At 29.7% G+C, this 57,134-nt stretch carries 61 protein-coding genes and 2 pseudogenes (1 of these 63 running past the window's edge); 29 read left to right on the top strand and 34 right to left on the bottom strand.

Annotated elements, in window-relative coordinates; translation table 11 throughout:
- Positions 1–130 carry the end of a hemolysin family protein gene (locus AJ881_RS05475; protein WP_002860995.1) on the top strand. 1,229 nt of this gene lie to the left of the window's left edge, so the window shows 130 of its 1,359 coding nt (coding positions 1,230–1,359); its start codon lies beyond the left edge, outside the window; the stop codon is at positions 128–130.
- Positions 131–142: 12 nt separating this feature from the next.
- On the opposite strand, the gene AJ881_RS05470 is transcribed toward AJ881_RS05475, so the two are convergent.
- The 10 genes from AJ881_RS05470 to tig form a co-directional block, all read right to left on the bottom strand.
- A complete protein-coding gene (locus AJ881_RS05470) occupies positions 143–1,327 on the bottom strand; it encodes a metallophosphoesterase (protein WP_070282903.1) in 1,185 nt (394 codons plus the stop codon).
- 9 nt (positions 1,328–1,336) lie between these two features.
- Positions 1,337–1,546, bottom strand: coding sequence for an alkylphosphonate utilization protein (locus AJ881_RS05465; protein WP_002857271.1), 210 nt, complete (start codon positions 1,544–1,546; stop codon positions 1,337–1,339).
- Positions 1,539–2,258: a TerC family protein gene (locus AJ881_RS05460; protein WP_070282901.1), complete on the bottom strand. Its 720-nt coding sequence runs from the start codon at positions 2,256–2,258 to the stop codon at positions 1,539–1,541. Before AJ881_RS05460 ends, AJ881_RS05465 begins: the two co-directional genes overlap by 8 nt.
- Before the next feature lie 72 nt (positions 2,259–2,330).
- Positions 2,331–2,897: a phosphoribosylglycinamide formyltransferase gene (gene purN, locus AJ881_RS05455; protein ID WP_002860998.1), complete on the bottom strand. Its 567-nt coding sequence runs from the start codon at positions 2,895–2,897 to the stop codon at positions 2,331–2,333.
- Positions 2,888–4,258 carry a bifunctional ADP-dependent NAD(P)H-hydrate dehydratase/NAD(P)H-hydrate epimerase gene (locus AJ881_RS05450; protein WP_002860999.1) on the bottom strand — a complete coding sequence of 457 codons (1,371 nt, stop codon included), beginning with the start codon at positions 4,256–4,258 and terminating at the stop codon, positions 2,888–2,890. Before AJ881_RS05450 ends, purN begins: the two co-directional genes overlap by 10 nt.
- Positions 4,242–4,940: an NYN domain-containing protein gene (locus tag AJ881_RS05445; RefSeq protein WP_002826913.1), complete on the bottom strand. Its 699-nt coding sequence runs from the start codon at positions 4,938–4,940 to the stop codon at positions 4,242–4,244. Before AJ881_RS05445 ends, AJ881_RS05450 begins: the two co-directional genes overlap by 17 nt.
- 1 nt (position 4,941) lies before the next feature.
- Positions 4,942–6,447 carry a YifB family Mg chelatase-like AAA ATPase gene (locus AJ881_RS05440; RefSeq protein WP_052859062.1) on the bottom strand — a complete coding sequence of 502 codons (1,506 nt, stop codon included), beginning with the start codon at positions 6,445–6,447 and terminating at the stop codon, positions 4,942–4,944.
- Positions 6,444–6,971: a peptide deformylase gene (gene def, locus AJ881_RS05435; protein ID WP_002861002.1), complete on the bottom strand. Its 528-nt coding sequence runs from the start codon at positions 6,969–6,971 to the stop codon at positions 6,444–6,446. The genes AJ881_RS05440 and def overlap by 4 nt, the downstream gene beginning before the upstream one ends.
- 35 nt (positions 6,972–7,006) lie before the next feature.
- Complete coding sequence (gene clpP / locus AJ881_RS05430) at positions 7,007–7,591, bottom strand: ATP-dependent Clp endopeptidase proteolytic subunit ClpP (protein WP_002861003.1); 585 nt, start codon at positions 7,589–7,591, stop codon at positions 7,007–7,009.
- Positions 7,591–8,925: a trigger factor gene (tig, locus tag AJ881_RS05425; protein ID WP_070282915.1), complete on the bottom strand. Its 1,335-nt coding sequence runs from the start codon at positions 8,923–8,925 to the stop codon at positions 7,591–7,593. Before tig ends, clpP begins: the two co-directional genes overlap by 1 nt.
- Before the next feature lie 143 nt (positions 8,926–9,068).
- On the opposite strand from tig, the gene folE reads away from it, so the two are divergent.
- Both folE and fliI read left to right on the top strand, forming a co-directional pair.
- Positions 9,069–9,641, top strand: a complete 573-nt coding sequence (gene folE, locus AJ881_RS05420; RefSeq protein ID WP_002880936.1) for a GTP cyclohydrolase I FolE — start codon at positions 9,069–9,071, stop codon at positions 9,639–9,641.
- Positions 9,641–11,026 carry a flagellar protein export ATPase FliI gene (fliI, locus tag AJ881_RS05415; protein WP_002854283.1) on the top strand — a complete coding sequence of 462 codons (1,386 nt, stop codon included), beginning with the start codon at positions 9,641–9,643 and terminating at the stop codon, positions 11,024–11,026. Before folE ends, fliI begins: the two co-directional genes overlap by 1 nt.
- A gap of 2 nt (positions 11,027–11,028) precedes the next feature.
- Here the strand turns inward: fliI and purF are convergent, their stop codons facing one another.
- The 5 genes from purF to AJ881_RS05390 all read right to left on the bottom strand — a co-directional run bounded on the left by purF (position 11,029) and on the right by AJ881_RS05390 (position 15,949).
- Positions 11,029–12,366: an amidophosphoribosyltransferase gene (purF, locus tag AJ881_RS05410; protein ID WP_002870672.1), complete on the bottom strand. Its 1,338-nt coding sequence runs from the start codon at positions 12,364–12,366 to the stop codon at positions 11,029–11,031.
- 1 nt (position 12,367) lies between these two features.
- Positions 12,368–13,096 carry a 4-hydroxy-tetrahydrodipicolinate reductase gene (gene dapB, locus AJ881_RS05405; RefSeq protein ID WP_002870671.1) on the bottom strand — a complete coding sequence of 243 codons (729 nt, stop codon included), beginning with the start codon at positions 13,094–13,096 and terminating at the stop codon, positions 12,368–12,370.
- Positions 13,097–13,158: 62 nt separating this feature from the next.
- Positions 13,159–14,340 carry a replication-associated recombination protein A gene (locus tag AJ881_RS05400; RefSeq protein WP_002861008.1) on the bottom strand — a complete coding sequence of 394 codons (1,182 nt, stop codon included), beginning with the start codon at positions 14,338–14,340 and terminating at the stop codon, positions 13,159–13,161.
- A complete protein-coding gene (locus AJ881_RS05395; protein WP_070282897.1) occupies positions 14,340–15,467 on the bottom strand; it encodes a hypothetical protein in 1,128 nt (375 codons plus the stop codon). Before AJ881_RS05395 ends, AJ881_RS05400 begins: the two co-directional genes overlap by 1 nt.
- 134 nt (positions 15,468–15,601) lie before the next feature.
- Positions 15,602–15,949: a hypothetical protein gene (locus AJ881_RS05390; protein WP_002851849.1), complete on the bottom strand. Its 348-nt coding sequence runs from the start codon at positions 15,947–15,949 to the stop codon at positions 15,602–15,604.
- A 317-nt stretch (positions 15,950–16,266) separates the two neighbouring features.
- Between AJ881_RS05390 and AJ881_RS05385 the strand changes: the two genes are divergently transcribed.
- The 10 genes from AJ881_RS05385 (at position 16,267) to AJ881_RS05340 (ending at position 27,942) form a co-directional block, all read left to right on the top strand.
- The gene (locus tag AJ881_RS05385) at positions 16,267–17,613 is read left to right on the top strand and encodes a CitMHS family transporter (RefSeq protein WP_044778726.1); all 1,347 of its coding nucleotides are present in this window, start codon (positions 16,267–16,269) and stop codon (positions 17,611–17,613) included.
- A gap of 182 nt (positions 17,614–17,795) precedes the next feature.
- Positions 17,796–19,793, top strand: a complete 1,998-nt coding sequence (locus AJ881_RS05380) for an OPT family oligopeptide transporter (protein WP_083259460.1) — start codon at positions 17,796–17,798, stop codon at positions 19,791–19,793.
- Between the two features lie 73 nt (positions 19,794–19,866).
- Positions 19,867–20,670: an undecaprenyl-diphosphate phosphatase gene (locus AJ881_RS05375; RefSeq protein ID WP_052949949.1), complete on the top strand. Its 804-nt coding sequence runs from the start codon at positions 19,867–19,869 to the stop codon at positions 20,668–20,670.
- Between the two features lie 130 nt (positions 20,671–20,800).
- Complete coding sequence (gene thrS / locus AJ881_RS05370; RefSeq protein WP_070282894.1) at positions 20,801–22,609, top strand: threonine--tRNA ligase; 1,809 nt, start codon at positions 20,801–20,803, stop codon at positions 22,607–22,609.
- The gene (gene infC / locus AJ881_RS05365; protein ID WP_002851726.1) at positions 22,606–23,124 is read left to right on the top strand and encodes a translation initiation factor IF-3; all 519 of its coding nucleotides are present in this window, start codon (positions 22,606–22,608) and stop codon (positions 23,122–23,124) included. The genes thrS and infC overlap by 4 nt, the downstream gene beginning before the upstream one ends.
- A 38-nt stretch (positions 23,125–23,162) precedes the next feature.
- Complete coding sequence (locus AJ881_RS05360; protein WP_044778732.1) at positions 23,163–24,254, top strand: DNA adenine methylase; 1,092 nt, start codon at positions 23,163–23,165, stop codon at positions 24,252–24,254.
- Positions 24,255–24,417: 163 nt separating this feature from the next.
- On the top strand, positions 24,418–25,446 hold the full coding sequence (argC, locus tag AJ881_RS05355) for an N-acetyl-gamma-glutamyl-phosphate reductase (RefSeq protein WP_052949953.1): 1,029 nt from the start codon (positions 24,418–24,420) through the stop codon (positions 25,444–25,446).
- A gap of 9 nt (positions 25,447–25,455) precedes the next feature.
- A complete protein-coding gene (locus tag AJ881_RS05350) occupies positions 25,456–25,902 on the top strand; it encodes a GNAT family N-acetyltransferase (RefSeq protein ID WP_070282892.1) in 447 nt (148 codons plus the stop codon).
- 3 nt (positions 25,903–25,905) lie between these two features.
- The gene (gene argB, locus AJ881_RS05345; protein ID WP_079860559.1) at positions 25,906–26,751 is read left to right on the top strand and encodes an acetylglutamate kinase; all 846 of its coding nucleotides are present in this window, start codon (positions 25,906–25,908) and stop codon (positions 26,749–26,751) included.
- A gap of 3 nt (positions 26,752–26,754) precedes the next feature.
- Positions 26,755–27,942 (top strand): aspartate aminotransferase family protein, encoded by a 1,188-nt coding sequence (locus AJ881_RS05340; RefSeq protein WP_079860558.1) that lies wholly within the window; start codon positions 26,755–26,757, stop codon positions 27,940–27,942.
- A gap of 19 nt (positions 27,943–27,961) precedes the next feature.
- Here the strand turns inward: AJ881_RS05340 and AJ881_RS05335 are convergent, their stop codons facing one another.
- On the bottom strand, positions 27,962–28,591 hold the full coding sequence (locus AJ881_RS05335; protein WP_002861021.1) for a protein-L-isoaspartate(D-aspartate) O-methyltransferase: 630 nt from the start codon (positions 28,589–28,591) through the stop codon (positions 27,962–27,964).
- 88 nt (positions 28,592–28,679) lie between these two features.
- On the opposite strand from AJ881_RS05335, the gene AJ881_RS05330 reads away from it, so the two are divergent.
- Complete coding sequence (locus tag AJ881_RS05330) at positions 28,680–29,228, top strand: gamma carbonic anhydrase family protein (RefSeq protein ID WP_002861022.1); 549 nt, start codon at positions 28,680–28,682, stop codon at positions 29,226–29,228.
- Here the strand turns inward: AJ881_RS05330 and AJ881_RS05325 are convergent.
- The 7 genes from AJ881_RS05325 to AJ881_RS05295 form a co-directional block, all read right to left on the bottom strand.
- Entirely contained in the window at positions 29,197–30,570 is a 1,374-nt protein-coding gene (locus tag AJ881_RS05325) for a nicotinate phosphoribosyltransferase (protein ID WP_072223578.1), read from the bottom strand. The genes AJ881_RS05330 and AJ881_RS05325 overlap by 32 nt on opposite strands.
- The gene (locus AJ881_RS05320) at positions 30,557–31,579 is read right to left on the bottom strand and encodes a ribonucleotide-diphosphate reductase subunit beta (RefSeq protein ID WP_002851758.1); all 1,023 of its coding nucleotides are present in this window, start codon (positions 31,577–31,579) and stop codon (positions 30,557–30,559) included. Before AJ881_RS05320 ends, AJ881_RS05325 begins: the two co-directional genes overlap by 14 nt.
- A 14-nt stretch (positions 31,580–31,593) precedes the next feature.
- Positions 31,594–32,004: an RDD family protein gene (locus AJ881_RS05315; protein ID WP_002870659.1), complete on the bottom strand. Its 411-nt coding sequence runs from the start codon at positions 32,002–32,004 to the stop codon at positions 31,594–31,596.
- Positions 32,005–32,613, bottom strand: a complete 609-nt coding sequence (pyrE, locus tag AJ881_RS05310; protein WP_002854423.1) for an orotate phosphoribosyltransferase — start codon at positions 32,611–32,613, stop codon at positions 32,005–32,007.
- A 2-nt stretch (positions 32,614–32,615) separates the two neighbouring features.
- Positions 32,616–33,179 (bottom strand): ribosome recycling factor, encoded by a 564-nt coding sequence (frr, locus tag AJ881_RS05305; protein WP_079264242.1) that lies wholly within the window; start codon positions 33,177–33,179, stop codon positions 32,616–32,618.
- Between the two features lie 9 nt (positions 33,180–33,188).
- Entirely contained in the window at positions 33,189–33,557 is a 369-nt protein-coding gene (gene secG, locus AJ881_RS05300; RefSeq protein ID WP_002870657.1) for a preprotein translocase subunit SecG, read from the bottom strand.
- 103 nt (positions 33,558–33,660) lie between these two features.
- Complete coding sequence (locus AJ881_RS05295) at positions 33,661–34,356, bottom strand: Bax inhibitor-1/YccA family protein (protein WP_002851668.1); 696 nt, start codon at positions 34,354–34,356, stop codon at positions 33,661–33,663.
- Positions 34,357–34,516: 160 nt separating this feature from the next.
- Here AJ881_RS05295 and AJ881_RS05290 point away from each other — a divergent pair, with 160 nt between their 5' ends.
- Entirely contained in the window at positions 34,517–35,152 is a 636-nt protein-coding gene (locus AJ881_RS05290; protein WP_002851887.1) for a carbonic anhydrase, read from the top strand.
- Positions 35,149–37,032, top strand: coding sequence for a mechanosensitive ion channel family protein (locus AJ881_RS05285; protein WP_070282890.1), 1,884 nt, complete (start codon positions 35,149–35,151; stop codon positions 37,030–37,032). The genes AJ881_RS05290 and AJ881_RS05285 overlap by 4 nt, the downstream gene beginning before the upstream one ends.
- A gap of 22 nt (positions 37,033–37,054) precedes the next feature.
- On the opposite strand, the gene AJ881_RS05280 is transcribed toward AJ881_RS05285, so the two are convergent.
- The 4 genes from AJ881_RS05280 to AJ881_RS05265 form a co-directional block, all read right to left on the bottom strand.
- A complete protein-coding gene (locus tag AJ881_RS05280; RefSeq protein WP_002861028.1) occupies positions 37,055–38,026 on the bottom strand; it encodes an iron-sulfur cluster assembly scaffold protein NifU in 972 nt (323 codons plus the stop codon).
- Positions 38,027–38,035: 9 nt separating this feature from the next.
- Positions 38,036–39,217, bottom strand: a complete 1,182-nt coding sequence (locus AJ881_RS05275; RefSeq protein WP_002870653.1) for a NifS family cysteine desulfurase — start codon at positions 39,215–39,217, stop codon at positions 38,036–38,038.
- Between the two features lie 177 nt (positions 39,218–39,394).
- A complete protein-coding gene (locus AJ881_RS05270; RefSeq protein ID WP_002870652.1) occupies positions 39,395–39,796 on the bottom strand; it encodes a hemerythrin domain-containing protein in 402 nt (133 codons plus the stop codon).
- A gap of 138 nt (positions 39,797–39,934) precedes the next feature.
- Positions 39,935–41,101, bottom strand: coding sequence for a hypothetical protein (locus AJ881_RS05265; protein WP_002870651.1), 1,167 nt, complete (start codon positions 41,099–41,101; stop codon positions 39,935–39,937).
- A gap of 156 nt (positions 41,102–41,257) precedes the next feature.
- On the opposite strand from AJ881_RS05265, the gene rpmI reads away from it, so the two are divergent.
- Both rpmI and rplT read left to right on the top strand, forming a co-directional pair.
- Complete coding sequence (rpmI, locus tag AJ881_RS05260) at positions 41,258–41,449, top strand: 50S ribosomal protein L35 (RefSeq protein ID WP_002777995.1); 192 nt, start codon at positions 41,258–41,260, stop codon at positions 41,447–41,449.
- A 93-nt stretch (positions 41,450–41,542) separates the two neighbouring features.
- Positions 41,543–41,896: a 50S ribosomal protein L20 gene (rplT, locus tag AJ881_RS05255; protein WP_002861032.1), complete on the top strand. Its 354-nt coding sequence runs from the start codon at positions 41,543–41,545 to the stop codon at positions 41,894–41,896.
- A 52-nt stretch (positions 41,897–41,948) separates the two neighbouring features.
- Here rplT and AJ881_RS05250 read toward each other — a convergent pair whose 3' ends face one another.
- On the bottom strand, positions 41,949–43,022 hold the full coding sequence (locus tag AJ881_RS05250; protein WP_148123005.1) for a methyl-accepting chemotaxis protein: 1,074 nt from the start codon (positions 43,020–43,022) through the stop codon (positions 41,949–41,951).
- A gap of 48 nt (positions 43,023–43,070) precedes the next feature.
- Positions 43,071–43,925 (bottom strand): FIST N-terminal domain-containing protein, encoded by an 855-nt coding sequence (locus AJ881_RS05245; RefSeq protein WP_261660217.1) that lies wholly within the window; start codon positions 43,923–43,925, stop codon positions 43,071–43,073.
- Between the two features lie 172 nt (positions 43,926–44,097).
- Here AJ881_RS05245 and cheP point away from each other — a divergent pair, with 172 nt between their 5' ends.
- Entirely contained in the window at positions 44,098–44,955 is an 858-nt protein-coding gene (gene cheP, locus AJ881_RS05240; RefSeq protein ID WP_070252099.1) for a cheVAW transcriptional regulator CheP, read from the top strand.
- Between the two features lie 27 nt (positions 44,956–44,982).
- Positions 44,983–45,462, top strand: a complete 480-nt coding sequence (gene cheQ, locus AJ881_RS05235; protein WP_002854628.1) for a cheVAW transcriptional regulator CheQ — start codon at positions 44,983–44,985, stop codon at positions 45,460–45,462.
- Between the two features lie 61 nt (positions 45,463–45,523).
- On the opposite strand, the gene AJ881_RS05230 is transcribed toward cheQ, so the two are convergent.
- On the bottom strand, positions 45,524–45,679 hold the full coding sequence (locus AJ881_RS05230) for a highly acidic protein (RefSeq protein ID WP_002851965.1): 156 nt from the start codon (positions 45,677–45,679) through the stop codon (positions 45,524–45,526).
- 92 nt (positions 45,680–45,771) lie between these two features.
- On the opposite strand from AJ881_RS05230, the gene moaC reads away from it, so the two are divergent.
- From moaC to AJ881_RS05215, 3 genes are read left to right on the top strand one after another with little or no spacing between them, the layout of a single operon-like run.
- Positions 45,772–46,245, top strand: a complete 474-nt coding sequence (gene moaC, locus AJ881_RS05225; RefSeq protein WP_002861037.1) for a cyclic pyranopterin monophosphate synthase MoaC — start codon at positions 45,772–45,774, stop codon at positions 46,243–46,245.
- Positions 46,223–46,486 (top strand): DUF493 domain-containing protein, encoded by a 264-nt coding sequence (locus AJ881_RS05220; protein ID WP_002861038.1) that lies wholly within the window; start codon positions 46,223–46,225, stop codon positions 46,484–46,486. Before moaC ends, AJ881_RS05220 begins: the two co-directional genes overlap by 23 nt.
- Entirely contained in the window at positions 46,476–47,636 is a 1,161-nt protein-coding gene (locus AJ881_RS05215) for a hypothetical protein (RefSeq protein ID WP_083259459.1), read from the top strand. Before AJ881_RS05220 ends, AJ881_RS05215 begins: the two co-directional genes overlap by 11 nt.
- Positions 47,637–47,655: 19 nt before the next feature.
- Here AJ881_RS05215 and AJ881_RS05210 read toward each other — a convergent pair whose 3' ends face one another.
- Positions 47,656–48,414 (bottom strand): exodeoxyribonuclease III, encoded by a 759-nt coding sequence (locus AJ881_RS05210; protein ID WP_002869154.1) that lies wholly within the window; start codon positions 48,412–48,414, stop codon positions 47,656–47,658.
- Between the two features lie 117 nt (positions 48,415–48,531).
- Here AJ881_RS05210 and eptC point away from each other — a divergent pair, with 117 nt between their 5' ends.
- From eptC to AJ881_RS09330, 6 genes and pseudogenes are all read left to right on the top strand, one after another.
- Positions 48,532–50,067, top strand: coding sequence for a lipid A/FlgG phosphoethanolamine transferase EptC (gene eptC, locus AJ881_RS05205; RefSeq protein ID WP_070282884.1), 1,536 nt, complete (start codon positions 48,532–48,534; stop codon positions 50,065–50,067).
- Positions 50,064–50,420: a diacylglycerol kinase gene (locus tag AJ881_RS05200; protein WP_002870643.1), complete on the top strand. Its 357-nt coding sequence runs from the start codon at positions 50,064–50,066 to the stop codon at positions 50,418–50,420. The genes eptC and AJ881_RS05200 overlap by 4 nt, the downstream gene beginning before the upstream one ends.
- The gene (locus AJ881_RS05195) at positions 50,417–50,662 is read left to right on the top strand and encodes a replication/maintenance protein RepL (protein WP_002870642.1); all 246 of its coding nucleotides are present in this window, start codon (positions 50,417–50,419) and stop codon (positions 50,660–50,662) included. The genes AJ881_RS05200 and AJ881_RS05195 overlap by 4 nt, the downstream gene beginning before the upstream one ends.
- Entirely contained in the window at positions 50,652–51,647 is a 996-nt protein-coding gene (gene pyrC, locus AJ881_RS05190) for a dihydroorotase (RefSeq protein ID WP_070282883.1), read from the top strand. The genes AJ881_RS05195 and pyrC overlap by 11 nt, the downstream gene beginning before the upstream one ends.
- A 9-nt stretch (positions 51,648–51,656) precedes the next feature.
- Positions 51,657–54,809 (top strand): type ISP restriction/modification enzyme, encoded by a 3,153-nt coding sequence (locus AJ881_RS05185; protein ID WP_070282881.1) that lies wholly within the window; start codon positions 51,657–51,659, stop codon positions 54,807–54,809.
- Positions 54,810–54,973: 164 nt separating this feature from the next.
- Positions 54,974–55,167: pseudogene (locus tag AJ881_RS09330) on the top strand (dihydroorotase); the annotation flags it as partial.
- 30 nt (positions 55,168–55,197) lie between these two features.
- On the opposite strand, the pseudogene AJ881_RS05180 reads toward AJ881_RS09330, so the two are convergent.
- From AJ881_RS05180 to AJ881_RS05170, 3 genes and pseudogenes are all read right to left on the bottom strand, one after another.
- Positions 55,198–55,412 (bottom strand): annotated as a pseudogene (locus AJ881_RS05180) (hypothetical protein).
- A 55-nt stretch (positions 55,413–55,467) separates the two neighbouring features.
- Entirely contained in the window at positions 55,468–56,187 is a 720-nt protein-coding gene (locus AJ881_RS05175; protein ID WP_070282879.1) for a class I SAM-dependent methyltransferase, read from the bottom strand.
- An 81-nt stretch (positions 56,188–56,268) separates the two neighbouring features.
- Positions 56,269–57,134 (bottom strand): methyl-accepting chemotaxis protein (locus AJ881_RS05170; protein ID WP_261660185.1); only part of this gene is annotated, 866 nt, incomplete at its 5' end.

Genomic DNA, 57,134 nt, shown 5'->3' with positions numbered 1-57,134 from the left:
TTTAGGACGCTTGCCTATAGTAGGAGATCGCATTGAAGATGAACTTTGTTACTATGAAGTTAAAAAAATGGATGGGAATTCTATAGAGCGTGTTAAGGTGGTTAAAAAAACAAATAAAGATGAAGAATAAGCCTCTTTAGGCTTATTTCTTTTTGTAAATTTGGTTTTTAATTTCTATACACTCAAAACCTTTTTTATCTAGTGTAACTACGCGTAAATATCCACCATCATCTATTTTACCCTCGCATAAAAATACTCTTTTGGCTATTTTCATAGGAAGTTTTTCTTTATTTCTGTGTCCAAAGATTTGATAAAGATTGTCCGAGGTGAAATTACAAAATTGATTTGCCACTTTTTGACTGTCTTCATATCCACCTACACCATAAATAAAATCATGGCTTGGTATAAAACTTATTTTTTCAGGTTTGGAGGGTATAAAATTTACTCCTCCATGTGAACAAAATATGAATTTATTTTGGAATTTGTAGTATAAACATTCTTTTAGATGAGGATAGAGTTTTCTAGCATCTCTTGGAGTAAGTTTTTCTTTTCTAAAATCCTTTAAAGTATTTTCATTAAATTCTTTGGAATTTGACAATTCTCCATTAGCCCATTTTATAAGATGTCTTTCGTGATTTCCTTCTAATAAGCATACATTTTCTTTTTCGCAAATTTTTAAAAGAAATTTTATTACTTTGCCATTTTCTATACCTCTGTTGATATAATCTCCCAAAAATATATAAAATTCATCTTCTTTGATTGTTTTAATGTATTCTTTTAAAACACTATAACAACCTTGTAAATCTCCTATATGATGAATTTTTTTGTATTTGCTTAAATTTGGCATTTGGTAAAGACATTTTTTCCAGTCGCTCGAGTCTAAAATTGGGTATTTTTTTGGATTTTTTTTGAGTAAATCTTGAGTTTTTTCCAAAAGAGCATAAGGGATGATATATTCATTTTTTTTAGCTTCTAAAAGATTTTTTTCTTGACATTGTTTTAAAGAGCTATCAAAAACAATAACATACATTTTATAGCGATATTGTTTAGCTAAGTCTTTGTAAATTTTTAATGTTTCATTGTAAGCGTTTATGATGCAAAACTCACCTTTTTGCATACGCATTTCTAGAAGTTTGAGTAAAATTTTACTCAAATCTTCATCATTTTTCACATTTAAAATTTTATATTCACTGACTATATTTTTAACGCTTCCTGATAAAAGACGCAAAGCATTTAAATCAAGTGTATAATTTTGAAGTTTATTATTTTTGATAAATTCTTCTTGTCCTGCGTAATAATTCCCTCTTAAAACAAGTAAGATTCGCACATTCTTTGCCTAGATTTTCTTTAAAAATTCAGTTTTTAAAACAATAACGCCAAATTTATCTACTCTAGCCTCAATTTCACCTTCTTTAGAAGTGAGCTTAATATTTTTTATAGTAGTTCCACGTTTTAAAGTTGTACTTGCACCTTTAACCTTAAGATCTTTTATTACACTCACGCTATCACCTGCGTTAAGTTCTGTTCCATTAGCGTCTTTAGCCATTTTTTTCCTTTCTTTGATCTAAAATATTTAAAATTTGCACCACTAAAGCAAAAGCCATAGCAGTATAAATATATGCCTTATCAATATAAATATCAAAACTTTCAGCAACTAAAACTACGCCTATTAGCACCAAAAAAGCTAAGGCTAAAATTTTAATGCTTGGATATTTTTCAACAAAATCTGCTATAGGTTTAGAAGCAAAAAGCATCACAGCTACTGCGATAATAACAGCGATAATCATGATGGTTACATCTTGAGCAATTCCTACTGCGGTAATCACACTATCAAGTGAAAATACTATATCAATCACAGCAATTTCAGCTACAACTATCCAAAGTTTATTGCTTGCTTTAAAATGACTTTGGCTTTCTTCTTGATGAGAAATTTGCTCTTTAATTTCTTTAATAGACTTTACAATCAAGAAAAGCCCACCTAGTAAAAGAACTAGATCTCTACCTGAAATTTCATTGCCCAATACACTAAACAAAGGTGTTACAAGTTTCATCACCCAAAAAAGAGACAAAAGAAGTAAAATTCTTGTAATCATTGCAAAAGCTAAACCTAAGATACGTCCTTTATCACGATGTTCAGGGGGTAGTTTACTTACTAAAATAGCTAAAAAAATGATATTATCTATCCCTAGTACAATTTCAAGAGCACTTAAAGTAGCTAAAGTAATCCAAGCATCAATACTAAATATCCATTCAAACATAAATTTCCTTGAAAATTTTAAAATTTTTTTAAAGCGATATTTTATAGTTTTAAAGCAAATACCTTTAATTCTTTAAGAAAAAATTTCAATCACACTTAAGGGTAAAATTTCATGTTCTAGGCTATGAATTTTTTCTTCAAATTCTTCAAAACTCAAATTTCTTTTTTCAAAAGCTTTTTGAGCTATAATCATCCCACCATCAAGTTCTTCATTGACCCAATGCACACTCACGCCAGCTACTTTCATATCACTTTCATAGCTTTCTTTAATCGCATGTGCTCCTTTAAAAAGTGGCAATAAAGAAGGATGAAGGTTAATTGCCTTAATATTTTTTGTAAAAACAGGACTTAAAATTCTCATAAAACCTGCTAATACAGTAAGATTTGCTCCACTTTCTTTGATTTTTTGTACTAAAATCGTATCAAATTCTTCACGAGTATTATAAGCCTTATGATCAACAATGATAGTATCAAGACCAAATTTTTTTGCCCTTTGTATACCAAAAGCATCTTTTTTATTGCAAAGGCAAAGTACTACTTCATAGGTATTTTCCCCTATGGTTTTTTTATGAAGTTTTTCTAAAATATTTTCTAAATTACTTCCATTTCCACTAAAAAGTATAGCTAATTTTACAAGCATTTTAATCCTTTGATAAGTTTTAAAGCATCAAAGCTATTTTTATTAAATTTATATTTTTTTGCAACAAGCCCATGAGCTAAAGTAGCATTTTTTGCTGCTTCTAAAGCACTAAAACCAAAACCTAAATGCGTAGCAATCATTCCACTTAAAACATCTCCACTCCCACCTTTAGCTAAGGCTTGATTTCCCAAATTTACAACAAATAATTTTTCTTTTTGCACAATAATAGGATTTGCTCCTTTTAAAACAAGAACACAATCATAATTTTGCGAAAATTTTCTAGCATAGAAAAAGCGATTTTTTTGCAATGCTTCTATATCTAAATCCTCATCAAAGCACATTTTATAAAGTTTTATAAATTCTTTTGGATGAGGGGTTATAACAACATCTTTTCTGTTTAAATACCAAAGCAAAGCTTCACTTAAAAAGCAGTTTGCATCCAAGATCAAAGGAGTGTTTTGCAAAATTTCATCTTTTAGAAAATCCAAATTTTCAAGCCCCATACCTAAAGCAATAGCACTTGCATTATTTTCAATTTTTTCTTTTAACATCAAAAGAGGTGAGAAGCTTTTTTGTGCTACTAAAGAAACAAGACCTGCTCCAAAATTTAAGGCTCCAAGTCCTGCTAAAGTTCCAGCGCTTGCATTGGCAACTATATAAATATGGCCAAAATTTCCTTTATTAGCGTTGATTTTTCTATCTATAGTTTTTAAATCTTTTTTTTCAAGCAAAAAAGCTTGAGAATTAGGGTAAAATTTCTTAGAGCTAATGCCTAAATTGGCTATTTTAATCCTTCCTACAAATTCCTTAGCAAAATCTTCAAGTAAAATTTCCTTTAAAGCTCCCATGCAAAGTGTAATATCAGCTTTAAAACAAGGATAAAATCCCAAATTTGTAGGCATATCGCAAGCTATTTTTAAAGCCTTGCTTTGATTAACTTTTTGAATTATTAAACTTGTTTTTTCATCTAAACAACGATTTAAGCCTGTGCCTAAAATACAATCAATAATAATATGAAATTTTTTAAAATTGGGTTCTTTTTTACAAAATTTAAAAGCATAATTTTGTAAAATTTGCTCTTGTTTTTTAAAAAGCGTATTTTCTTTAAATCCTATTTTATAAGCTTTAGCGTGTTTTAAATTTCTTAAAGCCACCAAGCCATCTGAAGCGTTGTTACCCCCGCCTAATAAAAAAAGTATTTTTACTTTTTTAATCTTGCGTTGAATGCAGATTTTTTTAGCTTCTTTTTTAATTAGTTTGGCTAAATTTAATCCCGCATTTTCCATTAAAATAAGATCATCTAAGCCTTTATTTATAGCATTTTGTTCTAAAATATTTATATTATCAATAATAGCTTTCATAATCTTTTTTCACCAAAAAATATATATTTTTTTCTCTTTCTTCTTCAAATTTTTTCATTTTAGGTAAAAATTTCTGGATCAAAGCACGAAAATTCTTAAAACCATAATTTTGCGGATGAAAATCCGAGTATTTGCGGTTCATATTAGTGCGGATTTGTGCGTATTCGGCACGCCCCTTTTCATCGATGAGCTGTTCGGTGATATTGATTAAAGCTCTTAAATAATCCTTACTTAAAATATCTTCTTTTTTACTCTCATCTTTATCTAAATAAAAAAATTCACTAAAGGCATTTACATAGGATTTTATAGATTTTTCAAGCCCCATTCCTATAACCTGTTTTTTATTTTCTCTTAATTTTTGAATGAGTGAAGTATAATCGCTATCGCTTGAAACAATAACAAAAATATCTATATTTTTTTCATAAAATATGGACATGATTTCAGTGATTAAATACATATCACTTGAGTTTTTGTTGGCTGCAAAATTAAATTGTTGCATAGCGATTAAAGAATATTCAGCAATTTGCTCTCTCCAACCTTGTATATTTTTTTGAGTCCAATCCCCATAAATGCGTTTAATGATAACTTCTCCATAATCTGAAGCGATATCAAAAATACTTTTAGCATATTTTGCAGGGATATTTTCTGCATCTATAAAGATAGCTATACTTTTATTTTCCATTTTAATTCCTTACTCTAAAGCTTAAAGCTTCTAAAATATGAGTTTTGTTAATATTAAGACTTTGTTCTAAATCCGCTATACTTCTTGAAACTTTTAAAATTTTATTGAGCGATCGCAAAGAAAGATTATAGCGTGAAATTGCTAAATCTAGCGTATCTTTGGCATCTTTTTCCAATACACAAAAACGACTCAAATCTTCATCTTTTAATTTCCCATTAAATTCTTTTTGCCCTCGTTTTTTACCAAAAATAAAAGCTTGTAAAATTTTTTCACTCATTTCTTTAGAACTTATACTCGTTTTATCATCCTTACTAATCTCATCCATAGCTACATAAAGATCAATCCTATCCATAATAGGAGCTGAAATGTGATTTTTGTATTTTTTAATCTCATTTTCACTACAAACACAAGAAAGATTTTTAGAAAATAAATTTCCGCAAGGACAAGGATTTTGAGCGGCTATAAAGCTAAATTTTGTTTCATAAGTGATTTTAGAATTTACTCTTGAAATATGAATTTTATAATCCTCTAAAGGTTCTCTTAAACTCTCTATGATTTGCTTGTTAAAATGTGGAAATTCATCAAAAAACAATACTCCACCATTTGCAAGTGCAACTTCTCCAATTCTAGCATTTTTTGTTCCTCCGCCAAAAATACTTGCTCTTGTAGAAGTATGATGAGGATGACGAAAAGCACGAATTTTAGTAAATTCACAATCTTTTGAATCTAAAGACATATAAGCATTTTGCATTAAAATTTCACTTAAACTTTGAGGAGGCATGATATAAACAAGGCGTTTAGCACACATACTTTTACCACTTCCTGGACTTCCTTCAAATAAGATGTTATGCATGCCTAAAGCAGCTATTATACAAGCTCTTTTAGCTTTTTCCTGCCCTTTGATGTCTTTAAAATCAAGTTTAAAATCCATATTTTGTAAAAAAATTTCATTTTCTATTTGCAAAGGGTTTGTAAATAAAGGATGATTGTGCGAGAAGTGAAAATTTTCATAATTTTTTTCTTTAAAAAACTCTATTGCTTCATTTAAATTTTCAAGTCCATAAACCTCCAAATTTGGTATCATGGAAGCTTTTTGCGCTATGCTTTTTGGAACAACGATTTTAGCTTTTTTAATTTTAGCAGAGAGAAACAAAAGCAAAGAAAAAAGCTCATTAGTGCTTTTAATACTTCCATCAAGTCCTAATTCTCCTACTACAAAAAAGTCATCTAATTCTTCATTTTGCAAAAGGATTAATAAAGCAATGGCCAAATCAAAATGAGATCCCTTTTTTGGGATGCCTGAAGGACTAAGATTGATAGTAATTTTTTTAGCAGGAAAAGCAAAATCACAACTTAAAAGCGTGGCTTTGATGCGTTCGATACTTTCCTTAATCGCTACACTTGCAAGTCCTACTATGCTTAAATTTGGCAAACCTCTTGTAAAAGTGGATTCTACCTCTATAATGTCTAAGCCTTCATGAAAGCTTATGCACTTTAGTTTTTTCATTTCTCTTTTTTATGATTTTTCTTCTTTTTCTTAAATTCTTTATCGAATTTTTGACGCTTAGCAAAAGAAATTTTTTCTATAAATAAATGTCCATTTAAATGATCATTTTCGTGTTGAATGGCCACAGCTAAAAAACCTTTTGCTTCAAGTTCTTTAAATTCTCCAAAGCGATCTTGATATTTAAGTAAGATATGATTATAGCGTTTTACTTCTTCGAAAAAATCTGGCACACTCAAACACCCTTCTGTGCAAGTGATCATTTCTTCATCTAAAGGAATAATTTCAGGATTAATAATCTCTAGCAAATCTTCTTTTTTTTGTTCATCATTTTCATCAAAAATATTCACAAGTAAAGCACGCAAAGGAATATCCACTTGAATAGCTGCTAAACCTACTCCATTACTTGCTATCATAGTTTCATACATATCATCAAGCAAGGTGTGAAGTTCTGTATCAAATTTATTTACAATTTCAGAGTTTAAAAAAAGTCTAGGATTAGGATAAGTGATAATTTTTCTAACCATTAAAAAACCTTTGTTTTAAATGATCTCCAAAGAAATCATTTAAAACTTTTTTCCAAAACCTTATCAATCAGTCCATATTCTTTAGCTTCTTGTGCTGACATGAAAAAATCTCTTTCTGTATCTTTTGCTATTTTTGTAACTTTTTGCTTAGTATTTTTTGCCAAAATATCATTAAGTATAGTTTTAAGTCTTAAAATTTCTTTAGCTTGAATTTCAATATCTGTGGCTTGACCTCTAGCTCCACCTAAAGGTTGATGAATCATAATGCGTGAATTAGGCAAAGCAAAACGTTTTCCTTCTGCGCCACAACTAAGCAAAAATGCTCCCATAGAAGCAGCTTGTCCTATGCAAATCGTACAAACATCAGGTTTGATATAGTTCATAGTATCATAAATACTAAAACCACTTGTAATGACACCGCCTGGAGAATTAATATAAAGATAAATATCTTTTGTAGGATCTTCAGCTTCTAAAAAAAGAAGTTGTGCTACGATAGAAGCAGCAAGTTCATCATGAATTTCGCCACTTAGCATAATAATTCTATCTTTTAAAAGGCGTGAATAAATGTCATAACTTCTTTCACCACGACTGGATTTTTCAATAACATAAGGAATAAACATTATTTATCTTCTTTCTCTTTTTTGCTCGCTTTTTCCGATTTTTCTGTTTTTGGCATAAAAATATCATTAAAAAGTTTTTCTTCAATTAAAGCCATTTTCACAGCAGGTAAAGCTCCTTGTTTTTTATAGTTTTCTAAATGCTCTTTTGGATTCATACCATAGCGATATGCTTCAAAATAAATCGCTTGAATCAATTCTTGATCATTTACTTCAATCTTACGCAATTTTGCAAGCTCATCAATAATAAAAGTAAGTTTTACACTTTTTTGCGCTTCTTCTTTAAAAGAATCACGTTTTTCTTGATATTTTTCTTTACTTGCTTTAAGCTCTTCAATTTCTTTTTCACTAAAAGTATTAAAAGCTGCACGCATTTGCATATCAGTTTCTTGTTCTACTATGCCTTTAGGTAAATCAAAATTATATTTTTCAATCAAAGCATCTGCAAATTTACCTTTTAATTCGTCATTTACAAGTTTAAAAAGCTTTTCATTTTTGATTTGCTCTTTTAATTTTTCATCTAAAACTTCAACACTAGTTTTTTCTTCTCCTGGTAAAAGTTTTTTAAGCATTTCATCATCAAGCTCTGGAATTTTAAGCTCTTGAATTTCATGTAGTTTTACTTTAAATACCGCATCTTTACCTGCTAAATGCGCTGCACCGTATTCTTTAGGGAAAGTTACTTTGATATCTTTTTCTTCACCTATTTTCATTCCTATCATACCATCTTCAAAACCTGGAATAAATTGCTTAGAACCAATTTCTAAAACATAATTTTCAGCTTTACCACCTTCAAAAGCTTTATCATCTACAAAACCTTCAAAATCAAATTTTGCAAAATCACCTTCTTTTAAAGCTCTTTTTGTTTTTATAGCTTCAGGAGTAGCAAAACGCTTTAAAAGTTCATCTTTTTTCTCATCAATTTCTTTTTTACTTACTTTTGGAGTTTGATATTCAGGGATGAGTTTTTCATAACCCTCAAGTTTAATTTCAGGTTTAAAAGAAAGTATTAACTCAGCAATAATTTCTCCATCTTTACGATCAAATTTTTCAAAATATGGCTCACCTACAAGCTCTTTACTTTCTTTTTTAAGTTCTTGTAAAGCACTATTTACAGCAGATTTAAAAAGATTTTGTTCTGCGTCTTGAGTGAGTTCTCTTTCATATCTTTTAAGTACAGCACTTACAGGAACTTTTCCTGGTCTAAACCCATCCATTTTTACGCTTTTAGAAGCTTTTTTTGCTAAATTTTCTACTTCACTTTTGATCATTCCTGAAGGAATTTTTACACTAGCAGTCGCATTAACAGAATCTAGTTGCTTTGCCTTTACTTCCATAGTTTTTTTCCTTATAAAATAAAATTTGCTTTCAATCATAGCAAATTTTTCCTTATTACTTGCATAAAATTTTAAAGTAATTTATGATAAAATTGCAATATTACATTATTATTAAAATAATAAAAATATTTTTGGAGAAAAGTTTGCAAAAAAAATTTGAAGATTGTGTTAAAACTATGCTTGAAATTATAGGAGAAAATCCAAATCGTGAAGGACTGATTAAAACACCAAATCGTGTTTTTAAAGCTTATGAATTTCTTACTAGTGGTTATACGCAAAATGTCAAAGATATTTTAAATAATGCTTTATTTGAAAGCTCTAATAATGAAATGGTTTTGGTGCGTGATATAGAATTTTACAGTCTTTGCGAACATCATCTTTTACCTTTTTTTGGGCGTGCTCATGTAGCCTATATCCCTAATAAAAAAGTAGTAGGTTTAAGCAAAATTCCACGCCTTGTAGAAGTGTTTGCAAGAAGACTTCAAATTCAAGAACAACTTACCGAACAAATTGCACAAGCTTTAATGGAAAATGTCGATGCAAAAGGTGTGGGTGTAGTCATAGAAGCAAGGCATATGTGTGTTGAAATGCGTGGAGTACAAAAAGCTAATTCCACTACTACAACTTCAGCTTTGCGTGGAATTTTCTTGAAAAATGAAAAAACCAGAGAGGAATTTTTTTCTCTCATAAACTCTGCTAAACAGGTAAGATTTTAATGAATCTTGAAAAACTACGCTCCAAACTTGGTAAAGAAAATTTAAGTGCTATTTTTGGAGAGATTACAAAAATTTCTGCTACAAGCATAGAAATTCGTGGGCTTAAAACAGGGGTTGGAGATATAGTGAAGTTAGTTTCCAATGAAAATGAAAATTTAAACACTCTAGCTATGGTTGTAGAAATCAAAGAACAATTTAGCTATTTAAGCCCTTTTTCTTTTATAGAAGGTTTTAAAATAGGCGATCGTGCTTTCATAAGTGATGCAGGTATGCAAATAGGCGTTAGCGATGAACTTTTAGGCAGGGTAGTAGATCCTTTTATGCGTCCAAAAGATGGTAAAGGAGCTATAGAAGTAAGTAAATATATGCCTATAATGCGTGCACCTATTGATGCGATGAAAAGAGGACTTATAGAAGAAGTTTTTCCCGTAGGTGTTAAAACCATAGACGCGCTTTTAACTTGTGGTGTAGGGCAAAAACTTGGTATTTTTGCAGGAAGTGGGGTAGGAAAATCCACTCTTATGGGAATGATAGTTAAAAATTCCAAAGCTCCTATAAAAGTAGTAGCACTCATAGGAGAAAGGGGGCGTGAAATTCCTGAATTTATACAAAAAAATTTAGGTGGAAAGCTTGATGATACAGTGATTATTGTTGCTACAAGCGATGATAGTGCTTTGATGCGTAAATACGGTGCTTTTTGTGCAATGAGTGTAGCAGAATACTTTAAAGAACAAGGTAAAGATGTGCTTTTTATCATGGATAGTGTAACGCGTTTTGCTATGGCGCAAAGAGAAATAGGACTAGCTCTTGGGGAGCCTCCTACAACCAAAGGTTATCCGCCAAGTGTTTTAAGTCTTTTGCCTCAACTCATGGAAAGAACGGGTAAAGAAGAAGGTAAAGGCACTATAACAGCCTTTTTTACCGTTTTAGTAGATGGAGATGATATGAGTGATCCAATCGCCGATCAAAGTCGTTCTATCTTAGATGGACACATTGTTTTAAGTCGTGAATTAACAGACTTTGGAATTTATCCTCCTATCAATATACAAAACTCCGCTTCAAGGGTAATGAGCGATATTATAAGTCCTGAGCATAAACTTTGGGCAAGAAAATTTAAGCGTTTAAACTCGCTTTTAAAAGAAAATGAAGTATTGCTTCGCATCGGTGCCTATCAAAAAGGAAGTGATAAAGAACTTGATGAAGCTATTTCTAAAAAAGAATTTATGCAAAAATTCTTAGGGCAAAATCCTGAAGAAAGCTTCGAATTTAATCAAACTTTAGAGCTTTTAAGTCAAATTGATACACCAAATACTCCTTTGCCACCAACTCAAAATATAAATGTAGGAAGTGCAAGTGCAACCTTGCCTAATCCTAACTTAAAATAAAATTATTTAATAAAATAATCCCCATCAAAACTGATTAAAGAATATTTCCTTTCATCGCCTATGCTTTGGGTTAATTCTTCTATGCTTAAAAAACTTAGCGTATCGGCTTCTACATATTCACGCACTTCTTCAGCGTTTTTATTTGCGCTGATAAGTTCTTCAAAAGTTGGAGTATCTATACCATAAGTATCAGGAAATTTGATCTCAGGACAAGCTATGGCAAGATGGATTTTGCTCGCTCCTGCAGCACGCAGTAAAGAAATGATTTTTTTAGAAGTAGTGCCACGCACCAAACTATCATCAATGACTACGATTTCTTTGCCTTCTAAAACTTTACGCATAGGGTTAAGCTTTAGTTTTACTTTTAAATTTCTAAGCTCTTGAGTTGGCTCTATAAAAGTTCTTCCTACATAATGATTTCTTACTATTGCCATTTCAAGAGGGATTTGTAAATATTGCGCAAAACCTATAGCTGCACTTACTCCACTATCTGGCACAGGCACGACAAAGTCTGCTTTATAAACAAATTTTTTAGCTAAAGCTTCGCCCATTTTTTTACGCACTTCATACACGCTTTTACCTTCTACTATGCTATCAGGTCTAGCAAAATAAATGTATTCAAAAGCACAAATTCTAGGAGTTTGAGAAAAAAGTTCTATACTTTCAAATTTATCATTTCCTTGAGTAAAAATAAGCATTTCTCCTGGTTTAACATCACGAATAAATTCAGCCTCTATAAGATCAAAAGCACAAGTTTCACTAGCAACTATATAGCCTCCATCTTTTAAACGTCCTAAAGATAAAGGACGTACTCCATGAGGATCTCTTACAACATAAAGTTTATCTTTGCTTGCTAAAACAAAACAATAAGCCCCTATACATTCTTTTAAACTCTCAATAAATCTATCTTTTAAGCTTTCTTGCTTACTTCTTGCGATAAGATGGACAACATTTTCTGTATCCATATTGGTTTGAAAAATAGCCCCATCTTGAATAAGTCTTGATCTTACCTCTTCTTTATTAACTAAATTTCCATTATGCGCTAAAGCAATATCACCTAAAACCGAAGTAGCTGCTATGGGCTGAGCATCATTTAAACTTGAATTTCCTGCTGTAGAATAGCGATTATGCCCTATAGCGATTTCACCTTCTAAAGTTTTTAGATTATCAGGATTAAAAATTTGACTCACTTCACCTTTAGCTTTAATAGTCTTAATATTTTTACCATTGCTTACACTAATACCACTTGCTTCTTGCCCACGGTGTTGCATAGCAAAAAGCGCATAATACGCATAAGTGCTAGCATTTTTTGAATTGATAACTCCTACAACTGCACACATTTTAAATTCCTAAAAAATCATTGATTGAATACATTTTTGCTTCTTGCTTACTAAGCCAAATAGCGATTTTAATCGCACCTTTAGCAAAAGTCGCCCTTGAAGTAGCGGTATGATTAAGTTCTAAAAATTCCCCATCTTCATAAAAACCTACTGTATGGCGTCCTACTATATCGCCACCCCTTAAACTCATCACAGAAATTTCATCTTTGCTTCTTTCACCTATAATGCCATCTCTTCCACTTACTCTTACTTTTTCAAGTTCTAAATTTCTAGCTTTTGCTACACTTTGGGCTAAAGTCATAGCCGTACCACTTGGTGCATCTTTTTTATGGCGATGATGCATTTCTAAAATTTCTATATCAAAATTTCTTAGCATTTGACTGGCTTTACTAGCAAGATAGTTTAAAACTGCAACACCTAAAGACATATTGGTCGCATAAAAAATCGGCATCACTTCACTAGCACTTTGCATCAAATGTAAAATTTTCTCATCAAGTCCTGTTGTACCTATTACCAAAGGTTTAGGCATAGTTCTTGCATAATTTAAAAGCTCATGAGTTCCACTTGGGGAAGAAAAATCAATAATCACATCGCTTTTTTCAAAAAGCTCTTCTAAATTTCCACCCTTATCATAAAGTATCGAAATTTGTGCTTGCGTTTCGCTTTTTAAACATTCTTCAATTTGTTTTCCCATGCGTCCTTTAGCGCCATAAATTCCTATTTTAATCATCTTTTTCCTTGAAAATAAAATATTGATTTTAGCATTTATTTTGTAAATTTTAAATAATAAAATTAAGCTTTATAATTTTTTAATTTATATAAATTATCTAACAATTTTGCTTCTTCTCCTAAGCCCTTGCTATGATAAAATTTTAAATTTTTACTAAGATATTTTTGCTCTACCCAGCCACCAAAATCATGCGGATAAAGATAGTTTTGTTTTTCTTGATGATTGTTGTTAAGATAATTAGGTATTTCTAAAGCTTCATTATTTTTTACATAGTTTAAAGCTTCATTGATAGCTTTGTAGCTTGCATTGGATTTGATTGTGCTTGCTAAATAAACTACGCATTGGGCTAGGATAATTCTTGCTTCAGGATAACCTATATTTTTAACAGCCTCTAGAGTCGAAACCGCTAAATTTAGAGCATTTGGATCGGCATTTCCGACATCTTCACTTGAAAAAATCACCAAACGCCTAGCGATAAAATCCGCACTTTCTCCTGCATCAATAAGTCTTGCAAGATAATAAATAGCTGCATCAACGTCACTTCCGCGTAAACTTTTTATCATTGCACTTGCTAAAATATAATGTGTATCTTTTGAGCTAACACCTTCACTATTTATAGTGTTGCGAAGTTTTTTAAGATTTTCAAGACTGATATGTTTTTCATCCAAAACCAAGACAAATTCAAGCAAATTTAGCATAGCTCTTGCATCAGCACTTTTAAGTAGAAAATCTTTAGCTTCTTTATCAATACTAAATTTCATTTTTTCTTGTACACGCAAAAGTAAAGTTTCAAGTTCCTTTACCCCTAAAGATTTAAATTCAAAAAGCATGGAACGGCTTCTTATACCAGAACTTAAAACAAAATAGGGATTTTCAGTGCTTGCGCCGATTAAAATTAAACGGTAATTTTCCATAGGAATTAAAAGCATTTCTTGTTGGGTTTTGCTAAGGCGGTGAATTTCATCAATAAAAATTAAAGGCTTATAAAGACTATTTTTATAATTATCTAAAATTTTTCTTAGTTCTTCGAGTTTAAAATTTCCTCCATCAAATTCATAAAAATCTAAGCCAAATTCTTTGGCTACAACTCTAGCAAAAGTTGTTTTTCCAGAACCTGCGGTTCCAAAAAAAATACTATGAGGAAGTTTTTGTAAAGCAGTAAATTTTTTGAAAATTTCTATAAGCTCATATTGTCCTAAAATATCATCAAAATTTTCAGGGCGAAAGGTTAAAGCTAGGCTCATTAATTTAAATCCATATTTGAAAATTTACTACCATTAATTTTTAGCTGAGGATTAGCTAAGCTATCATAAGATAAATTTAGAAAAAAGTTATTATTTTCTTTTAAAAAATATTGATTTAAACCTCCATAATCCTTTGTCCAAGGAAAAATTTCATCTGGCTCATCTGAACTGATAACTTGTAATTTTGCTTGATAAGAGTTGTTAATATTTAAATTGCCTTGTAGACTGATATTTTGTTTATTTTTTTCAAGGATTAAATTTTGTATTTTTAGATCAAGATTTTTTTGAATAAAATGAGAGATATTGAAATTTGAGTTAAGAAATTTATTTATGGTTATATTAAATTTTGTTTTGTCAAAATTCAAATTCTGACCCAATAAAGATTTAAGATCAATATCAATTTCATTGGATTTTCCTTGTATGTTTAAGTTTATTGCTGAATTTTCTTCATTAAAATTTACTTGGTTTTTACTATAAAAAGAATTGATTTTATTGTTGTCTAGCACAAGATAATCAAAGTTGATCTCTTGTTGGCTATCGCTAAATAAATTTAACTCATAAAATTGTACAGGATTGTTAAAAAATTGTTCGTAATTTAAATTTTGCAATACAAATTTAGTATAAAATTGAGAAAAATCAATCATATCAAAATGTATTTTAATGTTTTTAATTTCTAAATTTTTATTCATTAAAGCTTCAATATATCCGCCGTTTATTATGGTATCTCCGCCTTCATTGCTTAAATTTATATCTTTAATATTTAGAAATATTTTAGAGTTGTTATCGTGTAATTTGAGAGTAAAAGTTCCTAATTTATTGTTTTTTAACACTTCATCTAAAAAATCAAAAGGATTTGTAAAATTTCCTTTTATAATTTTATCTAAGAAAAAATAATTATTAAATTTAAGGTTGATTTTGGTTGAAAGCTGTGTATGAGAGTGATTTAAAGTAAAGCTTCCTTTAGAGGTTAAAAAACCTTTTTTGAAGTAAATATCTGTAATTGTATAATCAGGATTGCTGTTTTTAATAAATTTATTAAATAAAAGTTCGTTAGTGTATCCTATATAAAATATATGAATAATAAAACCTAATATAAAACAAAAAACAATAAAAATCCATTTTTTCATTATTTGCCTTAGATGAAAATATAAGTGTTATTTTATAAATTGCTTGTTAAAAAAGAGTTTAAATTTTTATTTAAGGGTGATGAAGTAGTTTAGTAAAGAATGATTTTTATAAATCCCTTGTTAAGGGATTTATATTAATAAGCTTTTTTATAACATTGAATTTCAATTTTTCTAGCTACTGGAATAGCCTGAGTATTTGGCGTAGCAGGTGTTCCATAAGAAATTTTACTTTCTAAAAAATTTCCAACCTGTAAATCTTTAAAAGTTCCATCTTTATCTGTTCCAAAAATACCACAATCATCCATTTCTATTTCGGTATTTGGTAGAACTTTTATAGCCATTTGTCCGCCATAAATAGAGTCAATAAGCAAGGTTTTATTGTTATCATAAATTTGTGCAATAGTACCTTCAAGTTTTAGACTATCTGCAAAAAGCATTGAGCTAGCTAAAAGTGCTGATGCGAATAAAATACTTTTTTTCATAATTATTTCTCCTTCAATGTAAAGTGATAACATTATAAACTTTTTAAGTGAAGTGAATGTGAAGTTAAAATTTTGACTTTTTAGTTTTGATAATATTATGCAACTTATTATATTTTGACCATCGTTACTTTTAGTTGTAAATTTAAAAGAGTGAATACTTTATCAAAAATAATTCAAAATTATTTTTTTATTCTTGTTTAAAATGGTTACATTAAAAAATATATTTTTTCCAAAAAGCTATAATTTTAAACACATATAAGTTGGACTTAAAATATCCTATTTTATTATCGAATAAAAATGATACAAAAGGATAGGATATGGAAATTTTTTTAGCTTTATTGGGTTTTTTCTCATTAGGATTGATAGTTTGGCTTTTGCTAAAAGATTATACTACTCCAGCATTAGCTTTTATAAGTGTAAGTATTAGTGTAGCTTGTATTTTACTTATTCTTGAACAACTTGGTTTTGGCGTGGGTGCAGCTTTAGGGGTTAAAGGAGGTGTTTTTGATATTAAAACATTGGTTGCTTTTATTAAAGATGGAGTCAAAAGCGTAACGGATACGGCAGCTTTGTTTGTTTTTTCTATACTCTTTTTTAGTGTTTTAAATGCAAGTGGTTTTTTTACTAAAATTTTAAATGCATTTTTATCAAAAATGAAAGCTAATGTATATCAAGTTTGCATTCTTACTGTTTTTATTGCTGCTGCTGTGCATTTAGATGGTTCAGGTGCTTCTACTTTTCTTATTGTAATACCTGCATTATTACCTATTTATGAGCGTTTAGGTATAAGAAAGACTTCAATGTTATTGATTATTACTTCGGCTATGGGGGTTATGAATGTTATTCCTTGGGGTGGTCCTACTTTAAGAGCGGCTACTAATATAGGAATGGATGCAAATTTGCTTTGGCACCATATTATACCTATTCAGATTGTAGGTTTGGTATTATCCCTTCTTTTGGCAATTTGGATTGCTAAGATAGAAATAAAAAGAGGTGCAGGCGCAGGTAACTTGTCTGGAATAAATTTAAATATAGAAAAAAGCGAACACCATAATGAAAAATGGTTTTGGTTAAATTTACTTGTAGCTATTGGGGTTATTGGGCTTTTAATTAGCGGTATTATTCCTAGTTATATTTGCTTTATGATAGGACTTGCAATAATTTTACCGCTTAATTATCCTAATTTAAAAACAGCTAAAAAAGTTTTAGATCGTGCAAGTGCTGGTGCAATGCTTATGTATATTACTTTAATTGGTGCTGGGATATTAATAGGCGTATTTGATAAAAGTGGTATTATGGAGAAAATGGGTATTTTGATTTTAAATTTTGTTCCAGATTATTTAGGCGCTTATATTCCTTTGATGGTAGGGATATTGGCTGTTCCAATGGCAATTATTTTTTGTACAGATTCTTATTTTTATGGAGTGATGCCTATAGTTTTGAGCGTAACTAAGGCTTTTGGCGCTGAACCTTTGACTATAGCTATTATCATGGTGATAGCAAGAAATTGTGCGACATTTATTTCTCCTGTTGTGCCTGCAACTTTGCTAGGTTGTGGTTTAGCAGAGGTTAATATTAAAGATCATATCAAAAGAAGCTTTTTTTATATATGGGGTATAAGTATTATTTGTTTGATTTTTGCTGAGGTAGCTGGGATAATATAATTAAAATAAAAGAACTTTTGATTTTTCAATGATTGGTTCATTGTTTTATGATATTTTTGAGTCAAAAATTTATAAAAATATAAGCGTTTTTTTGTATTATTTTATTTTGCTTTAGAGAAAAATTATAAATTTAAACTTATAAGAATATTTTTTAAGTTGAAAGTAAATTTTAAAACGGAGAAATGATGTACAAAAAACAAAATTTACCAGAACTTACCTTAAGGGGTTTGATTTTGGGAAGCATTTTAACTATTATTTTTACAGCTTCAAATGTATATTTGGGGTTAAAAGTGGGACTTACTTTTTCATCATCAATTCCAGCTGTGGTCATCTCCATGGCGGTTTTGAGTCTTTTTAAGACTTCAAATATTTTAGAAAATAATATGGTTCAAACTCAAGCTTCAGCAGCAGGAACTTTATCATCAGTTATTTTTGTTATCCCAGGGCTTTTTATGTGTGGATATTGGAGTGAATTTCCACTTTGGCAAACTTTTATGATATGTCTTTGTGGTGGCGGACTTGGAGTGCTTTTTACTATACCATTAAGAAAGGCTATGGTGGTTGAAAGCAAACTTGCTTATCCTGAAGGTAGAGCCGCAGCTGAAATTTTAAAAGTAGCCAATAAAGATCAGAGCAATAAAAAAGGAAAACAAGGTATTAAAGAAATAGCATTAGGCTCTTTTATAGCTGCTATTTTTAGTTTATTAAGCAATGGTTTTAAACTCGCTGCAAGTGAGAGTAATTTTGCTTTTATTTGGAATAAAATGGTTTTTGGTTTTTCTATGGGATATTCTTTGGCACTTTTAGGAGCGGGTTATTTAGTTGGTTTAGCAGGTGCTATAGCTCTTTTTGTAGGTATGTTTTTAGCTTGGGGTATTTTTACTCCTTATCTTTCAAATTTTGAATTCGATAGTGCAAAAAATGCCGTAGATTTAGCTTCTAGTGTATGGAGTTCTAAAGTAAGGCTTATAGGAACAGGAGCTATTGCTATAGCAGCGCTTTGGACTTTAATAGAACTTTTAAAACCCGTTATTGAAGGTATTAAAGAAATTGTTAGAAATGTTAAAATTACTAATCAAGAAAAAAATGAAAGAACAAATATAGACCTTTCTTTAAAAAGTATTTTTATACTTTTTGTTTTAATGGTTGTGGGTTTATTTATTACTTTTTATAGTTTTGTTGAAGATGCTAACTTAAGTATTTATTATCAAATGCTATTTTCATTTGTTGGAACTTTAGTTTCTGTTTTAATAGGTTTTTTTGTTGCAGCAGCTTGCGGATATATGGCAGGACTTGTAGGATCTTCTTCTAGTCCTATTTCTGGAATCGGACTTATTGGTGTTATTATTTCTTCTATTGTTTTTTTGGTTTTAGGTGTGGAACTTTTTCAAGATCCTATGCTTTCTAAATTTGCAGTAGCATTAGCTATTTTTACTACTAGTGTTATTTTGGCTACAGCTGCTATTTCGAATGATAATTTACAAGATTTAAAGACAGGGCATTTAGTCGGAGCTACTCCTTGGAAGCAACAAGTTGCTTTACTTGTAGGCTGTATTTTTGGTGCTTTGGCTATAGTTCCTGTTTTAAATTTGCTTTATCAAGCCTATGGTTTTGTTGGAGCAATGCCAAGAGAAGGTATGGATGCTTCATCGGCTTTAGCAGCACCGCAAGCGAATTTAATGAGTACTATCGCTCAAGGAATTTTTCATCACAATATAGAGTGGGGTTATATGGCTTTTGGTGTATTTGTAGGAATTTTAATGATTATTATAGATAAAATTTTAAGAAGAACACAGAAAATGTCTTTGCCACCTTTAGCCGTTGGAATAGGTATTTACCTTCCGCCTGCTGTAAATATACCTTTAGTTATAGGTGGAATTTTAAAATATATTGTAATGCAATACTTGACTAAAAAATATGCAAAAAATTCTCATAAAGAAGAAAAACTTGCAAGTTGTGAGCAAAGAGGCACGCTTTTTGCTTCAGGGCTTATAGTGGGTGAAAGTATTTTTGGGGTAATTATCGCAGGAATTACTGTATTTTCAGTAAGTATGGGTGGTAGTGAAAATCCTTTAGCTTTAAATTTAGTAAATTTTCATGATAGCGAGCTTTTCGCACTTATCTTTTTTGTGGGAGTTGTATTATATTTTATTAAGCGTATTGTTAAAAAAGATGCTTAATTTTTGGGGTTAAAACCCCATTTAATCCATTCTGATATAATTTTTCTTTTGCAATTATCATTCAAGGATTAAAATGGAAAATTTATATGCTTTAATACTTGGAATTATAGAAGGTCTGACTGAGTTTTTACCTGTTTCTTCAACAGGACATATGATTTTAGGTACGACTATTTTAGGTATTGATATAGATGAGTTTTGGAAAAGTTTTTTGATTATTATCCAGCTTGGTTCTATTTTGGCGGTAATTTTTGTATTTTGGCGTAAATTGTTTCAAGGGCTTGATATTTGGTTAAAACTTGCAGTGGGATTTTTTCCTACTGGAGTTATAGGGCTTTTTGTGGCAAAATACTTAAATGCTTTATTTAATGGTTGGGTTGTGGTTGGAATGCTCATTTTTGGTGGTGTTGTGCTTATTCTTATAGAACTTGCGCACAAAAATAAACAATATCGTATCAATTCTTTAGAAGAAATAAGCTTTAAACAAGCTTTTTGTATAGGTATTTTTCAATCTTTAGCCATGATTCCTGGAACTTCAAGAAGTGGAGCAAGTATTATTGGTGGGCTTTTGTTAGGATTTAATAGAAAAGTGGCTGCTGAATTTAGTTTTTTGCTTGCCATTCCAACGATGATTATTGCTACAGCTTATAGTATTTATAAAGAGCCTGAATTACTGAGTAACGCAAATTCTTTAATTCCTTTAGGCATAGGTTTTATCACTGCTTTTGTCGTTGCGGTTTTAGTTATAAAATTTTTCTTAAAATTTATTTCTAAATTTAATTTTATCCCTTTTGGAATTTATCGCATTATTTTGGGGCTTATTTTCTTTTATGTGTATTATAGTGGGATTTTAAATGCTGGAAGTGAATTTAAGCTATAAATAAATATTAAATTTATTCTAAGATTTTTTTAAAAATAAGCTGAATTTCAAAAATAATTAAGTCTTAGAAAGTTAAAATTAGAACTTTATAAACACTCACAGGGTAAGTGAGTGACAAAGGGTTAAAAATATGGAAAAAGAAGTTATTGCGTATTTGGATAATGAGACAATAATTGACTCTCAAAGTGTGAAAGATACAAATTTAAAAGAAATTTATTTTGATAATTCTAAAGAAAGTTTAGAAGTAATCCGCCATTCTTGTGCACACTTAATGGCGCAGGCGATTAAGAGCTTGTATCCTGAAGCTAAATTTTTCGTTGGTCCTGTTATAGAAGATGGATTTTATTATGATTTTCGTGTAGAAAGTAAGATTGGCGAAGAAGATTTAGTAAAAATTGAAAAAAAGATGAAAGAACTTGCTGAAGCAAAGATTGAAATTTCAAAATATGAAATCACAAAAAGCGAAGCTTTGGCTAAATTTCAAAATGATGATTTAAAACAAGAAGTTTTATTGCGTATTCCTGATGGAGCTGTAAGTATTTATAAACAAGGTGAATTTGAAGATTTGTGTCGTGGTCCTCATGTGCCAAATACGAAATTTTTACGCTTTTTTAAACTCACTCGTGTTGCAGGAGCGTATTTGGGTGGCGATGAAAAAAGAGAAATGCTTACTCGAATTTATGGAACTGCTTTTGCAGATAAGGAAAGTTTAAAAGAGTATTTAACCATTATCGAAGAAGCTAAAAAACGCGATCATAGAAAGCTTGGAACAGAGCTTAAGCTTTTTACTTTTGATGATGAGATCGGAGGAGGTCTTCCTATCTGGTTAAGTAATGGTGCAAGACTTAGATCTAAACTTGAACACATGCTTTATAAGATCCATCGTTTGCGTGGTTATGAACCTGTGCGTGGGCCTGAACTTTTAAAAGCAGATGCATGGAAAATCAGTGGGCATTATGCAAACTATAAAGAAAATATGTATTTTACACAAATTGATGAACAAGAATATGGCATTAAGCCTATGAACTGTGTGGGGCATATTAAAATTTATCAAAATGATGTAAGAAGTTATCGTGATTTGCCTTTGAAATTTTTTGAATATGGCGTGGTGCATCGTCATGAAAAAAGTGGGGTTTTGCACGGACTTTTTAGAGTGAGAGAATTCACTCAAGATGATGCACATATTTTTTGTATGCCAAGTCAGATTAAAGAGCAGGTTTTAGAAATTTTAGCTTTTGTGGATAATTTGATGAAATTATTTGATTTTAGCTATGAGATGGAAATTTCAACTAAACCTGAAAAAGCCATAGGTAATGATGAAATTTGGGAAGTAGCAACTAAGGCTTTAAAAGAAGCTTTAGATGAACAAGGTTTAAAATACGGTATTGACGAAGGTGGTGGGGCTTTTTATGGGCCAAAGATTGATATTAAAATCACCGATGCTTTAAAAAGAAAGTGGCAATGCGGAACCATACAAGTAGATTTTAACCTGCCAAGTCGTTTTAAACTTGAATACACTGATAGTGATAATGAAAAAAAACAACCTGTAATGTTGCATCGTGCGATTTTAGGTTCTTTTGAAAGATTTATAGGAATTTTAACCGAGCATTGTGCGGGTGAGTTTCCATTTTTTATCGCACCAACTGCGGTGGGTATAGTGCCAATAGGCGAAGCACATATTGCTTACGCAAAAGAAATTCAAAAAGAATTATTAGAGCTTAATATTGATAGCGAGGTGTATGAAAAAAATGAGAGTTTAAGTAAGAAAATTCGTATCGCTGAAAAACAAAAATTACCTATGATTTTAGTTTTAGGCGATGATGAGGTGGCAAAGCGTAGCGTTGCTTTAAGAGATAGAAGAGCTAAAGAACAAAAAAATCTTAGCTTGGATGAATTTATTAAATTAGTTAAGGAGAAAATGAGTGAGGTACACTTTTGAGTAAAGAAAAAGAAGTATTGCTCAATGAAGAAATAAGAGCGGATGAAATCAGATGTGTTGGCGATGATGGCAAGGTTTATGGTATTATTAGTAGTGATGAAGCTTTAGAAATTGCAAATCGTTTAGGACTTGATCTTGTAATGATAGCTGCAGATGCTAAGCCACCTGTTTGCAAGATCATGGACTATGGTAAATTCCGTTATCAACAAGAGAAAAAACAAAAAGAAGCAAAGAAAAAACAAAAAGTGATTGATATAAAAGAAATCAAACTTTCTGTAAAAATTGCTCAAAATGATATTAACTACAAGGTAAAACATGCTTTAGAATTTTTAGAACAAGGTAAGCATGTGAGATTTCGTGTGTTCTTAAAAGGACGTGAAATGGCAACTCCTGAAGCAGGTGTAGCTTTGCTTGAAAAAATTTGGACTATGATAGAAAATGAAGCTAATCGTGACAAAGAGCCAAATTTTGAAGGTCGTTATGTAAATATGCTTGTAACTCCAAAAAAAGCTTAATCCACTTTTGTGGATAAGGCTTTTAAAGGTTTTAAATTTTGAAAGAAAATCCTTCTTTTTTAAAAGAGCAAATTATAACTTATCTTGGAAATAAAAGAGCGCTTTTAAGTTTTTTAAATAAGGGCTTTAAGGTAGCTAAAAAAGAACTTGGTAAAGATAAATTTAGTTTTTGTGATATATTTAGTGGCTCAGGTGTTGTAAGTCGTTTTGCAAAAGCACACTCAAATTATATTTTAGCTAATGATTTAGAAGATTATTCAAAACTCATCAATGAGTGTTATCTTGCTAATAAAGACAAAGATTTGCTTCAAAATATAAAAAAGTATTATAAAAAATTAATCCAAAATTTAGGTTTTCAAAAAGGTTTTATCAGTGAGCTTTATGCTCCAAAAGATGATGATGATATTAAAAAAAATGAAAGGGTTTTTTATACTTTTAAAAATGCTTTATATCTTGATACTATGAGACAAAGAATTGAAAATGAAATTCCAAAAGAATTGAGACATTTCTTTATAGCCCCTTTAATTTATGAAGCTAGTGTGCATTCAAATACTAGTGGAGTTTTTAAAGGTTTTTATAAGGGTAAGGATGGTATCGGAAAATTTGGTGGCGAAGGACAAAATGCACTTAAACGCATTAAAGGAGAAATAGAGCTTAAAATGCCTATTTTTTCAAATTTTTCTTGTGAATTTGAAGTGATGCAAAAGGATGCAAGCATGCTTGCAAAAGAACTTGATTTTTTTGATGTGGTTTATCTTGATCCTCCTTATAATCAACATCCTTATAGTTCTAATTATTTTATGTTAAATTTAATCGCAAATTATAAAAAACCTGAAGAAATTTCTAAAATCAGTGGCATTCCAAAAGATTGGAATCGTAGTACTTTTAATAAGTCAAAATTTGCCCAAGACGCTTTATTTGAACTCATTAATGATTTAAAAGCAAGAGTGATTTTACTTTCTTATAATTGTGAAGGTTTTGTAAAAAAAGAAATTTTTTTAAAGCGTTTAAGTACTCTTGGAAAATGTCGGATTTTAGAACAAAAATATAATACTTTTAGAGCTTCTCGCAATCTTAAAAATCGTAATATCCATCTTCATGAACAACTTTATATTTTAGTTAAAAATTAAATTCTTGTTGCTAAAATTATTTTTTATTTTGCATGATTAAATTAATTTTATTTTTTCAGATGTTTTGATTTTCGAGCAATAAAGATAAGGTTGAAGAGAATAATAGTTAAAATTTTTAACTTTTTTTGTTTATAATACTTCCTTTTACATTTAAAGGATAAAGATGAAAATAAAAGTTGGGATTTTAGGAGCGAGTGGTTATGCAGGTAATGAGCTTGTACGCATTTTGCTTAATCATCCCAAAGTTGAAATTTCTTATTTAGGTTCGAGTTCTAGCGTGGGACAAAATTATCAAGATCTTTATCCTAATACCCCTTTAAATTTATGTTTTGAAAATAAAAATTTAGATGAACTTGAACTTGATCTTTTGTTTTTGGCTACTCCGCATGAATTTAGCGCTAAGCTTTTAAATGAGAATTTGTTAAAAAAGATGAAAATCATTGATTTAAGTGCAGATTTTCGTCTTAAAAATCCTAAAGATTATGAGCTTTGGTATAAATTCACTCATCCTAATCAAGAGCTTTTGCAAAATGCAGTTTATGGACTTTGCGAGCTTTATAAAGAAGAGATAAAAAAAGCAAGTTTAGTGGCAAATCCAGGTTGTTATACCACTTGTTCTATCTTAAGTCTTTATCCGCTTTTTAAAGAAAAGATCATTGATTTTAGCTCAGTTATCATTGATGCAAAAAGTGGAGTAAGTGGAGCAGGAAGAAGTGCAAAGGTGGAAAATCTTTTTTGTGAAGTTAATGAAAATATCAAAGCTTATGGTTTGGCTTCACACCGTCATACTCCTGAAATTGAAGAACATTTAAGCTATGCAGCCAAAGAGAAAATCACTTTACAATTTACCCCTCATCTTGTACCTATGCAAAGAGGAATTTTAATCAGTGCTTATGCAAATTTAAAAGAGAATTTGCAAGAACAAGATATACGCGATATTTATACAAAATACTATCAAAACAATAAATTTATAAGGCTTTTACCGCCGCAGTCGTTTCCGCAGACTCGGTGGGTTAAATCAAGCAATTTTGCGGATATCAATGTTAGTATAGATCAACGCACAAGGCGTGTTATTGTGCTTGGTGCTATTGATAATTTAATCAAAGGTGCAGCAGGACAAGCTGTTCAAAATATGAATTTAATGTTTGATTTTGATGAAGATGAAGGACTTAAATTCTTTGCAAATTTGTAAAGGATAAAAATGATAATACGAGCTATGCAAAAAAGCGATTATGAAGTCGTTTATAAGCTTTGGTGCGAGATAAAAGGCTTTGGGATAAGAAGCATTGATGATAGCAAAGAAAATATAGAAAATTTTTTAGATAGAAACCCAAATCTTAGCGTTGTAGCAGTGATTGATGAAGAAATTGTAGGAAGTATACTTTGCGGGCATGATGGACGTACAGGGGGATTTTATCATGTATGTGTACATAAAGATCATAGAAAAAAGGGTATAGCACACGAGATGACGAATTTTTGTCTTGAGGCTTTAAAAGCTCAAAAGATCAATAAAATCGCCTTAATCGCTTTTAAAAACAATGATTTGGGCAATGAGTTTTGGAAACATTATGGTTTTACTTTAAGAGAAGATGCGAATTATTACGATCTTTCTTTAAACGAGTATAATCAAACTAGCTTTAATGCTTAAGGAATGATCATGCAAAAATATTTAGAAAAAGCTAATGTCTTAATCGAAGCTTTGCCTTATATACGCAAATTTAATTCCAAGATTATACTTATAAAATACGGTGGATCAGCTATGGAATATGAAGAGCTAAAGCATTGCGTGATGCAAGATATAGCTCTTTTAAAACTCGTGGGTTTAAAGCCTATCATCGTACATGGTGGAGGAAAAGATATTTCTGCTATGTGTGAAAAATTAGGCGTAAAGAGTGAGTTTAAAAACGGTCTTAGGGTTAGTGATAAAGCCACTACTGAAGTAGCCAGTATGGTTTTAAATCATATCAATAAAAATTTAGTCCATAGTTTACAAAATTTAGGAGTTAAAGCCATAGGGCTTTGTGGTAAAGATGGTGCACTTTTAGAATGTGTGAAAAAAGATGTAAATTTAGCTTTTGTTGGCACGATACAAAAGGTAAATTCGAAAATTTTAGAAGAGCTTTTGGAAAAAGATTTTTTACCTATCATTGCTCCTATTGGTATGGATGAGGATTTTAATACTTATAATATCAACGCTGATGACGCAGCTTGTGCGATTGCTAAGGCTTTAAGGGCTGAAAAACTTGCTTTTTTAACGGATACTGCAGGGCTTTATGAGGATTTTAATGATAAAAATTCTTTAATTTCTAAAATCAGTCTTGAACAGGCTAAAATTTTAGCTCCTAAAATAGAAGGTGGTATGCATGTAAAATTAAAATCTTGCATTGATGCTTGTGAAAATGGAGTCAAAAAAGTACATATTTTAGATGGACGCGTGAAGCATTCTTTGTTGCTTGAGTTTTTTACCGATGAAGGTATAGGCACTTTGGTGGGTTAAAGGATGAAAATGGATTATAAAGAACAAAGTCATATTATCCCTACTTATAAGCGTTTTGATATAGTTTTAGAAAAAGGGCAAGGGGTTTATCTTTTTGATGATAAGGCTAAAAAATATCTTGATTTTTCAAGTGGCATAGGTGTTTGTGCTTTAGGATATAATCATGCTAAATTTAATGCTAAAATCAAAGCTCAAGTGGATAAACTTTTACATACTAGCAATTTATATTATAATGAAAACATAGCCGCTGCAGCTAAAAATTTAGCCAAAGCTAGTGCTTTAGAGCGTGTTTTTTTTACAAATTCTGGTACAGAAAGTATAGAAGGAGCGATGAAAACAGCTAGAAAATACGCCTTTAACAAAGGTATTAAGGGTGGACAATTTATCGCTTTTAAGCATTCTTTTCATGGGCGTACTTTAGGGGCTTTATCGCTTACTGCTAATGAAAAATATCAAAAGCCTTTTAAACCTTTAATTTCAGGGGTTAAATTTGCAAAATATAATGATATTTCAAGCGTTGAAAAACTGGTAAATGAAAAAACTTGTGCCATTATCTTAGAAAGCGTACAAGGAGAAGGTGGGATAAATCCTGCAAATAAAGATTTTTACAAAGCCTTAAGAAAGCTTTGCGATGAAAAAGATATATTATTAATCGCTGATGAAATTCAATGTGGTATGGGTAGAAGTGGAAAATTTTTTGCCTATGAGCACGCACAAATTTTGCCTGATATCATGACTTCAGCTAAGGCCTTAGGTTGTGGGCTTAGTGTGGGTGCTTTTGTAATAAATCAAAAAGTAGCAAGCAATTCTTTAGAAGCAGGCGATCATGGTAGCACTTATGGGGGAAATCCTTTGGTTTGTGCAGGAGTGGATGCGGTTTTTGAAATTTTTAAAGAAGAAAAAATTTTAGAAAATGTCAATAAACTCACGCCTTATTTAGAGCAAAGTTTAGATGAGTTGATCAAAGAATTTGATTTTTGTAAAAAACGCAAAGGCTTAGGGTTTATGCAAGGGCTTAGTCTTGATAAAAGTGTAAAAGTGTCCAAGGTCATTCAAAAATGCCAAGAAAATGCACTTTTGCTGATAAGTTGCGGGGAGAATGATTTGAGATTTTTACCTCCTTTGATTTTGCAAAAAGAACATATTGATGAAATGAGTGAAAAGTTAAGAAAGGCTCTAAAGAGTTTTTAATAAATTTTGTAAAAAAAGTTTATTCTTTTCCATCTACTATAGGCACAAATAAACATTCTTCTAAAATTTCTTTTTGTAAATTTGTGCCATTTTTTCTAAGTCGTGTGATGAATTGTTTGCCATTGTGTAAAATAGGAGCGACTAAAATCCCGCCATCGCTTAATTGATCGAGTAAAATTTCAGGAATTTGTGTCGCATAAGCAGAAAATAAAATTCTATCATAAGGAGCATAATTTTTCCAGCCATTTTGTCCATCATCAAATTTTACATTGATATTAAAAAGTTCTAATTCTCTGAAAGTTTGAGCGGCTTTTTTGGCTAAATTTTCTATGCGTTCTATGGTAAAAACACGCCTTATGACTTTGCTTAAAATCGCAGCTTGATAGCCGCTTCCACAACCTATCTCTAAAATACTATCAGCATTTTTAAAATCTAAAGCCATAGTCATTTTAGCTACAGTTAAAGGTGAACTAATCCATTGAGAATTTGCCAAAGGCAAAGCATCAAGGCGATAAGCATGGGCTTTTAAAGGAGAAAAAATTTCACGCGGAATTTGACAAAAAGCATTAAAAAGCTCTTCATTGATAAAAACTTTTTGTGCAATTTCTTCAGCCATATTTTGACATCTTTTTTGTTCAAATGCGTTCATTACTTCTCCTATAAATTTAAATAAAAATTGTAACTAAAAAAGTTGAAATAGAGTTAAACTTAGCTATACTTAAATAAAAAGGAAAAAAATGCTTATAAAATTTAAAAATCATAGTCCCAAACTAGGTCAAAATGTTTTTGTTGCAGAGGGAGCTAAAATCATAGGAGAAATAGAAATAGGAGATGAAAGTAGCATTTGGTTTAATTGTGTTTTAAGAGCTGATGTTAATTTTATAAAAATTGGCAAAAGAACCAATATTCAAGATCTTAGCACGGTGCATGTTTGGCATAGGGAATTTGATGAAAAAGGAAAGTTAAAAGATGCTGGTTTTCCTACAATAATAGGAGATGATGTAACCATAGGACATAATTGCGTTATCCATGCTTGTGTGATAAAAAATCGTGTTTTAATCGGAATGAATGCTGTTGTCATGGATAATGCTTTGATAGAAGAAGATAGCATAGTGGGTGCTGGAAGCGTTGTAACAAAGGGTAAAAAATTTCCGCCACGCTCTTTGATACTTGGAAATCCTGCAAAATTTGTGCGTGAATTAAACGATGAAGAAATAAGCTTTCTAAAACAATCCGCTTTAAATTATGTGGATTTTAAAAACGAGTTTTTAAAAGATCTTCAGTGATATTTTGAAGTTTAGGCGAGAGTTTTACTTCAAATTTCACAAAACGATCAAGATCTAAAAAACTCTCATCGAGTTTTGAGATTTGCTCTTTTGTATAATCTTGAATAGTATTTAAAGATGACTTTTTAAGAAGTCTTTTTTCTTTGTAGACTAATTCTAAAAGTTCTTTGCGTTCTAAATTTTCATCTTGATTTGGGTTTTCGTCAAAAACATAAAGCTCATCAAAAAGGATTTTTTGCGTGTTTTTATCATAAACTCTAAAAAGTTTTTTAAAATGAGGTAGGGTTGATTTTTCGTTATTTTCACTGATTTTTATTTTAGGTTTTATACCTTGATCTTCTAAGGCTGCGAGTTTATAAACACAACTAAAAATAGGATCGCTTGAAGCAGTGATCAATCTTTCGCCTACACCAAAGATATCAATAGGTGCGTTTTGTTCTTTGAGTTTTTTAATGCTCCATTCATCAAGGGCGTTAGAAACTATGATTTTACATTTTTGAAGTCCTGCTTGATCAAGTTCTTGTCTGATTTTCAAACTCAACTCAAGTAAATTTCCAGAATCTATTCTCACACCGCCTTCTTGGATACCAAATTCTTTAAAAACTTTAATTGCATTTTTAAGTCCGCTATTTAGACAATCATAAGTATCAATCAAAAAAACAGGATTTTTTGGATAAATTTTCACATAAGCTTTAAAAGCTTCAAGTTCATTTTCAAACATTTGCACCCAAGAATGTGCCATAGTTCCATTGATAGGGATATTATAAATTTTTCCTGCTAAAGTACAAGCACTTCCTATGCAACCTCCTATAAAAGCTGCTCTTGCCCCTTTTAAGGCCGCTTCACTTCCTTGTGCTCTGCGTGAGCCAAATTCTAAAATTTTACTGTTTTTAGCTGCACGCACGATACGATTGGTTTTGGTAGCAATAAGGCTTTGGTGGTTTAAACTTAAAAGTAAAAAAGTTTCTAAAAGCTGTGCTTCTATGGTTGTAGCTTTGATACATAGCAAAGGTTCGTTTGGAAAAATCACTTCTCCTTCACGCATAGCATAAATTTCACCTTTAAATTTAAAGTTAGCTAAAAAATCTAAAAATTCTGTATCAAAAATACCTTGTTTTCTTAAAAATTCTATATCTTCTGCATCAAAACTCAAATTTTCAACAAAGTCTAAAATATCTTCAAGACCTGCAAAAATAGCAAAAGATCCTGAATCTGGAATTTTTCTAAAAAATATATCAAAATAACAAATTTGATCTTTTTTATTGTTTTTAAAATAGCCTTGAGACATTGTAAATTCATAAAAATCACAAAGCAAGGCTAAAGAAGTTTTAGAAGTCATCAAAGCTTATACTACCCTTAGAATAATTCGTTACTTTACTTTCAAAGAAATTGCTCTTTTGATCGTTAAATTTTGAAAAATCATCTACCCATTTAATAGGATGTTTTGCATTGTATAGCTTGTCTAAATTGATTGCGCTTAATCTTTGATCTACAAGATAATGGATATATTCTTCTATGATATCATCAGTAAAGCCCATGATTTGATTTTGAGTGATGTATTTACCCCATTTGATCTCAAGATCTCCAGCTTTTTTAAACATATCATAAATTTTATTGATATTTTCATCATGGAACAAATCAGGTCTTTCTTTGCGTACTGAATTGATCATATTTTGAAATAATAAAAGATGTGTGATTTCATCTCTTTGGATAAAGCGGATCATTTGTGCTGAACCTAGCATTTTTCCTGCACGTGCAAGTGCGTAAATAGCAGTAAAACCACTATAAAAATATACTCCTTCTAAAATTTGATTTGCCACCATAGCCAAAAGAAGTTTATTATCATCTACATCGCCTGCTAATTCTTCATAAATGCTTGAAATAAAGTCATTTTTTTCACGCAAAGTTTCATCATGCTTTTCCATTTCATAAATCAAATCTGTATTATCGCAAATCGCTTCTACCATAACAGCGTAAGATTTTGAATGGTTTGCCTCTTCATAAGCTTGGCGTGCTAAAACCGCATTGATTTCAGGAGCTGTGATGTAAGGGTTAATATTATCTGCTAAATTATTGGTTTGAAAACTATCCATAGAAATAAGCTGACTCCAAACTAAATCATACATTCTTTTTTCACCTGCGGTTAAATTACAGCGATAATCAAGTGCATCTTTAGTTGTATCCACTTCTTTTGGAAACCAAGTATTTGCCTCCATTAAATCCCAAAGTTTTAAAGCCCAAGTATATTTTGCCTTAGTGAAATTTAAAATTCCATGTGGGTTACCATCAAAAACTTTACGATCTCCTAGGGTTTCGTTTGAGCTTGGATTGTAAATTCTTTTTCTTTGCATTTTTTAACCTTTCTTTATGCTTTGGTGGCTATACAACTTTGAGTTAAAATATCATGTAAATTTAAACGATCTTTTCTTACAAAACTGACAAATAAACCAAAGAGTAAGCCAAAACTTATAATAAATATCACATATCTTAGTAAAATTCTAAGAAAACTTAGTTTCTTTCCCGTTTTTATATCAATAAGATATAAATCATATGCTTTAAGACCTGGGCTTTGTGCCTTTTTTGTTAAAAAAATAGCTTGAATCAAACCAAATAAAAAAGTACATAAAGTTGTGATAAAATGGTTGTTTAAAAAAGCTTCTTTAGAGCCTAATATAAAATAAAATAAATATAAAATAGGAACATAAATAAGAAAAATATCTATAAGCAAAGCTCTAAATCTTAACCATCTAGAGCTAATTTTTGCTTTAGTTTTCATTTAATTTCCACGACTTCCTGGTTTTATGGCTTTGCTCCCTTTTTTACAAAGCGGACAATTTGTTTCATCATAAATTTCAAATTCAAAATTTCCTAGAGTAAAGAGTGGTAAATTTTCAGGTAATTTCGCATTATCTTTTCTTGGAGATTTTAGATTTTCTACCGCACAAAAACCGCGATTTGCCAATGCTGCAAAACCTACAACAATGCCACCTAAACTTTCAATGATTTTTGCACTCTCTAAAGCACTACCACCTGTAGTAATGATATCTTCACAAATTATAAATTTTTCACCCTTTTTTACTTCAAAACCACGTCTTAAAGTCATTTCTTTATTTACTCTTTCAGTAAAGATAAAACGTTTACTACAAGCTCTTGCAAGCTCATAACCTGCTAAAATTCCACCTAAAGCAGGAGAGCAAATGCTATCAAATTCTATCTTATAGCTTGCAATAATCTTTGCAAGTTCATCACAAAGTTTTGCTGCTAATTTTGGATCCTCTAAAACTTTTGCACTTTGAAGATAAAACTGCGAATGTTTACCTGAACTTAGTAAAAAATGCCCTTCTAAATAAGCACCACAATCTTTATAAATTTGCTCTAAATTCATCGTTAAACCTTTAAAAGTTCACTTTCTTTGCTTTTTACACTCTCATCAATTTTTATTGTGTAGGCGTTGGTAAGTTTTTGCACTTCATCATAAGCTTTTTTTGCTTCATCTTCGCTTATTGCCTTATCTTTTTCTAGTTTTTTAACTGCATCGTTGGCATCTTTGCGTATATTTCTTATAGAAACTTTTGCCTTTTCACCCATAGCTTTAGCTTGTTTTACATTTTCTTCTCTTTGCTCTCTAGTCATCGGAGGGAAAAATAATTTTACACTTTCGCCATCATTGTTTGGATTGACACCGATATTTGCAGCTGCAATAGCGCTTTCTATGGTTTTTAGTAAAGGTTTTTCCCAAGGAGTGATGCTAATAGTTGAAGCATCGCTTGCTAAAACAGTTGCTACTTGATTTAAAGGAGTTTGAGTTCCATAATAATCCACTGTAATATGATCTAAAATATGGGTATTAACTTTTCCAGTTCTTAAAGTGGTGAAGTCTTTTTTTAAGGCTTCTAAAGATTTTTCACTTTGGGTTTTTTGTTTGTTAAAAATTTCACTTAGCATTATCATTTCCTTTAATTATTTACTTGAATTAACATCGCTTGGAAGTTGTGGTGCACTTGGAGCGATAGAATTTGTGTTTGGGGTAGCAGGTGCAATAGGAGCACTTGGAATAGTAGTGTTGTTTTCTACTTTAATTTTTTCTGCTAGAGAGTCCTTGCTAGCTTTATTGTATAAATAACCAAGACCAATAGTATTTGCAATAAGTAAAATTCCCATAATAAAGGTAAATTTTGCTAAAAATCCAGCCGGTCCTTTGGCGCCAAATAAACTTTCATTGCTTCCACTATAAGCTCCAAGTCCTATACTTGAACTTTTTTGAAGTAAAACTGCTATACAAATAACTACAACGATGATAAATTGTAAAATGATTAAAAGAGTGATCATTGAAAATTCCTAAAAGTTAATTTTTAAATGATTATTTTAGCTAAATAAAACTTGAAAAGTTTTGAAACTTGATAAGTTTTTGTGAGAAAAATCCCACAAAAACTTATCTGCTATTGAAGCTTCTTAAGATATTAAGTAAAGATACGAAAAGATTAACAAAATCAAGATAAAGTGCTACTGCACCTTCGATTGGAGTTTCATAATTTCCGCGGATAATATTTTGCGTATCATAAAGAATGTAAAATGAAAATAATATTGCAGCTACTGCTGAAATAGCTAGATTAACTATACTGCTTTGGAAGAAAAGGTTTAGTAAAGATGCTGCTACAATAACGATTAATACTATAAATAAAGCTTTGCCCATAACAGTAAAATCTTTTTTTGTATTCATAGCAAATACACTAAGTCCTGCAAAAGCAACCGTTGTTAAAGCAAAAGCTTGAGCGATGATAATTCCTCCAGCTGGTAGAGCTAAAACTGAAATAAGTAAAGGTGTAAGTGTTAAACCTGAGCAGAAAGTAAAACCAAAAAGTAAAACAAGATTTAATGGAGCCTCTCTTTTTTTCCATTGCAAAGCAAATAAAAGTCCGATTTCAACAGCAAAAAGGATCCAAAAAGTTACTTGTGATTGTATAAAAAATGATGCTAAAGCAAAAATTCCTACATATGCACCTACTGTTGCAGCTAATAATGAAGCAGCAAAAAGTTGATAAGTTTGTTTAATAAAAATACTTAATTCGCTTGAGCGTGTATTTTCAAATTCTTTTGATCTTGAGTAGTCTCTATCATAAAGACTCATAAAATTCTCCTTGCAAAATTGTTAGATTTTTTAAAATCTTGAGCGAAATCTAACATATTAGACTAAATAAAAAGTTAATTTATATAATATCTTAATGCTTAAATGAAATCTTTGCTGAAATTTTGCTATAATTTCAAGATTTTAGTTTTAGGTTGGTTTTATGGAAAATCTTATTAGCGGTGCGATTAAGTTTATGCAAGAAGACTTTAAGGAGCATGAAGAACTTTTTGAAAGTCTAAAAAATAAGCAAAATCCCCATACTCTTTTTATAGGTTGTTCTGATTCTAGAGTAATTCCAAATTTGATCACTAATACGGGTCCAGGTGAGCTTTTTGTAATACGAAATATTGCAAATATAGTTCCACCTTATCGCGTTGGAGAAGATTACTTGGCGACAACTTCAGCAATAGAGTATGCTTTAAATTCATTGCATATTAAAAATATCGTCGTTTGTGGCCATAGTAATTGTGGAGGTTGCAATGCTCTTTATTATTCTGATGAAGAGTTAAATAAAATTCCTAACGTGAAAAAATGGCTTACTATGTTAGATCCGATAAAAAAAGATGTGATGATTTTTGCAAGAGACGATTTGGCTATGCGTTCATGGCTTACAGAAAAATTAAATTTAGTAAATTCTTTGCAAAATATACTTACTTATCCAGGCGTGCAAGAAGCTTTAGATGAAGGAAAAATAGAAGTACATGCTTGGTATTATATTATAGAGACAGGTGAAATTTATGAGTATGATTTTAAAGCAAAAATTTTTACTTTAATACAAGATAGGAAAGTTCAATGAAGAAAATTATTTTTAGTTTATGTTTTTTTATTTTATACCTTGGAGCACAAGAATTTAAATTTATTGATGCGAATATTAGTAAAGAAGATGAAGGAATTTATGCTTTAGTTGAAAAATATGTTGATCTTAACAATCAAATTAAAGAATTTAAGAAAAACAATGATGAAAATTCAAGCACTTTTAATGGTATTTTAAGTGAATTTGAAAAAGACAAAAAGACTATTTTAGCAAAAATACCCGATATGATAGTAGGACAAAAGATTAATGAAGAGGCAGTGGCTAGATTTTTAAAAGCAAAAGAAAAATTACTAGATGTTCAAAAAAAGAATATTAATAAGCCTTACATTTATACAGATGTCACTCTTAATCTAGTTTATTTTAACATTGTGGAAAGTTTTTATTCTTCTTTGTTTGAAGTGGAAAAACTTTTTAAAAATACAGCAAGTAGTGAAGATTTAATTGCTACTGTTGATAAGGCAATGGAAAATTTACAAAATTCTTCTAGTGTAAATTTAGATAGTTTTAAAAGCAAAATTACAAATCCAGAAGAATTGGAAAAAATTACCCTAAAAGAAAGATATATTGCTAACGCTCTAGATTCTTATTCTGAAATTCTTAAGTATTTACGATCAAATGCAGATTTGCTTGAAAGTAATTATATTTTTTCACTACTTGAGCTTCAAGTTTGGATAGATCGTATAAATGAGGCAATTGGGGTAAGTTTTGTTAATATCGGAAAAATAGTAATTTCTGCTTTGGTTTTAGTATTTTTTATATCTTTAAGACGTTTTTTTGCAAATATAGTATATTTTTTCCTTGTTCGGCTTTTTTATAGAAATAAAAATGATGTAGATGATATTAAAGTTATTTTTATTGAGAATATTAAAAAACCAGTGAGTTTTTTTCTGATTGTTTATGCTATTTCGATTTGTCTTACTATAGCAACTTATCCTGCGCCTTTAAGCATTAATTTGAGTAATTTTTTCCACATAATTTATGCGGTTTTGATTGCATGGCTTATTTTAAAAATGCTTGATGGTTATGGAATGGTGCTAGTTTCTAAGCTTGCTCAAAAAAGTGGAAAAAAAGAAGTTGTAAATTTAATTATTAAAATTTTATATTTTGTTATTATTATCATAGCTTTATTATATATCCTTGCTCAGCTTGGTTTTAATATTTCAGCTATTATTGCATCTTTGGGAATTGGTGGTTTAGCTGTTGCTTTAGCAGCGAAAGATATAATTGCAAATTTCTTTGCTTCTATACTCTTACTTTTTGATAATAGTTTTAATCAAGGAGATTGGGTAGAGGTTTCAGGTATAGAAGGAACAGTAGTTGAAATAGGACTTAGAAAAACTACTATTAGAACTTTTGATAATTGTCTCGTATTTTTACCAAATTCAACTATTATGGGGGCTAATATCAAAAATTGGAGTAAAAGACGCATGGGTCGCCATGTTAGAATGTATTTGGGTGTTGGTTATGATGCTACTCCTGAAAAATTAGATCAATGTGTAAAAGATTTGAAAGAATTTTTGGATACAAGTGATTTGGTAGCTCACGATGAGGATAGTGCATTAAAATATGGTGATCATACGACAAAATATCGTCAAAATCTTGTATCTATTAACGATTTAGAAGGCTATAAAAATGCTTGTTATGTGGCTTTAAGCGAATTTGCAGATAGTAGTATTAATATAGAGCTTTATTTTTATACCAAAAAAATAGGCGCAAAAGATTTTAGGGAAGCTAGACAAAGCTTAATGCTTGAGTTTATGCGTATAATCGAAAAAAATGGTTTAACTTTTGCTTTCCCAAGTCGCAGTATTTATATAGAAAATTTACCACCTCTTGATTTGCAAGCAAAAGCTATAAAATAGCAAGATTTTATCTTGCTATTTTTTAAACCGGCATAACGCGTATATTTGGACTTAATTCTTCTTGTAAAATCGTTTCAATAGCATAAAGTGTCGCACCACTTCCACTAGAACAACCACTACAAGCACCAAGATAACGAATATAAACGTCAATTGCTGCACCTTCAGCCTTTTGTATATCAATCACTTCCAAATCTCCACCATCATTATGAAGCATAGGGCGAATTTCAGCATCTAAAACACTTTCAACTGCTTTTAATTGTCCTACTACGGTCATTTCATCAAAAGCCACATCACTTTTCATTGTATTTTTGAGTTTTTCTCTATCCATCTCGGCTCTGGTTTCAGCTAAAATATCTACAAGGTAATAATCTCTTTTTTCATGTCCGCCTGGTTTGATACAGGACTTGCAAAAAGCACCTGCTTTAGTATATTGTGTGATTTCTTCTACACTATGCAAATCATTAAGTTTAATCACTTCTTTAATGGTTCCAAGACTTACTCTAGCGCACTCACAAACTATAATTTGATCTTCAAAATCTTCAGGACTTATACCTTTATAATGAGCTGCTGCTTGTTTGATTACATCATAAGCCATAACCGAACAGTGCATTTTTTGAGGTGGAACAGCTGGAGTTTCTGGATTATCACGCATAGCAAATTCCACATCTAAATTTGTGATTTTTACTGCTTCATCTACAGTTTTTCCTATGCAAAGATCTACCATAGTATCACTACTTGCTATAGCTGTACCACAACCAAAACTTTTAAATTTTGCATCGATAATTTTATCAGTTTTTTCATCTACAAGCCAAAAAAGTCTTACTGCATCGCCGCAACTTTCTGCGCCAAAATCAGCTACGATCAATTTTGCATTGCGTGCTTTAGCATCTTCTTCGCTAAATTCTCCCATATGTTGAGGATTATTCATTCTATCTTGAACTTTTTGTGAATACTCATCCCAAATGGATCCACCAATTAAACTATTTTTTCCCATTTTTCATCCTTATTTGTAATTATTTGGATTATAAGCATAAGTACAAGAAATTGCTCTTAATCTCTGTGTTGCATTTTTAATTTGTTTTGCTGCATAATCAATTTCTTCTTCAGTGTTAAAACGTGACAAAGAAAGTCTTAAAGCTGTATGCGCTAAATCATGCTCCGCACCGATAGCTTCCATAATAGGATTGCTTTCTAAAGCTTCACTTGCACAGGCTGAGCCCGTACTTGCAGCTATACCATTTTTATTTAAATCCCAAAGCATTGCTTCGCCTTCAACACCTTTAATACTTGCTAAGATTGTATTAGGCACACGGTGTTCCCTTTTTCCAACCACTGTTGTATCAGGCAAGGCTAAAATTTGATCTTCTAGTTTATCTCTTAAACGGCGTATATGAGAATCTTCAAAATCAAGCATAGTATTTGCAATACGCAAAGCCTCGCCCATAGCCACTATATAAGGCACATTTAAAGTTCCACTTCTACGACCACCCATGTGTTCTCCACCGTGTAAAAGTGGAGTAAGTTTAAGTCCTTTTTTTATAAAAAGTCCACCCACACCCTTTGGTCCATGAAATTTATGAGCCGAAAATGAAGCAAAATCAACTCCTACTTGAGTTAAATTAACCTTTATTTTACCTACTGCTTGAGTAGCATCTGTATGAAAAAGAGCGCCAAATTCATGTGCAAGTTCCGCCATCGCTTTAATATCAAAAATCATACCTGTTTCATTATTTGCCCACATAACACTTACAAGTGCTGTTTTATCGCTAATCACTTTACGTAAATCTTCTACAGTAGAAACCCCTTCTTCATTTACAGGGAGTTCTATGACTTTTACTCCAAGACTTTTTAAAAAATAAGCAGCAGCAGTAACAGCAGGGTGTTCTACGCTAGAAATAATCACTTCGTTGCGTTCCTTATCTAAAATATGATCAAAATACACACCCTTAAGCACCCAGTTAATGCTTTCTGTTGCACAGGATGTTACAACTATATCATCTAAGTCATTTGCTCCAAGCCCTGCATAAAGTTTGTCCAAAGCTTCTCTTAAAGCAGGATGTGTTGTGCTTCCATATTGATGAAGGCTATTTGGATTTCCATACATATCCTTTAAAAAAGGTAGCATCAACTCATAAGCATTAGGATCAAGCATCGTCGTTGCATTGTTATCTAAATATACTTTCACTTTAAAATCCTTAATTTATCCTTAACTTTAATTAGGATATTTTTTATCTTTATTCGAAAACGGATAATAACAAAAATTTATAAAAATTAGGTTAAAAATTATAACAAAAATAAAATGTTAAAGTAAAATTTTAAAGTGAAATATTTTGTGAATTTTATATAGTAAAAATGAGAAATACTATTTCTTAAATTTTTCTTCGTAATACTTTACTATTTTTGAATCTTCTTTGACTGTATGATTAAAGATAAAATCTTGAACAACGAGATCTAGCTTTTCAATCATTATATTTACAAATTTAGCTTCACTGATGATAATTTCTTCAATTTCTAAGATAATTTTTCTGTGAATTCTTGTATGATGGTTGATATAAGGATATTCTATTTCTCTCATAAAGGCTTCTTCATCTGAAAAATGTCTATTGATCATTATCAACAACTCTCTTAAGACAATTTTTAATTCTTTTGTTTCAACATGACGTTGGCTCATTAAAGAGAGTTTTTTAGAAATTTCAAAAAGTTCTTTATGCTGATGATCTAAAAGATCATTATTCATTGAAATAATTTTTTCATTATAAATCATGGTTTTGAGTGCTTTTATATTTATATTTTTTCGGGAGCGAATTATAATGTTATTATGCTTAAAATTTTATTAATTACTCATATAAAAATTATTATTATTGAAATATTTATAATTTGTATATTTTTTATAAAAATTATTTTAAATCATCACAGACATATAAGAGTTTAGAATTTTATTTATATTTGCTTGTTTTTGGCGACGATCTAGAAAATTTTCTATAGAGCTAGAACGTAGTTGATTTACTTCTTCTAATCTTTGCGTGTCTTGACCTTGGTTTTGATATTGTTTTTTAATAGTATCAAAATCATTGCGATTTTGATCGATATAAATTTGAAATATTGAGCTTGAATTTGCAAATTCTCTTAAATCCATATCTTTTTGGTAGTTAATATATTGTTGAAAAAATACAGATAGTTTGTCTTGAGTACTTGTTTTTTTATCTATACCATTAACATAAAGATAAAGATCAAAACTCATCTTTTTTTCATTTTCTTTTTTGATGTAATCTTCTATATCCATCTCGCCTTTAAGAATTTTTTGTAAATTTTGATGAGAGCTCAGTTCTAGAGTGATAGGTTTCATAAAAAAATTAAATTCTTTTTCATTTTGGGTTTTTATATCATGGTATATAAAATTCATTAAAAGACCAGATTTTGATACTTCTGCGTTTTTAGTTAAATAAGGTTTTAAAATTTCATTAGAAGAAGTATTCTCTATGGCTTTATTAAAATGAAAATTAGTTATTTTGTTATCTAACATTAAGGTATTTAAATTTGTAATATTGCTTAATGCTAAATCAATTTCTTCTTGATTGTTATAAATTCTTGAAATTTGGCCCAAAAATTCTCCATTATCTGTTGAAAAACCTGATGATAGTTTTGAAATAAAATCGCGACTTAAATAAGCATTATCATCTTGTAAAAATTCTGAATTTATAGATTTTAATGAACTATAATAGCTATTTAAAAGATAAGGTAGATCAATTTTATTATAATTTAAAATTTCATCTTGTTTCGCGAGTTCTTTTGCTATGCTTCTAACGCTTTTAATATTGATATCATAAGATTCTGGTATATTCGCAATTTTATTTAAATCTTTATCAAAAAAACCTTCTTTATTGATTCTAAATCCAAATTCACTAGCATAAGTGGTATTATTAAAAATATAACTTAATTGTTCTAAGCTATTTTCATTTCCTTCTTGTTCTAAAGCTTTGCTATCTTTAATCAAATTTAAAGCAGAGCTATTCTGTAAAGGATTAGATAAGGTTAAATTTTGATACGGATTTGCCGAATTTATAGTCATTTTAAATCTTTCCAAAATATTGCTGATTTTTTTATAAGCAAAAGGTGTGCCAAGTTTTTTAAAAATTAAATTCAGTCAAAAATTAGAAAAAATTTGATAGTATTTAGCTTTTCTTTTAATTTGAAAAATAAAAATTTATCTAAATAAGGAAAGCGTATGCCAAAGATGAAAAGCGTTAAAAGCGCAGTTAAACGCTTCAAAGTAGGTAAAAATAAAATCAAAAGAGGCTCAGCTTTTAGAAGTCATATTTTGACTAAAAAACCTGCAAAAAGAATGCGTGATCTTCGCACAGCTAAATATGTGCATAGCACAAATGTAAAAGCTGTTGAAAAAATGCTAGGAATTTAAGTTTTTGACTAAAAGTCATTCAAACTCCCCTCTGAGATAAAATTTCAAGGGCAAGCTCCAAATTTGGACGCCACTTTATGAAAGGAAATAAAAATGGCAAGAGTAAAAACAGGTGTTGTTAGACGCCGCAGACATAAAAAAGTTTTAAAATTAGCGCGTGGTTTTTATAGTGGACGCCGCAAACATTTTAGAAAAGCAAAAGAACAATTAGAAAGAAGTCTAGTCTATGCTTATCGTGATAGACGCCGCAAAAAAAGAGACTTCCGTCGTCTTTGGATTGTGCGTATCAATGCTGCTTGTAGGCTTAATGATTTAAGTTATTCAAGATTTATCAATGGTCTTAAAAAAGCAGGCATTGAACTTGATAGAAAAATTCTAGCAGATTTAGCTATGAATGATTCTGCTGCTTTTGCAAAAATTGCAGAGGCTGTAAAAAAAGCACTTTAATTTTTTTAGTGTAAGAATTTCAAGATTTTTGATTTCTTGAAATTCTTAATTTTTAGTATTGATTTAATTTAGCTAGAACATCTTCATAACATTTGAGTTGATTTACATTTTTTTCAAAATCTTTGCCGACATTGCTTCTTTGTTTTAATTTATCTGAAATTTCTTTACCTGAATTTATAAGATTTGAAATGATTTTGGAAAATTCATTGGATTTATCCCTTATAAAATTCATTTCTTGAGTACTAGAATTGGAACTTTTTGCAATGGATTGTATGGTCTGAATAACTAATTTAATGGCTCCTTCCATTTCACCTAGACCCATTTGGGTATTTTCTGAAAGTTTTCTAACTTCATCAGCTACAACTGCAAATCCACGACCAAGTTTTCCAGCTCTAGCAGCTTCTATACCTGCATTTAAAGATAAAAGGCTAGTTTGTTCAGCAATCCCTGAAATAAGATCTAAAATACTATTTAATTGATCTATATTTTTCAAAGAAGATTGCACTTCTTTTTCTAAATTCATTTTTTCTTCACTTTGGTAAAGGTTGTATTCTAGGTAGTTAGTGAAATTGGTAAAACTTTCACTAATGGTTGTAAGACTTCTTCTTATATTTTCAAGTTCTTCAAAAATTTCTTTAAATATACTTGTATTTTTATCAATTTCTGATGTATTTTGTTTGAGTTGATTTAAAATTATTTTATTAATCTCATTTGTCATTTCTAGTTTTTGAGCTCTTATATTAAGATAATAGTATTTAAAATCGCTGTATTTTTGTATGAAAGTTTTTAAATATCTAGGTTTGAAATCATTAAAATTTTCAACTTCATAAAAAAATATTGCCACTAAACTTTTTGCAATTCCCACTCCATAAATTTCCCCAAAACTAGAAAAACCAACTATAGGAAAATCATTAAAATGGATTTGATTTAAATGTTCTTTGTTGTGAAGTCTTCTTAAGATACAATCATTAAAAATTGCTCCTAGTGGTTTTGGTTTATTAAAAGAAAATTTTTCGTAATCTTTTTTTATGGCTTCAATAAAATTTGTTTTTTTAAGCAAGCTTAATTCTTGAGCGCTTTCTATATCACAATAACTAAATAATGTTTTATCTGGGTTGATTTCCATAGGGGAAATAAGATAGTCTTCTCCAATTTTTAAAGCAAAAGTATATTCTTACATTTTATTTTTAAGTTCTTCAAAAGTACAGTTAAAATAATTGCATAAAGCTTCAACCGCGTTGATGGATTGAAAGGTTTTTTTATCAATAAACTCGCGTACAGTTTTATCATATAAGCTTGCATCAAGTATGGTAAAGGTAATGTTGCTTTGAGGATTGAAATTTTGAGACTTCATTAAATCAAAACGATATTTAGATTTAAATTGGACATGTATGCTTAAAGCTTGATTTTTTAATATTTCTCCATTATAAAATATAAATGTTCCGCTAAAGTCCATATTTCCACTAGATCCACCTCCTACTAAAGCACAAGGATAGGGGTTGTGTTTGTATAAAAGTTCTAAAAGAGAACTTTCGCTTTGACTTAAACCATCATAAATTAAATAATGCAAAGTATTTGTGCAGTGTGCTTCAAAAGGTATATTTATAGATAAAACTTCTTTTTCTATCAGTTTTTTTCTTTCTGTATAATCTTTTATATTGCTAAAAAGCTTGATTTTATTTGTGCAGAGATTTTCTATCATATCTTCGCTAAAAAGCATCAAACTTATTCCTTGGATATTTTGTTTATAAGGGCTGTTTTCAATGTTTGAGTTAGAATCAAGATTGCACAATAAATCAGTAGCACTGCTTAAGATGATATCACATTGTTCATTTATAGAATTTTGAATCTTATTTCCTATGATTGCTAGGTTAAGTTGATACGACGCAAAGCCTATGATTAATTTTGGCTTGATATTTATTTTTTTTAATTTTTCTTCAAGTTCATTTTCTTGAAGAAATAGAGCTTCTAAAACTTTTTTACTCTCTTCTTTTTGCGCTGAGCTTTTATTTTTAAAATTAAAAAACATTGATTAAACTCCGTTAAAATTATTTTAATTTGTTAGTTAATTAAAAATAATATAAAATTTTAGTATTTATAATTTTTATTATATCTTAAAGTAACAAAAAATGTAATAAGTAAATTAAAATTTAGATATAATCATAAATTATAATAATACTAACTTCAAGGATAAATCAAATATGATTGGAGATATGAATGAGCTTTTATTAAAAAGCGTTGAAGTATTGCCACCTTTACCCGATACTGTAAGTAAGTTAAGAAAATATGTGAGCGAGGCTAATTCAAATATAGAAACCATGAAAGTTGCTGAAATCATTTCAAGTGATCCGTTGATGACGGCTAAGCTTTTGCAATTAGCAAATTCTCCTTATTATGGTTTTACAAGGGAAATTACAACCATAAATCAAGTGATTACTTTATTAGGCATTGGTAATATTATCAATATAGTTACGGCTGATTCCATTAGAGATAGTTTTAAAATAGATGTTTCACCTTATGGTTTGGATACACAAAATTTTTTAAAAACTTGCAACGAAGAAGCAACTTTTATCACAAATTGGCTTAATGATGAAGATAAAAAACTTTCTCATCTTTTAGTGCCTTGTGCAATGCTTTTAAGGCTTGGAATTGTTATTTTTTCTAATTTTCTCATACAAAATCATAAGGATAAGGATTTTTTGGCTTTTTTAAATAAAAATGAAAATCTTGCTTTAGCGGAGAATGAATTTTTAGGCGTAGATCATATTTCTTTTTTGGGATTTTTATTACATCGTTGGAATTTTGATGATGTTTTGATTGAAAGCATATGTTTTGTTCGCACTCCTCATGCTGCTCGTGAAGAAGTGAAAAAATCCGCTTATGCTTTAGCAATAACAGATCATCTTTTTGCTCCGCATGATGGTTCTTCTCCATTTAACGTAAAAGCTGCAGTTGCTTTACTTGAAGAGGCAAAAACTCAAGGAATTAATTTTGATTTAAACAATCTTTTATCTAAGCTTCCTAGCAAAGCTAAGGAAAATTTAAACAAAGAAGATTAAAGAGCCTTTTTAAGGCTCTAAATTGTAGTGATGAAAAGTTTAATCTTGCCACCTAATGAATTTTTAGATCACTATATTTTAAACGCTGAATTTCATCGTTTTGCTGGAATTTCAAAAAATGCTTATAAATTTTGGAAAAATGTAGAAATAGGTAGATATCAAGGAACAAGAATTATATTTTTGCATAGAAATTGCATTTTAGAAAAACATCAGCAAGCTTTAAGGCAATGTAGTGGTTTAAATGGTTTTGTATTGGCAAGTGCTTTTTGTTCTTTTACTGGATTAGCCCCTTCTCATTTAGTGGAAAAAAATAATTCTTCTATTTATAAACTTTTAGAGCTTAAGGAGATTTGCGGGATTAAATTTGTTAATCTAAAAAAATTTTATGATTTTTTAGGGTTAAATTATCATCAGCATATTTATATAGAAAAATGCCATTTTTTTAGCCCAGCTCCTTTTGAAAAGCGTATTAAAATCACTGAGAGTATGTGCGTTGGGTATTATTAAGATATGAATTACAAGCCCTGTGAAGACATTGCTTGTAATTTAAAGATGAAAATTTTGTATTTTAATCCATCTCATAAAAATCATCATCATTGTTATCATCATCGTATTCATAATCATCATCATCGTAATTATAATTTTTATGGTGATTTTGTGGATATTCTTCATCTTCGTTTTCATAATCATCATAATTTAAATCTTCTTCATCTTCATAAGCCATTGTTTTCTCCTTAAATAAAAATACAAAGTTTATTTTATCTTAAATTTGTTTGGTTTTGCTATAATTTTTATAATTTTTTAAAAGGTGAATTTATGAAATTAAGTCATTTAGATGAAAAAAATCATCCTAAAATGGTAGATGTAAGCGATAAAAATATTACTTCAAGAATAGCCACAGCCAGTGGTATGATATATATGAGTCAAGAAGCTTTTGATGTAATTAAAAACAATACCGCAAAAAAAGGTCCTGTTCTTCAAACAGCTATTGTTGCGGCTATAATGGGGGCTAAAAAAACAAGTGAAATTATTCCTATGTGCCATCCTTTGATGCTTTCTAAAGTCGAAACTGATATTGTGGAATTTGTTAAAGAATGTGCATTTAAGCTTATTGTAACAGTTAAGTGTGAAGGTAAAACAGGGGTTGAAATGGAAGCTTTAAGTGGGGTTAGTATAGGACTTTTAACTATATATGATATGATCAAGGCTGTAGATAAATCAATGAGGATTATGGATATAGTGCTTGAAAGCAAAGAAGGAGGCAAAAGTGGTAAATTTGTGCGATCTTAAAAAAGAACCTCAAATCAATTATCCTACTTTTTGGGATTATAAGGTGATTTTTGAGGTGCATGTTAAGCCAAGTGAAATTTTTCAAGAAATTTTAGGTCAAAGAGAATATAAATTTGAGCATTCGAATTCAAGTGCGAGTGGAAAATATACAAGTTATTTATTAAATGTTTATGTTGATAGCAAAAAAGATCGTTTGGATATATTTGATAAATTAAAAGCTAAAGCAAAATTTGTACTTTAAGAAAGAAGGAAAAATGAAAAATACTTTAATTATTTTTGAAAATTCTTTATCAAATCTCGGTAAATATGAAGCAAGTGATTTACTTGAAGACTTAAGTTTTAATCTTGCATATAAGCAAATTTCACATAATCCTCATGAAACAAAAAAAGTTTTAAATTCTCTTTTGATTGAATTTTTAACTATTTTAAAAAAACTTGATTTTTGTGACGATGAAAATGTTTCAAAGGTTATTAAGGCTCTGGTAAAAGCAAGTGTTGCAGATGCTCAAAATTCGCTTTATGAGTATATTAGTGAAGCTGAATTACTAAACAAACAGATTGAAAATCAAAAGAATTTGATTAAAAATCAAATCAGCGATAATTTTTTTGAATTCGAGAGTATTTTACAAGAATGTTCTTTTTGTAATGAATTTAGCGGTGGTTTAAATGATGCTATTTTATTTGATATAGAAATGCTTGGAATTTTAAAAGAAACTGCTGAAAGTGCTTTTTTAACCACATTAGAAAAGGCTGAAGATATAGAACTTACAAGTAGCGAAATAGCTAAAAATCTCGTATATAATGCTATTTGTGAAGCTCATTTTGAAAAAGAAAGAATTTTAAAAATTTCAAGTATTATTTTAAATACCGCTTTTGAAATAGCTAATGAATCTATGGCTTATGCAAAAGATCTTTGTTTAGGTGTGATTAAAGGCATAAGAGATGGTATTGTTTTAGCAATGGAAAAATTTAAAGCTTCATTAACTTATGCAAATTTTGAAGAAGATGTTAGTTTAAAAAGCAAAGAACTAATAGGTATAGAAGATGATTTTATTGCTCTTTTAAAAAAAGAGATTCAACTGCAAAATGATCCTTGTAAGAGTATAGTTGAGAATTTGCTAGAACATGAACTTGATAATCTTTTTGCTAAATTTAGACGTCTTGCAGGTGAAAGCAGAGAGCAACTAATACTAGTTTTAAATGATATTAAGAGAAATCCAAAGATTAATGATTTTAATAAACTTACTCAAAGAAAATTAAATCGTTTTAAACAAGAAATTTTTGAATTAGAAAAAATTGCTAGTGAAAAATACAAAGATTTAAATTCCAAAAAAGCTAAAAAGCTCGGTGTAAGACTTTGGGAAAAAGCAAAAAAATTTGTTAAAAAATAATATCCCATTTTTTGGGATATTAAATATCTATTTCTATGCCTACAGGTGCGTGATCAGAGCCAAAAATATCATCTCTTATGAAAGCGTTTTTAAGTTTATCTTTTAAACCTTTTGAAATGAAAAAATAATCGATCCTCCAACCCACATTTCTTTCTCTTGCTTTCATTCTATAGCTCCACCACGAGTATTTTTCTTTGATTTCACCATTAATTTCTCTAAAAGTATCTATAAAACCAAGTTTTAGTAAATCATCAATCCAAGCTCTTTCTATAGGTAAAAAACCTGAAGTGTTGGCATTGGCTTTTGGATGGGTAAGATCGATTTCTTTATGAGCGGTATTAACATCGCCACAAATAATAATTTCAAATCCATCCTTTAAAAGCTTATCTAAATACACTAAAAAATCTGCATAAAATTTCATCTTAAAATTTAAACGCTCTTCATCTTTTTGACCATTTGGAAAATAGATATTAAAAAGTGCGATATTTTTAAAACGGTGTTCTAAAACCCTGCCTTCTTCATCATCAAAAAATTCACATTTTTTTACTTCGCTATCAAAATTACAAAGACTCATTACCCCAGAATATCCCGCTCTTTTGGCAGAATTAAAATACATGTGCTTAAAAGGATATTCATAAATTTTTTTAGGAAATTTATCTTCATGTGCTTTGATTTCTTGAAAACCTATAAAATCAATTTTTTCTTGTGCTATCCAATCAAGTGCATTTTTATCACAAATAGCTCTTAAGCCATTGACATTCCATGAAAGTAGTTTCATTATTTTCCTTAAAATTGTCATTAAAAGTGTAAATCATAACATAAAAAGATTTAAAACTACAATCCATTTAAAAAAATTCAATAAAATTAAAACCTTAAATTTGAAGGTGGGATTTATATGCTTAGATTAACTTGGTTTTGGTTTACTTTCTTAAATTCTTTAATGATTGCAATATTAAATTTTAATTTATTTGAGTTTGTGTATGAAAAAAACAATCAAAATTGGTTTATAACTTTTGTTTTTATTGTGGCCTATTTTGCCCTTGTTCACGTGGTTTGCTCTTTACTTTTTATAAAGTTTTTTACTAAATTTTTTTCTATACTGTTTATAATATCATCTTTTTTAAGTGTTTATTTCATTAGTTTTTATGGAGTGCTTATAGACTCTGATATGATACAAAATGTTGTTCAAACAGATATCAAAGAAGTAAAAGATTTGTTAAATTTAAAATTAATTTTATTTATTGTTTTGGCTTTGTTGTTGGCTTTTTATGTTGTTAAAGTAAAAATTGATTATGGCAGTTTTAAATCCCATATGAAAATTAAAATTATCAATATAATATCAGGTTTGATTGTGGTTAGTGTAGTTTTAATCCCTTTAAGCAAAACTTTCTTGCCTTTTTTTAGAAACTATAATGAAATAAGAATGTATAATACACCTTTTTATCAATTTTATGCCGTATATCGCTATTATGTTCGTTTTGTAAAAGCTAAACCAGAATTTAAAACTATAGCTAATGATGCTTATAGAGAAAACAATCACACTAAAAAACTTTTAGTTTTGGTAGTGGGTGAAACTGCTAGAGCGGCAAATTATTCTTTGGGTGGATATACTAAAAATGATACCAATTTTTATACCAAAAAAGATAATGTAGTCTTTTTTGATAATTTTTCATCATGTGGAACAGCAACAGCGGTAAGTTTACCTTGTATGTTTTCTATATCCAAGCGTAGAGATTATTCGAGTTCAGAATTTCAAGAAAATGCCATGGATATACTTTATAAAACAGGTGTAGATGCTGCATGGTTTGATAATAATTCTGGTGGTTGTAAAGGGGTTTGTGATAGATTAGCTTATAAGCAAAAACTTTCTAGTGATTTGGATGAAAATTTACTCACTCCTTTTAAAGAAAAATTAAATCATTTAAGTGATCAAAATATAATAGTTCTTCATTTGCAAGGTTCTCACGGGCCAACTTATTATAAACGCTATCCAAATGAATTTAAAAAATTTACTCCAACTTGTGATACTAATGAACTTTCAAAATGTGATAACAAGGCTTTAATCAACACTTATGACAATACTTTACTTTACACAGACTATCTTTTAAGTGAGATTATAAAACTATTAAAAGAGCAAAAAGATTATGAAAGTTCTTTATTTTATCTTTCAGATCATGGTGAAAGTTTGGGTGAAAACGGTATTTATCTTCATGGTATGCCTTATGCTATAGCGCCAAGTTATCAAACTCATATTCCTGCTATTTTTTGGAGCAATGATGAAAAATTAATGAATTTAGCTAAAGAGCATAAAGGTTTAAAACTTTCTCAAGATAATCTTTTTAGTACTCTTTTAGGATATTTTGATGTAAAAACAAGTGTTTATGAACCAGAATATGATTTATTAAATCCTAAACTTAAGGCAAATCCATGAAGCCTAAATATCATTTTTTAAATAACGCAAGATATGCTTTAGAAGGGATTTTTGCTTTATTTAAAAATGAAATGGCGTTTAGAATTGAACTTTGCATTATTATCCCTGCGATAGTTTTTAGTTTTTTCTTAAAAGTTAGTTTTTTGGAGCATTTGTTATTGGTAAGTGTCTTAATGCTTATCTTAATTATAGAAGCTTTAAATTCGGCTATTGAAGCTTGCGTTGATTTAGTTACTAATGAATGGCATGAAAAGGCAAAAATCGCTAAAGATTGTGCGAGTGCGGCAGTGTTTTTTAGTGTGCTTTTAGCTCTTTTTGTTTGGGGCTTTATTTTATATAGCATTTACTTATGAAATTTGAAAATTTAATACGAGAAATTTTAGGAAAAAAACGTTTTGAATTGTTAAAATTTTTATGTGAAAATGCTGATGAAAATGGTTTTATTATGATTAAAATCAGTGAGCTTGAAGAAAAATTACATCAAAGCAAACCCACTATCATCGCTACTTTTAAGTTTTTAGAAGAAAAAAAGCTTTTTAAGCGCCTTAAGAATGGATTTTATCAGCTAAATATAGGAGGTAAAAATGATACTTAAAAATCCTTTAGATATGCATTTGCATTTAAGAGATAATCAAATGTTAGAACTTATCGCACCTTTGAGTGCAAGAGATTTTTGTGCAGCTGTGATTATGCCAAATTTAATCCCTCCACTTTGTAATTTAGAAGATCTAAAAGCTTATAAAATGCGTATCATTAAGGCTTGTAAAGATAAAAATTTCACTCCTTTAATGACACTTTTTTTTAAAAATTATGATGAGAAATTTCTTCAAAGCGCCAAAGATGAAATTTTTGGCATTAAGCTTTATCCAGCAGGAATTACAACAAATTCAAATGGCGGAGTTTCAAATTTCGGTATAGAGTATTTAAAACCTACTTTAGAGGCTATGAGTGATTTAAATATTCCTTTGCTAGTGCATGGTGAAACAAATGATTTTGTAATGGATAGAGAAGCAAATTTTGCTAAAATCTATGAAAAATTAGCAAAAAACTTTCCAAAATTAAAAATTGTAATGGAGCATATTACCACTAAGGTTTTGTGTGATTTGCTAAAAGATTATGAAAATTTATACGCAACTATTACTTTGCATCATTTGATGATAACGCTTGATGATGTAGTAGGAGGTAAGATGGATCCACATTTATTTTGCAAGCCTATTGCAAAACGCTATGAAGATAAAGACGCTTTATGTGAGCTTGCTTTTAGTGGCTATGAAAAGGCTATGTTTGGAAGTGATAGCGCGCCTCATCCATTGCACGCTAAAGAATGTTGCGGTTGTGCGGCTGGAGTTTTTAGTGCTCCAGTGATTTTACCTGTTTTAGCTGAATTATTTAAGCAAAATAGCTCCGAAGAAAATTTGCAAAAATTTTTAAGCGATAACGCTTGTAAAATTTATGATTTGAAATTTAAAGAAGATAAAATTTTAACTTTAGAAGAAAAAAAATGGCAAGTAGCGCAACAATACGGCGATGTAGTGCCATTTATGGCAGGGAAAACTTTAAATTTCAAAGTCGCAAATTAAAGGAAATTAATGCTAAAAGCTTATCTAGAAAACATAAAAGATATTTCTATCAATGATAAGGAACACACACATAGAACAGCTTTGCAAAATTTATTGCAAGCTATAAAAGACAATCAAGACAAGCAAAATAAAATCTCTATCAAACAAGAACCAAACAATGACAAAGAAGGTAGAGGCGCTCCAGATTTTTTAATTACAAAAGATTTTCTAACACTAGGTTACATAGAAAACAAAAGAGTAAATGCAAATCTTGATAACATCATAACAAGTGATCAAATTTTAAAATACACAAAATTAAGCCCAAATATCATTCTCACAGATTATTTAAGATTTATATTATTAAGTTTAAATGATAAAAATGAAATTATCATTTGTAAAGAAGTAAAAATTTGCTCTCTTGATGAGATTAAAAGCATTGTTAAAAATCAATCTTTACTAGATACTAAAACACAAGAGTTAAACGAACTTTTTAGCATATTTTTTTCTAAAATCCCAAATCCCATAAATTCAGCTTTAGATTTTGCAAATCATCTAAGCCTAAGAACAAGAATTTTAAAAGATGAGCTTTTATTATCAATTGAAAATGAAGCATTGATAAGTTTATTTAATACTTTCAAAGAAACACTTTATAAAGAATTATCCTATGAAGAATTTTGCGATTCTTTTGCACAAACTTTAACTTATAGCTTATTCTTAGCAAAATTAAATAACGATACCGCAAAAGAAATAGATTTAAACAATGCTAAAAAATTCATACCAAAATCATTTCCATTAATCCGTTCTATGAGTGGATTTTTAGATGATAGTTTTGAAAATTTAGAAAATATAAAATGGCTTTTAGAAGAAATCATAAACATTATAAATCACATAGATATTACAAGCATTATAAAAGAATTAAACAAAACAGGCGAGAAAGACTTATTTAATCGTCCTACTATTTTATCTACTCACAAAGATCCTTATTTGCACTTTTATGAAACATTTTTAGCAAGCTATGATCCAAAGCTTAGAGAAGTAAGGGGAGTGTATTATACTCCTGCACCTGTAGTAATTTTCATCATCAATGCTGTTGATGAAGTTTTAAAACAAGATTTCAATCACAAAAAAGGATTAAGTGAAGCTTTAGATAAAAATATAACCTTGCTTGATTTTGCCACAGGCACTGGCACCTTTTTACTTGAAGCTTTTAGAAAAGCCTTAGAGCCTATAAACAAAAATAGCGTTAATTACAATCCAAAAGCTTTGATAGGCAAATTTTGCGGTTTTGAATTTTTAATAGCACCTTATACTATAGCGCACTTAAAACTTTCTCAAAGCTTCAAAGAAGAATTTAACTCTCCATTAAACGATGATGAAAGTTTTAAAATAGCACTAACAAATACTTTATATTCTAAAAGCATATCCAAAGAACAAAATGATCAAAACACGCTTTTTACTCTCATTGATCTAACAAAAGAATTTAAAAAAGCCCAAAAGATAAAAGAAGAACAAATTCTAATCATCACAGGCAATCCACCATATAGTGGAGCAAGTAGTAACAAAGGCTTATACGAAGATGAGATTAAAATAAGCTATGGTTTAGAACCAAGCAAAGCAAATCTTAGCAAAGAGCAAAAAGAATATATAAATTTATATTTTCAAGAAAAAACAAAGCAAAACACAAGCACTTTTAAAGCCATATACGAAAAACACAAACTAGAAAATGAAAAAAATCCAAAATGGCTTTTAGATGATTATGTAAAATTCATACGCTTTGCCCAAAGCAAAATAGACTTTCAAGAAAGTGGAATTTTTGCTTTTATTTCAAATAATAGCTTTTTAGATAATCCTACCTTTAGAGGTATGAGATATTCTCTAATGCAAAGCTTTGATAAAATTTATATACTTAATTTACACGGCGATACTAGAAAAAAAGAAAAAGCTCCTGATGGAAGCAAAGATGATAATGTCTTTGATATCATGCAAGGAGTAAGTATAAATATCTTTATAAAACAAAATTCAAAAGCTAAAAATACAAAAATTTATTATCATGATTTATACGGCAAAAGAAAAGATAAATACGAATTTTTATATGAAAATAACTTAAATTCTATAAAATGGACTTTAGTTAAAAACAACGAGCCTTTTTATCTTTTCTTGCCACAAAATAATGACTTGTTAGAAGAATACAACAAAGGCATAAGCGTAAAAGATATTTTTATGTTATCAAGCGTAGGGATTGTTAGTGCTAAAGATTCTATATTAATATCAACCAATACTGAAAAATTAAAACAGCAAATTCATGATTATTATAATGAATTTGATAAGAAAAATATAAAAGAAATAGCATACAGACCTTTTGATACACAAAAAATTTATTATGATATAAAAAAAGTGGAAAGACCTAGAATTGAAACAATGGAACATTTTTTAGAAAATGAAAATATAGGATTAATTTGTGACAGAGGAACAAAATTAAATAATATTAATAATATTTTTATTAGTAACAAAATCATAGATTTGCATTTAGTGGGTAGTGGTAGCTATATTTATCCACTTTATCTTTACCCTACAACTAGAAGTAAAAAATTCCTAAAAAAAGAAAATCCAAATTTTAATGAAGAAAATTTCACTTCAAAAATAGAAAATTTCAAAGAAAACTTTAGAGCTTTCATAGATGAGCTTTACAAAGAAAAATTCTCACCTGAAAACATACTAGGCTATATCTATGCTGTGCTTTTTCATAAAAACTATAGAGAAAAATATCTTGACTTTTTAAAAATTGATTTTCCAAAAATTCCTTTTACAAAAGATAAAAATACTTTTAAAAACTTAAGCAAACTAGGTTTAAAACTTATAAATTTACATTTGTTAAAAAATAATGAGTTAGATTTTAATGTAGGTGAAGCCTTGTTTAAAGACATTAAAAATAAAAATTTCAAAATACAAAAAATCAAATATAACAAAGACACAAAAGAACTTTTCATAAACGAAAGTTTGTATTTTAACGAAGTAAGTCTTGAAATTTATGAGTTTAAAATAGGTGGTTATGTTGTGCTAGATAAATACTTAAAAAGCCACAAAGAAGAAGACATAGATCATAAGCATTTTACTTTGATCATACAAACTTTAAATGAGACTTTAAAAATACAAGATGAAATTTCAAAAATCAATCTAGCATAATTTGTTAGATTTTTATATATTTATTAACAGGAATGTTTTTCTATAGTCAAGATATTTATAATTATTTAATTCTGTAGTTCTTGCATATTTAAAAAAATAATCAGATGATTTATAAAATATGCAAAGGATTTTCAAAATTACCTTTATAAATCTGTTTCAGCTAAAATAGCTCTGAAGAAAATTTGCAAAAATTTTTAAGCTATAATGCTTGTAAAATTTATGATTTGAAATTTAAAGAAGATAAAATTTAACTTTAGAAGAAAAAGAATGGCAAGTGCCAAATGTTTATGAAGATAAATACAATCAAGTCGTGCCTTATATGGCCGGAGAAATTTTAAAATTTCAATTAAAACATTGATTTCCACCTTTAAGGTGGAAAATTTAAGCTTTATTTACAAGAGTATCTCTGATATCTATAACAAGATAGATCACAAAGAAGCTTAAAAATAAAGCAATAAAACTGACTATCAGCGACAATAAACCAGCTAGAAATCCAATACTAAACATCATAAAAAGAGAATAAAGCAAAGCTACAACAAAACTTATTGCTGCAATTGCATCAAGAATCAAGCGTCCAAATTTGATGATTAAATTTTTAACCATTAAAAACTCCTTTGAAATAATCGGTGAAATTGTAATAAATATAAGCTTAATGTTTTTATAAGTTATTTATAATTAAAAGTTTTATTTTAGATTCTATAGTTTCAATAATATCATTTTCAACAAAAGAACTTACAGTTTCTTTAGAAGCTGTGATTTTGTTCATGCTTAAATGCCATAGAGCATTTTCTATAGCCTCTTCTTTCGTTCTTTGAACTTTGCGTGTTTCATCAAAAACAATCTTATGAAAAAATATATTTTTTTCTAGCAAATAACTTTCTAAATCTTTTTTATAAAAACCTTTGAATTCGGTATTAAAATATTTAAAAATCGGATCTAAAAAATCACTTTTTCTATAATCAGCCCAACCAAGATAAATTTTTATTTTAGCTAGATTTAAGAAATTTGCATAATCTTTTTCATTTTGCAAAGCAGGGGACATGCTTAAAAATGCAAGATCAAATTTAGCATTAGGATTGTTTTGCATCCAAGTTTCAAAGCTCAAATTTTCGCATTTTATATTGTTAAGATTTAGTTTTTTAGCATCTTCTTGTAAAATTTCAAGCATAGCATTTGCACTATCTAGAGCTAAAATTTCTTTAGCTTCTTTAGCTAAGTGTAAAGTCCAAACTCCAGTTCCACATCCTATATCTATAATGCTTTTATTTTGAAAAGAAATCTTTAAATTTTGGAAATATTCAAAAGTTTGCTTTTGTATCGTGTTTAAAGTGTTTTGATATCTTGTGTAAGTTTTGGCTTTTTTATCCCATAAATTCATATGTTTTCCTTGATAAAATATATAAAATCATAGCATAAATTTTTAAAATTCAAGCCCCTTTTTTTGGGCTTGAATGACTAATTAAAACCTCTTCTTCTTAACATCTTCTAAGATATTATTAGCTATATCACTTACTGTACTAGAAATAATAGCTGATTCATTAGCAATTTCAACATTATCTTTAGTAGTTTGATCAATTTGTGCTACGCTATCATTGATTTGAGTAATACCTGCAGTTTGTTCTTTAATACTTTCTGCCATATCATTGATAGATTGAACAAGTAAATTAGTATTAGCTTCTATTTCAGATAAAGACTTTTGAGTTCTCTCAGCTAGTTTTCTAACTTCATCAGCTACCACTGCAAAGCCTCTACCATGTTCTCCAGCACGAGCTGCTTCAATAGCTGCATTTAAAGCTAGAAGATTGATTTGATCTGCAATATCACCTATGATACCTGTAACATTTTTAATCTCTTCAGATTGAGTGATAACATCACTAGTTTTAACTGAAACATTTTGCATAGAAGAAGTGATCTCTTCTAAAGCTGCTGCAGTTTCTTCTAAAGATTGAGCTTGAGAATTTGAAGAAGTGGTTAAGCTTTGAACAGCAGTTTGTAATTTTCCACTTTCATTAGCTAAAGCATTAGCAAAGTCTGAACTTTGTTTTAGCATTTTAACTATTTCATCACCTAAAGCATTAGTAGTTAATTCAACACTTCCTGAAGCATTAGAGATTTTATTTCTAAAATCTAAGTTTTTATATTCTTCAAATATTTTATGAATAACATTCATATCAGAACCTACTCTAGCTTGTAAAACATCAAGAAGTTTATTTAGAACATTTTTAAGTTCAATAAGTTGTGGGTTTCTTGGATTAGCAGTAATTCTTGCTGTTAGATTACCACCTTCTACAACTGATACGGTTTGAACTGATTCTTTAACGGCTT

The sequence above is a fragment of the Campylobacter sp. BCW_6460 genome (assembly GCF_001762705.1).
Classification (GTDB): Bacteria; Campylobacterota; Campylobacteria; order Campylobacterales; family Campylobacteraceae; genus Campylobacter_D; species Campylobacter_D jejuni.
This window is presented reverse-complemented; position numbering and strand designations above follow the sequence as displayed.

What these genes read in the sequence shown, in the direction of transcription:
- AJ881_RS05250 (WP_148123005.1), bottom strand. Translation starts at nt 43,022, where the DNA reads ATGGAAATCAACCCAGATAAAACATTATTTAGTTATTGTGATATAGAA.
- AJ881_RS05295 (WP_002851668.1), bottom strand. Translation starts at nt 34,356, where the DNA reads ATGAGTCTTTATGATAGAGACTACTCAAGATCAAAAGAATTTGAAAAT.
- AJ881_RS05335 (WP_002861021.1), bottom strand. Translation starts at nt 28,591, where the DNA reads ATGAACGCATTTGAACAAAAAAGATGTCAAAATATGGCTGAAGAAATT.
- AJ881_RS05445 (WP_002826913.1), bottom strand. Translation starts at nt 4,940, where the DNA reads ATGGAAAATAAAAGTATAGCTATCTTTATAGATGCAGAAAATATCCCT.
- clpP (WP_002861003.1), bottom strand. Translation starts at nt 7,591, where the DNA reads ATGTTTATTCCTTATGTTATTGAAAAATCCAGTCGTGGTGAAAGAAGT.
- frr (WP_079264242.1), bottom strand. Translation starts at nt 33,179, where the DNA reads ATGATAATGCTAAGTGAAATTTTTAACAAACAAAAAACCCAAAGTGAA.
- AJ881_RS05450 (WP_002860999.1), bottom strand. Translation starts at nt 4,258, where the DNA reads ATGAAAGCTATTATTGATAATATAAATATTTTAGAACAAAATGCTATA.
- AJ881_RS05460 (WP_070282901.1), bottom strand. Translation starts at nt 2,258, where the DNA reads ATGTTTGAATGGATATTTAGTATTGATGCTTGGATTACTTTAGCTACT.
- tig (WP_070282915.1), bottom strand. Translation starts at nt 8,925, where the DNA reads ATGGAAGTAAAGGCAAAGCAACTAGATTCTGTTAATGCGACTGCTAGT.
- argB (WP_079860559.1), top strand. Translation starts at nt 25,906, where the DNA reads ATGATCATGCAAAAATATTTAGAAAAAGCTAATGTCTTAATCGAAGCT.
- AJ881_RS05390 (WP_002851849.1), bottom strand. Translation starts at nt 15,949, where the DNA reads ATGAAAAAAAGTATTTTATTCGCATCAGCACTTTTAGCTAGCTCAATG.
- AJ881_RS05185 (WP_070282881.1), top strand. Translation starts at nt 51,657, where the DNA reads ATGCTAAAAGCTTATCTAGAAAACATAAAAGATATTTCTATCAATGAT.
- pyrC (WP_070282883.1), top strand. Translation starts at nt 50,652, where the DNA reads ATGATACTTAAAAATCCTTTAGATATGCATTTGCATTTAAGAGATAAT.
- AJ881_RS05440 (WP_052859062.1), bottom strand. Translation starts at nt 6,447, where the DNA reads ATGAAAAAACTAAAGTGCATAAGCTTTCATGAAGGCTTAGACATTATA.
- thrS (WP_070282894.1), top strand. Translation starts at nt 20,801, where the DNA reads ATGGAAAAAGAAGTTATTGCGTATTTGGATAATGAGACAATAATTGAC.
- AJ881_RS05380 (WP_083259460.1), top strand. Translation starts at nt 17,796, where the DNA reads ATGATGTACAAAAAACAAAATTTACCAGAACTTACCTTAAGGGGTTTG.
- AJ881_RS05375 (WP_052949949.1), top strand. Translation starts at nt 19,867, where the DNA reads ATGGAAAATTTATATGCTTTAATACTTGGAATTATAGAAGGTCTGACT.
- cheP (WP_070252099.1), top strand. Translation starts at nt 44,098, where the DNA reads ATGATTGGAGATATGAATGAGCTTTTATTAAAAAGCGTTGAAGTATTG.
- rplT (WP_002861032.1), top strand. Translation starts at nt 41,543, where the DNA reads ATGGCAAGAGTAAAAACAGGTGTTGTTAGACGCCGCAGACATAAAAAA.
- rpmI (WP_002777995.1), top strand. Translation starts at nt 41,258, where the DNA reads ATGCCAAAGATGAAAAGCGTTAAAAGCGCAGTTAAACGCTTCAAAGTA.
- AJ881_RS05230 (WP_002851965.1), bottom strand. Translation starts at nt 45,679, where the DNA reads ATGGCTTATGAAGATGAAGAAGATTTAAATTATGATGATTATGAAAAC.
- AJ881_RS05350 (WP_070282892.1), top strand. Translation starts at nt 25,456, where the DNA reads ATGATAATACGAGCTATGCAAAAAAGCGATTATGAAGTCGTTTATAAG.
- moaC (WP_002861037.1), top strand. Translation starts at nt 45,772, where the DNA reads ATGAAATTAAGTCATTTAGATGAAAAAAATCATCCTAAAATGGTAGAT.
- AJ881_RS05210 (WP_002869154.1), bottom strand. Translation starts at nt 48,414, where the DNA reads ATGAAACTACTTTCATGGAATGTCAATGGCTTAAGAGCTATTTGTGAT.
- AJ881_RS05270 (WP_002870652.1), bottom strand. Translation starts at nt 39,796, where the DNA reads ATGATTTATAATGAAAAAATTATTTCAATGAATAATGATCTTTTAGAT.
- purN (WP_002860998.1), bottom strand. Translation starts at nt 2,897, where the DNA reads ATGCTTGTAAAATTAGCTATACTTTTTAGTGGAAATGGAAGTAATTTA.
- AJ881_RS05245 (WP_261660217.1), bottom strand. Translation starts at nt 43,925, where the DNA reads ATGTTTTTTAATTTTAAAAATAAAAGCTCAGCGCAAAAAGAAGAGAGT.
- AJ881_RS05330 (WP_002861022.1), top strand. Translation starts at nt 28,680, where the DNA reads ATGCTTATAAAATTTAAAAATCATAGTCCCAAACTAGGTCAAAATGTT.
- AJ881_RS05400 (WP_002861008.1), bottom strand. Translation starts at nt 14,340, where the DNA reads ATGAGCCTAGCTTTAACCTTTCGCCCTGAAAATTTTGATGATATTTTA.
- pyrE (WP_002854423.1), bottom strand. Translation starts at nt 32,613, where the DNA reads ATGAATTTAGAGCAAATTTATAAAGATTGTGGTGCTTATTTAGAAGGG.
- purF (WP_002870672.1), bottom strand. Translation starts at nt 12,366, where the DNA reads ATGTGTGCAGTTGTAGGAGTTATCAATTCAAAAAATGCTAGCACTTAT.
- secG (WP_002870657.1), bottom strand. Translation starts at nt 33,557, where the DNA reads ATGATCACTCTTTTAATCATTTTACAATTTATCATCGTTGTAGTTATT.
- AJ881_RS05200 (WP_002870643.1), top strand. Translation starts at nt 50,064, where the DNA reads ATGAAGCCTAAATATCATTTTTTAAATAACGCAAGATATGCTTTAGAA.
- AJ881_RS05340 (WP_079860558.1), top strand. Translation starts at nt 26,755, where the DNA reads ATGAAAATGGATTATAAAGAACAAAGTCATATTATCCCTACTTATAAG.
- AJ881_RS05385 (WP_044778726.1), top strand. Translation starts at nt 16,267, where the DNA reads ATGGAAATTTTTTTAGCTTTATTGGGTTTTTTCTCATTAGGATTGATA.
- def (WP_002861002.1), bottom strand. Translation starts at nt 6,971, where the DNA reads ATGGTTAGAAAAATTATCACTTATCCTAATCCTAGACTTTTTTTAAAC.
- AJ881_RS05315 (WP_002870659.1), bottom strand. Translation starts at nt 32,004, where the DNA reads ATGAAAACTAAAGCAAAAATTAGCTCTAGATGGTTAAGATTTAGAGCT.
- AJ881_RS05290 (WP_002851887.1), top strand. Translation starts at nt 34,517, where the DNA reads ATGGAAAATCTTATTAGCGGTGCGATTAAGTTTATGCAAGAAGACTTT.
- fliI (WP_002854283.1), top strand. Translation starts at nt 9,641, where the DNA reads ATGAATCTTGAAAAACTACGCTCCAAACTTGGTAAAGAAAATTTAAGT.
- AJ881_RS05465 (WP_002857271.1), bottom strand. Translation starts at nt 1,546, where the DNA reads ATGGCTAAAGACGCTAATGGAACAGAACTTAACGCAGGTGATAGCGTG.
- AJ881_RS05195 (WP_002870642.1), top strand. Translation starts at nt 50,417, where the DNA reads ATGAAATTTGAAAATTTAATACGAGAAATTTTAGGAAAAAAACGTTTT.
- AJ881_RS05395 (WP_070282897.1), bottom strand. Translation starts at nt 15,467, where the DNA reads ATGAAAAAATGGATTTTTATTGTTTTTTGTTTTATATTAGGTTTTATT.
- AJ881_RS05175 (WP_070282879.1), bottom strand. Translation starts at nt 56,187, where the DNA reads ATGAATTTATGGGATAAAAAAGCCAAAACTTACACAAGATATCAAAAC.
- argC (WP_052949953.1), top strand. Translation starts at nt 24,418, where the DNA reads ATGAAAATAAAAGTTGGGATTTTAGGAGCGAGTGGTTATGCAGGTAAT.
- AJ881_RS05285 (WP_070282890.1), top strand. Translation starts at nt 35,149, where the DNA reads ATGAAGAAAATTATTTTTAGTTTATGTTTTTTTATTTTATACCTTGGA.
- eptC (WP_070282884.1), top strand. Translation starts at nt 48,532, where the DNA reads ATGCTTAGATTAACTTGGTTTTGGTTTACTTTCTTAAATTCTTTAATG.
- dapB (WP_002870671.1), bottom strand. Translation starts at nt 13,096, where the DNA reads ATGATTAAAATAGGAATTTATGGCGCTAAAGGACGCATGGGAAAACAA.
- AJ881_RS05280 (WP_002861028.1), bottom strand. Translation starts at nt 38,026, where the DNA reads ATGGGAAAAAATAGTTTAATTGGTGGATCCATTTGGGATGAGTATTCA.
- AJ881_RS05265 (WP_002870651.1), bottom strand. Translation starts at nt 41,101, where the DNA reads ATGACTATAAATTCGGCAAATCCGTATCAAAATTTAACCTTATCTAAT.
- AJ881_RS05320 (WP_002851758.1), bottom strand. Translation starts at nt 31,579, where the DNA reads ATGCAAAGAAAAAGAATTTACAATCCAAGCTCAAACGAAACCCTAGGA.